The organism is Rhizobium sp. BT-226 (genome assembly GCF_025847085.2).
Classification (GTDB): domain Bacteria; phylum Pseudomonadota; class Alphaproteobacteria; order Rhizobiales; family Rhizobiaceae; genus Rhizobium; species Rhizobium sophorae.
This window is the reverse complement of record NZ_JAOYTI010000006.1, coordinates 1-56,831: the sequence shown is the minus strand read 5'-3', so window position 1 is coordinate 56,831 and position 56,831 is coordinate 1. Positions and strand designations below refer to the sequence as shown.

Annotated in this window: 53 protein-coding genes and 1 pseudogene (1 of these 54 running past the window's edge); 18 read left to right on the top strand and 36 right to left on the bottom strand. The window is 61.5% G+C overall.

The window, feature by feature from the left end; genetic code table 11:
- Together OIU37_RS29530 and OIU37_RS29525 are read left to right on the top strand one after the other, a co-directional pair.
- Positions 1-222, top strand: partial view of a gamma-aminobutyraldehyde dehydrogenase gene (locus OIU37_RS29530; protein ID WP_264259472.1) — the end only. The gene continues 1,206 nt to the left of window position 1, outside the view; 222 of the gene's 1,428 nt are visible here — the last part of the coding sequence; its start codon lies beyond the left edge, outside the window; it ends in the stop codon at positions 220-222.
- 199 nt (positions 223-421) lie between these two features.
- Positions 422-1,528, top strand: coding sequence for a helix-turn-helix transcriptional regulator (locus OIU37_RS29525; protein WP_180696212.1), 1,107 nt, complete (start codon positions 422-424; stop codon positions 1,526-1,528).
- Between the two features lie 76 nt (positions 1,529-1,604).
- On the opposite strand, the gene OIU37_RS29520 is transcribed toward OIU37_RS29525, so the two are convergent.
- On the bottom strand, positions 1,605-1,874 hold the full coding sequence (locus tag OIU37_RS29520) for a hypothetical protein (protein ID WP_264259471.1): 270 nt from the start codon (positions 1,872-1,874) through the stop codon (positions 1,605-1,607).
- 167 nt (positions 1,875-2,041) lie between these two features.
- Here OIU37_RS29520 and OIU37_RS29515 point away from each other — a divergent pair, with 167 nt between their 5' ends.
- Complete coding sequence (locus OIU37_RS29515) at positions 2,042-2,215, top strand: DUF1328 domain-containing protein (protein ID WP_003552965.1); 174 nt, start codon at positions 2,042-2,044, stop codon at positions 2,213-2,215.
- Between the two features lie 175 nt (positions 2,216-2,390).
- Here the strand turns inward: OIU37_RS29515 and OIU37_RS29510 are convergent, their stop codons facing one another.
- The 3 genes from OIU37_RS29510 to tal form a co-directional block, all read right to left on the bottom strand.
- Positions 2,391-2,840: a DoxX family protein gene (locus OIU37_RS29510; RefSeq protein ID WP_171605442.1), complete on the bottom strand. Its 450-nt coding sequence runs from the start codon at positions 2,838-2,840 to the stop codon at positions 2,391-2,393.
- 82 nt (positions 2,841-2,922) lie between these two features.
- Positions 2,923-3,591, bottom strand: coding sequence for a DUF1345 domain-containing protein (locus tag OIU37_RS29505; RefSeq protein ID WP_264259462.1), 669 nt, complete (start codon positions 3,589-3,591; stop codon positions 2,923-2,925).
- Positions 3,592-4,036: 445 nt separating this feature from the next.
- Positions 4,037-5,002: a transaldolase gene (gene tal, locus OIU37_RS29500; RefSeq protein WP_171605703.1), complete on the bottom strand. Its 966-nt coding sequence runs from the start codon at positions 5,000-5,002 to the stop codon at positions 4,037-4,039.
- A gap of 426 nt (positions 5,003-5,428) precedes the next feature.
- On the opposite strand from tal, the gene OIU37_RS29495 reads away from it, so the two are divergent.
- Positions 5,429-6,454: a sugar-binding transcriptional regulator gene (locus tag OIU37_RS29495; protein ID WP_264259460.1), complete on the top strand. Its 1,026-nt coding sequence runs from the start codon at positions 5,429-5,431 to the stop codon at positions 6,452-6,454.
- A 36-nt stretch (positions 6,455-6,490) separates the two neighbouring features.
- Here OIU37_RS29495 and OIU37_RS29490 read toward each other — a convergent pair whose 3' ends face one another.
- The gene (locus OIU37_RS29490; RefSeq protein ID WP_012759061.1) at positions 6,491-7,363 is read right to left on the bottom strand and encodes a methylated-DNA--[protein]-cysteine S-methyltransferase; all 873 of its coding nucleotides are present in this window, start codon (positions 7,361-7,363) and stop codon (positions 6,491-6,493) included.
- 202 nt (positions 7,364-7,565) lie between these two features.
- Entirely contained in the window at positions 7,566-8,063 is a 498-nt protein-coding gene (locus tag OIU37_RS29485) for a DUF2244 domain-containing protein (RefSeq protein WP_182209152.1), read from the bottom strand.
- Here OIU37_RS29485 and nth point away from each other — a divergent pair.
- Entirely contained in the window at positions 8,062-8,868 is an 807-nt protein-coding gene (gene nth, locus OIU37_RS29480) for an endonuclease III (protein ID WP_182209151.1), read from the top strand. The genes OIU37_RS29485 and nth overlap by 2 nt on opposite strands.
- Here nth and OIU37_RS29475 read toward each other — a convergent pair.
- Positions 8,833-9,411, bottom strand: a complete 579-nt coding sequence (locus OIU37_RS29475; protein ID WP_264259458.1) for a TetR/AcrR family transcriptional regulator — start codon at positions 9,409-9,411, stop codon at positions 8,833-8,835. The genes nth and OIU37_RS29475 overlap by 36 nt on opposite strands.
- An 85-nt stretch (positions 9,412-9,496) precedes the next feature.
- Here OIU37_RS29475 and OIU37_RS29470 point away from each other — a divergent pair, with 85 nt between their 5' ends.
- Positions 9,497-9,922, top strand: a complete 426-nt coding sequence (locus tag OIU37_RS29470; RefSeq protein WP_182209149.1) for a VOC family protein — start codon at positions 9,497-9,499, stop codon at positions 9,920-9,922.
- A gap of 8 nt (positions 9,923-9,930) precedes the next feature.
- Here the strand turns inward: OIU37_RS29470 and OIU37_RS29465 are convergent, their stop codons facing one another.
- Complete coding sequence (locus tag OIU37_RS29465; RefSeq protein ID WP_182209148.1) at positions 9,931-10,644, bottom strand: sulfate transporter family protein; 714 nt, start codon at positions 10,642-10,644, stop codon at positions 9,931-9,933.
- A 235-nt stretch (positions 10,645-10,879) separates the two neighbouring features.
- On the opposite strand from OIU37_RS29465, the gene OIU37_RS29460 reads away from it, so the two are divergent.
- The gene (locus OIU37_RS29460; RefSeq protein WP_171605697.1) at positions 10,880-11,734 is read left to right on the top strand and encodes a MurR/RpiR family transcriptional regulator; all 855 of its coding nucleotides are present in this window, start codon (positions 10,880-10,882) and stop codon (positions 11,732-11,734) included.
- A 53-nt stretch (positions 11,735-11,787) separates the two neighbouring features.
- Here OIU37_RS29460 and OIU37_RS29455 read toward each other — a convergent pair whose 3' ends face one another.
- From OIU37_RS29455 to OIU37_RS29415, 9 genes are all read right to left on the bottom strand, one after another.
- Entirely contained in the window at positions 11,788-13,371 is a 1,584-nt protein-coding gene (locus tag OIU37_RS29455) for an FGGY-family carbohydrate kinase (RefSeq protein WP_264259457.1), read from the bottom strand.
- Positions 13,371-14,060 (bottom strand): HAD family phosphatase, encoded by a 690-nt coding sequence (locus tag OIU37_RS29450; protein WP_182209146.1) that lies wholly within the window; start codon positions 14,058-14,060, stop codon positions 13,371-13,373. Before OIU37_RS29450 ends, OIU37_RS29455 begins: the two co-directional genes overlap by 1 nt.
- Before the next feature lie 97 nt (positions 14,061-14,157).
- The gene (locus OIU37_RS29445; RefSeq protein ID WP_264259455.1) at positions 14,158-15,639 is read right to left on the bottom strand and encodes a mannitol dehydrogenase family protein; all 1,482 of its coding nucleotides are present in this window, start codon (positions 15,637-15,639) and stop codon (positions 14,158-14,160) included.
- Between the two features lie 85 nt (positions 15,640-15,724).
- Positions 15,725-16,723 carry an ABC transporter ATP-binding protein gene (locus OIU37_RS29440; RefSeq protein ID WP_180696202.1) on the bottom strand — a complete coding sequence of 333 codons (999 nt, stop codon included), beginning with the start codon at positions 16,721-16,723 and terminating at the stop codon, positions 15,725-15,727.
- 18 nt (positions 16,724-16,741) lie between these two features.
- Positions 16,742-17,572, bottom strand: a complete 831-nt coding sequence (locus OIU37_RS29435; protein ID WP_182209144.1) for a carbohydrate ABC transporter permease — start codon at positions 17,570-17,572, stop codon at positions 16,742-16,744.
- Between the two features lies 1 nt (position 17,573).
- Complete coding sequence (locus tag OIU37_RS29430; protein WP_017989489.1) at positions 17,574-18,446, bottom strand: carbohydrate ABC transporter permease; 873 nt, start codon at positions 18,444-18,446, stop codon at positions 17,574-17,576.
- A gap of 138 nt (positions 18,447-18,584) precedes the next feature.
- Positions 18,585-19,895, bottom strand: coding sequence for a sugar ABC transporter substrate-binding protein (locus OIU37_RS29425; RefSeq protein ID WP_182209143.1), 1,311 nt, complete (start codon positions 19,893-19,895; stop codon positions 18,585-18,587).
- 146 nt (positions 19,896-20,041) lie between these two features.
- A complete protein-coding gene (locus tag OIU37_RS29420; RefSeq protein WP_028742348.1) occupies positions 20,042-20,995 on the bottom strand; it encodes a sugar-binding transcriptional regulator in 954 nt (317 codons plus the stop codon).
- 149 nt (positions 20,996-21,144) lie between these two features.
- Positions 21,145-21,723: an exopolysaccharide biosynthesis protein gene (locus tag OIU37_RS29415; RefSeq protein WP_264259708.1), complete on the bottom strand. Its 579-nt coding sequence runs from the start codon at positions 21,721-21,723 to the stop codon at positions 21,145-21,147.
- 306 nt (positions 21,724-22,029) lie between these two features.
- Here OIU37_RS29415 and OIU37_RS29410 point away from each other — a divergent pair, with 306 nt between their 5' ends.
- Positions 22,030-22,944 carry an ROK family protein gene (locus tag OIU37_RS29410; protein ID WP_264259451.1) on the top strand — a complete coding sequence of 305 codons (915 nt, stop codon included), beginning with the start codon at positions 22,030-22,032 and terminating at the stop codon, positions 22,942-22,944.
- Here OIU37_RS29410 and OIU37_RS29405 read toward each other — a convergent pair.
- From OIU37_RS29405 to OIU37_RS29355, 11 genes are all read right to left on the bottom strand, one after another.
- The gene (locus OIU37_RS29405) at positions 22,941-24,851 is read right to left on the bottom strand and encodes a beta-N-acetylhexosaminidase (RefSeq protein ID WP_264259707.1); all 1,911 of its coding nucleotides are present in this window, start codon (positions 24,849-24,851) and stop codon (positions 22,941-22,943) included. The genes OIU37_RS29410 and OIU37_RS29405 overlap by 4 nt on opposite strands.
- A 214-nt stretch (positions 24,852-25,065) precedes the next feature.
- Positions 25,066-26,130: a TIR domain-containing protein gene (locus OIU37_RS29400; RefSeq protein ID WP_264259450.1), complete on the bottom strand. Its 1,065-nt coding sequence runs from the start codon at positions 26,128-26,130 to the stop codon at positions 25,066-25,068.
- A 636-nt stretch (positions 26,131-26,766) separates the two neighbouring features.
- Positions 26,767-29,910 (bottom strand): efflux RND transporter permease subunit, encoded by a 3,144-nt coding sequence (locus tag OIU37_RS29395; protein ID WP_264259448.1) that lies wholly within the window; start codon positions 29,908-29,910, stop codon positions 26,767-26,769.
- A 27-nt stretch (positions 29,911-29,937) separates the two neighbouring features.
- Positions 29,938-31,077 carry an efflux RND transporter periplasmic adaptor subunit gene (locus OIU37_RS29390; protein WP_264259447.1) on the bottom strand — a complete coding sequence of 380 codons (1,140 nt, stop codon included), beginning with the start codon at positions 31,075-31,077 and terminating at the stop codon, positions 29,938-29,940.
- Positions 31,078-31,125: 48 nt separating this feature from the next.
- Positions 31,126-31,734 (bottom strand): TetR family transcriptional regulator, encoded by a 609-nt coding sequence (locus tag OIU37_RS29385; protein ID WP_168310091.1) that lies wholly within the window; start codon positions 31,732-31,734, stop codon positions 31,126-31,128.
- A 244-nt stretch (positions 31,735-31,978) separates the two neighbouring features.
- Positions 31,979-32,410 carry an OsmC family protein gene (locus OIU37_RS29380; RefSeq protein ID WP_138333178.1) on the bottom strand — a complete coding sequence of 144 codons (432 nt, stop codon included), beginning with the start codon at positions 32,408-32,410 and terminating at the stop codon, positions 31,979-31,981.
- A 207-nt stretch (positions 32,411-32,617) separates the two neighbouring features.
- Entirely contained in the window at positions 32,618-33,397 is a 780-nt protein-coding gene (locus OIU37_RS29375) for an SDR family oxidoreductase (protein WP_171605688.1), read from the bottom strand.
- Between the two features lies 1 nt (position 33,398).
- Positions 33,399-34,289: an aldose 1-epimerase gene (locus tag OIU37_RS29370; RefSeq protein WP_264259446.1), complete on the bottom strand. Its 891-nt coding sequence runs from the start codon at positions 34,287-34,289 to the stop codon at positions 33,399-33,401.
- Positions 34,286-35,236 (bottom strand): L-arabinose ABC transporter permease AraH, encoded by a 951-nt coding sequence (araH, locus tag OIU37_RS29365; protein WP_138390632.1) that lies wholly within the window; start codon positions 35,234-35,236, stop codon positions 34,286-34,288. Before araH ends, OIU37_RS29370 begins: the two co-directional genes overlap by 4 nt.
- A 17-nt stretch (positions 35,237-35,253) precedes the next feature.
- On the bottom strand, positions 35,254-36,759 hold the full coding sequence (gene araG / locus OIU37_RS29360) for an L-arabinose ABC transporter ATP-binding protein AraG (RefSeq protein ID WP_264259444.1): 1,506 nt from the start codon (positions 36,757-36,759) through the stop codon (positions 35,254-35,256).
- A gap of 69 nt (positions 36,760-36,828) precedes the next feature.
- On the bottom strand, positions 36,829-37,812 hold the full coding sequence (locus tag OIU37_RS29355) for an arabinose ABC transporter substrate-binding protein (RefSeq protein WP_168310088.1): 984 nt from the start codon (positions 37,810-37,812) through the stop codon (positions 36,829-36,831).
- Positions 37,813-38,024: 212 nt separating this feature from the next.
- On the opposite strand from OIU37_RS29355, the gene OIU37_RS29350 reads away from it, so the two are divergent.
- The 4 genes from OIU37_RS29350 (at position 38,025) to OIU37_RS29335 (ending at position 41,405) form a co-directional block, all read left to right on the top strand.
- Positions 38,025-38,780 carry a FadR/GntR family transcriptional regulator gene (locus OIU37_RS29350; protein ID WP_264259442.1) on the top strand — a complete coding sequence of 252 codons (756 nt, stop codon included), beginning with the start codon at positions 38,025-38,027 and terminating at the stop codon, positions 38,778-38,780.
- 66 nt (positions 38,781-38,846) lie between these two features.
- Entirely contained in the window at positions 38,847-39,995 is a 1,149-nt protein-coding gene (dgoD, locus tag OIU37_RS29345) for a galactonate dehydratase (protein WP_011653629.1), read from the top strand.
- A gap of 153 nt (positions 39,996-40,148) precedes the next feature.
- The gene (locus tag OIU37_RS29340) at positions 40,149-40,544 is read left to right on the top strand and encodes a DoxX family protein (protein ID WP_168310087.1); all 396 of its coding nucleotides are present in this window, start codon (positions 40,149-40,151) and stop codon (positions 40,542-40,544) included.
- 81 nt (positions 40,545-40,625) lie between these two features.
- On the top strand, positions 40,626-41,405 hold the full coding sequence (locus OIU37_RS29335) for an SDR family NAD(P)-dependent oxidoreductase (protein WP_264259440.1): 780 nt from the start codon (positions 40,626-40,628) through the stop codon (positions 41,403-41,405).
- Positions 41,406-41,421: 16 nt separating this feature from the next.
- On the opposite strand, the gene OIU37_RS29330 is transcribed toward OIU37_RS29335, so the two are convergent.
- Positions 41,422-42,639 (bottom strand): adenylate/guanylate cyclase domain-containing protein, encoded by a 1,218-nt coding sequence (locus OIU37_RS29330; RefSeq protein WP_264259439.1) that lies wholly within the window; start codon positions 42,637-42,639, stop codon positions 41,422-41,424.
- A 66-nt stretch (positions 42,640-42,705) separates the two neighbouring features.
- Entirely contained in the window at positions 42,706-43,731 is a 1,026-nt protein-coding gene (locus tag OIU37_RS29325) for a LacI family DNA-binding transcriptional regulator (RefSeq protein WP_264259437.1), read from the bottom strand.
- Between the two features lie 95 nt (positions 43,732-43,826).
- Between OIU37_RS29325 and OIU37_RS29320 the strand changes: the two genes are divergently transcribed.
- The 3 genes from OIU37_RS29320 to OIU37_RS29310 all read left to right on the top strand — a co-directional run bounded on the left by OIU37_RS29320 (position 43,827) and on the right by OIU37_RS29310 (position 46,933).
- Entirely contained in the window at positions 43,827-45,014 is a 1,188-nt protein-coding gene (locus tag OIU37_RS29320) for a phytanoyl-CoA dioxygenase family protein (protein WP_264259436.1), read from the top strand.
- Between the two features lie 90 nt (positions 45,015-45,104).
- Complete coding sequence (locus OIU37_RS29315; protein ID WP_168310082.1) at positions 45,105-45,926, top strand: SDR family oxidoreductase; 822 nt, start codon at positions 45,105-45,107, stop codon at positions 45,924-45,926.
- Between the two features lie 95 nt (positions 45,927-46,021).
- Positions 46,022-46,933 (top strand): SMP-30/gluconolactonase/LRE family protein, encoded by a 912-nt coding sequence (locus OIU37_RS29310; RefSeq protein WP_264259435.1) that lies wholly within the window; start codon positions 46,022-46,024, stop codon positions 46,931-46,933.
- Position 46,934: 1 nt separating this feature from the next.
- Here OIU37_RS29310 and OIU37_RS29305 read toward each other — a convergent pair whose 3' ends face one another.
- From OIU37_RS29305 to OIU37_RS29285, 5 genes are all read right to left on the bottom strand, one after another.
- Positions 46,935-47,684, bottom strand: a complete 750-nt coding sequence (locus OIU37_RS29305; RefSeq protein ID WP_171605676.1) for a ThuA domain-containing protein — start codon at positions 47,682-47,684, stop codon at positions 46,935-46,937.
- A gap of 46 nt (positions 47,685-47,730) precedes the next feature.
- Positions 47,731-48,813: an ABC transporter ATP-binding protein gene (locus OIU37_RS29300; protein WP_168310080.1), complete on the bottom strand. Its 1,083-nt coding sequence runs from the start codon at positions 48,811-48,813 to the stop codon at positions 47,731-47,733.
- Between the two features lie 19 nt (positions 48,814-48,832).
- On the bottom strand, positions 48,833-49,744 hold the full coding sequence (locus tag OIU37_RS29295) for a carbohydrate ABC transporter permease (protein ID WP_264259434.1): 912 nt from the start codon (positions 49,742-49,744) through the stop codon (positions 48,833-48,835).
- A gap of 1 nt (position 49,745) precedes the next feature.
- Complete coding sequence (locus OIU37_RS29290; protein WP_003543165.1) at positions 49,746-50,633, bottom strand: carbohydrate ABC transporter permease; 888 nt, start codon at positions 50,631-50,633, stop codon at positions 49,746-49,748.
- A gap of 96 nt (positions 50,634-50,729) precedes the next feature.
- Positions 50,730-52,022, bottom strand: a complete 1,293-nt coding sequence (locus OIU37_RS29285; RefSeq protein WP_168310078.1) for an ABC transporter substrate-binding protein — start codon at positions 52,020-52,022, stop codon at positions 50,730-50,732.
- Positions 52,023-52,225: 203 nt separating this feature from the next.
- Between OIU37_RS29285 and OIU37_RS29280 the strand changes: the two genes are divergently transcribed.
- The 3 genes from OIU37_RS29280 (at position 52,226) to OIU37_RS29270 (ending at position 56,587) form a co-directional block, all read left to right on the top strand.
- Complete coding sequence (locus OIU37_RS29280; RefSeq protein WP_264259433.1) at positions 52,226-53,230, top strand: Gfo/Idh/MocA family protein; 1,005 nt, start codon at positions 52,226-52,228, stop codon at positions 53,228-53,230.
- Positions 53,231-53,242: 12 nt separating this feature from the next.
- On the top strand, positions 53,243-54,241 hold the full coding sequence (locus OIU37_RS29275; RefSeq protein ID WP_182209128.1) for a LacI family DNA-binding transcriptional regulator: 999 nt from the start codon (positions 53,243-53,245) through the stop codon (positions 54,239-54,241).
- A gap of 102 nt (positions 54,242-54,343) precedes the next feature.
- Complete coding sequence (locus OIU37_RS29270; protein ID WP_264259432.1) at positions 54,344-56,587, top strand: glycoside hydrolase family 2 protein; 2,244 nt, start codon at positions 54,344-54,346, stop codon at positions 56,585-56,587.
- A gap of 64 nt (positions 56,588-56,651) precedes the next feature.
- Here OIU37_RS29270 and OIU37_RS29265 read toward each other — a convergent pair.
- A pseudogene (locus tag OIU37_RS29265) lies at positions 56,652-56,831 on the bottom strand (sugar ABC transporter ATP-binding protein); the annotation flags it as partial.

The window sequence follows — 56,831 nt, the reverse complement described above, 5'->3', positions numbered from 1 at the left end:
GACTACGGCCTGGCCTCCTCTGTCTGGACCAAAGATATCGGCCGCGGCATGAAGACAGCCGCCCGCCTGCAATATGGCTGCACCTGGATCAACACACATTTCATGCTGGTCAACGAGATGCCGCATGGCGGCCTCAAACAGTCGGGTTACGGCAAGGACATGTCGGTCTACGCGCTGGAGGACTATACCGCCGTACGCCACGTGATGATCAATCACGGCTGATAGACGAAAAGGCAGATATTCCGTGGGTATAAGGCGCGCGGATAGCAACCAGGCGACTGTTGTTGAAACGGAACACTCAGCTGATAAATATCGCCTGCTATTGTCTTATTTTATTGTTGCGGCAATACGGGCACTCCATAGTCGACCTCCGGCTCGAAAGCCGGGTCGGCAGTAGCTTCGGTTAAGGCAGTCTTTGTTCATGGCGACGCGCATCGATATCTCCGAGCTCGAAAAGGCCATGGACGGATTGCTGGAATCCGCCCTCGTCCCGGAAAGATGGGCCGGCACGCTGGAAGCGATCTCTCGGGCGACTGGCTCTGCAGGCGCCCACATCATGCCGGCGGTCGGTAAGTTTTCTCCAGGTTTCCTGACAACACCCAACCTGCTTGAAGCCTTCGACGTCTATTTCGCCGAAGGTTGGCACAAGCGGGATTTCCGCGAGCGCGGGCTTCCGATCGCGCTTGCCAAGGGTGTCATCATCGAGCACGATATCGCCTCGGAAGAAGAGTTCCGGCGCCAGGAATTCTACACCGAATTCCTCGCCCGCTTTGGTCTGCGTTATTCCGCGATGATCGGCTTTACCTCGGGCGATACGCTGCTCAGCCTCAACCTGCAGCGCCGCGTCGACGATCATCCCTTCGACCGGGAGGAGGAGCGGATCCTGCTTGCCATGCGATCGAAACTGACTGCCTCGGCCGAGATCATCCGCTCGCTGCAAACCGCAAAGATCGAAGGCATGAGCGAGGCCTTCGAGCTCAGCGGCACCGCCTCGGTCTTCTTCGACCGCACCGGCCGCGTCAGCCATCTGAACAATCGCGCCGAACGATTGCTCGACGGCGATATCCGCATCGTCGATCGCGAACTCGTTTCCGGCAGCCAGGAGGAGACTGGCTTGCTGCGGCGGCATCTGAAGGCGGTTCTCGGCGGCGACACCTTCCTCAGTCCTGCCGTGTCGACGCCGGTGCTCTTCTCACGCCCCGGCAAGGCACCGCTCGTCATTCGTGCCCAGCTCCTGCGAGGCCTGCCGGCGGATCTCTTCGCCCATTCTCACGCCGTTGCAATCGTTACCGACCTTTCCGAACGCGCAAGAGCGGACGGCGATCTTCTCCGTCGGCTCTTCGCCCTGACGCCGCAGGAGGCGACCGTCGCACGCCTGCTGATGGAAGGCTCCTCCCCTCGCCAGATCGCCGAGATCTGTGGCCTGACCTACGAAACGGCGCGCGGCTACGTCAAGAAAGTGCTCTCCAAGACCGGAACGCAGCGCCAGTCGCAGCTGATCTCGCTTCTCTTCGGCCTGAAGATCTAAAGCATGTCGCGTAAAAGTGCGCAGCGGTTTTGCCTCCGGAATTCCGCAAAAACAGAAAGATAAAGCGAAGCGGACCTCAAGCCGTGTGGCCGTAAAGCGCCAGCAATTGCCCGCCGCCGCTCCAGACCATGTCGAGCGCGACATAGACGATGACCACAAGGCCGATCCAGCCGATCCACCTGAAGCGGTGGAGCAGCTTGGCGACGAAATTCGACGCGACGGCGATCGCCTTGCCGCGCAGCTCGCTGACAAGGCCGGTAGCAGCCATGCCGATGACGATGACATTGTCTCCCGACAGCACTTCGAAATAAGCGGAGATTGTATGCTGGTCCAGAAAAGCTCGCATGATGGCGGAGCTTTCATCGATGGGGCAAATCGATAGTCCCTTGAAACGGATCGTACGGGCTTTGAAATGACCCGCCTTTCTCCAAGAGTACGCCATCCCATCGCAACCGAACTGGAACAATTTCCCGGTTGCCGCGTCTTTCCCAGGCAACCGCAAAGGATGACGTCATGCTGAAATGGGCCCTGATATTTTTCGTAATTTCGATCATCGCCGGCTTCTTCGGTTTCTCGGGCGTCTCCGCCGCCACCGCGACGATCGCCCGCGTTCTCTTCGGCATTGCGCTGGTAATCTTCCTGATCTTCCTCGTCCTCGCACTGATGGCCGGCCAGGCGATCTTGTGAGCGGTTGTTGGGGGGCGCTCAGCAAAGCCGCCGATAACAGACTGTTTGGCGACAATATCGTCGTTGCCGTGGTCGCTCCGCTACCGCAGCGGCATCATTCTAGCTTGAGGTCAGTTCACGCCCCTGGCCGCGCAGGTTGCCTCTTCATCCGAAGACCTTCCGATTTCGGGGGCATTCACGACAATACCGCCCTGAGCCAGGGATGCATTCTGTTTGTTCGCTTTCTCAGCAGCTTGTCGATCGATATCGATCCCGCACCCGAAGCCGCCAGGACGAACATGCCGCCGGCAATCGCCAGGTCCTTCTCGAAATGCAGCAGTTCGTTCTGGCTTGCAAAATTCGTGTGAAAGAGCAAGGCGGTCGCCAGGCAGAAGAGTGCCAGTGCCAATGCGCCAAGCCGGGTGAAGAAACCTGCCGCGACGGAAAGGCCGGCGCCGATCTGTAGGGCGATGGTGGCAAGTGCCATCGGCGCCGACAGCCCCAGTTTTGCGAAAATGTCGATGGTCGCCGGGATATCTACCGCGAGCGTCCAAGCTTCGTGCAGGAAGATCAGCGACAGCAGAAGCCTGCCGAGGAGAAGAACGAGATCGGCCAGTCGGGGCCGGCTAGAGGCGCTTACCATCATACCCTCCGTTTGAAGAGCAGGCGGTTCGGCCCGCTCATGCAATCAGCTCCTCAGATCCTCGCAGCTCCGCGAGCACCGCATATTATAGCAGGCTCGCCCCGACATTGATCGCAAGCGCCAGGATCGTCGTATTGAACAGGAACGACAGCACGGCATGCAACAGCGTCAGCTTGCGCATGCTGGTCGAACTGACCGCGACATCCGCCGTCTGTGCGGCAACACCGATGGTGAAGGAGAAATAGAGGAAATCCCAGTAGCCGGGCTCTTCGATCCCGTCGGGAAACTTCAGCCCGCCCTCCTCGTCCGCCCCGCCATAGAAATAATGGGCATAGTGGATGGTGAAGAGCGTATGCAGGAAGATCCAGGAGATCAGGATCGTCAGAACCGCAACACCTGCCCTCGCCAGCGCGACGTCAGGTGCGGCCTCCTTGATCGAATGAAGCTCGAGGCCGATACCGGCAATGCTGGCAAGTGCGGCACCGATCGACAGAGCCAGCAGGACGGTGTCGGAGAAGTCGAGATCCGCCGAGCGTTTCCGGATGCTTTCAACCGTCGCCCGCAGCATTTTGCGCCAACTGAGCGCGACAAAAACGCCGGCGCTGACATTCCAGCCGAACAAGATATTGCCGGCGCTGACTTCGCGGGAGGTGAGAGCCAAGAAGACTACCAGTCCGGCAACAACGGCGATGATGAAGCTCGCATGCTTGTAGACAAATGCCGCAAGCGAATTTGCCCGTTCCTCACCCGCCATATCGGTCTCCGACAGCATATGCCCTTGATAACAGCATGAAAAAGGCGCGCCTGCCAGCCGGCAGCCGCGCCTTTAGAGCCTTTCCGGGTTAGATTGCAGCATTCTGCCGGAGCAGGTTTTCGTCAGGGCAAAGGCGATTGGCGAAGGGCATCCACAAGGTACGTCCGAGCCGATCGCCTTTGATCCTGGCGGAAAGATGCCCGGCCCACCGGCCGCACCGCTTCGCCATGCGAAGCGACAAGTGCGTCCGGCGATTTTAAGTCTTGCAGATTTGCCAGGCAAATCTGCGGGAGGGTTGGCTGAAACGGGCCGCCTGCTCGACCGGCCGGCTTGGCCGTAGAGCCGGGCTACGACACGCGCCGGCCGGTCGACCATCCGACTCCGTTTGAGCCAACAGAATGCTGCAATCTAACCCGGAAAGTCTCTAATTGTATGCCGCGCCTTATCAGGCGGCGGCGAGCTGCAGTTCCTTCTGCACCATGGTGCGCAACGTTCCGAGATCCTTGGCGAAGGCGCGGATGCCTTCGGCGAGTTTTTCCGTCGCCATCGCGTCTTCGTTCATCATCCAGCGGAAGGTCTTCTCGTCGACGGAGACCTTCGGATCCGGCTTGCGGCTCTCCGGCGAGAGCTTGCGCTCCAGCTTGCCGTCATCCTTGGCGAGTTCGTCGAGCAGGTTCGGGCTGATGGTCAGGCGGTCGCAGCCGGCAAGGGCTTCGATTTCGCCGGCGCTGCGGAAGGAGGCGCCCATGACGATCGTCTTGATGTCGTTCGCCTTGTAGTAGTTGTAGATTTCACGGACGGAGATGACGCCCGGATCTTCCTCGGCAGTGTAGTCCTTGCCCGTCGACTTCTTGTACCAGTCGAGGATGCGGCCGACGAAAGGCGAGATCAGGAACACTTTGGCGTCGGCGCAAGCGATCGCCTGGGCTTTGCTGAAAAGAAGCGTCAGGTTGCAGTCGATGCCTTCCTTCTGCAGCACTTCCGCGGCGCGGATGCCTTCCCAGGTGGAAGCGAGCTTGATGAGGATGCGGTCCTGGTCGATGCCGCGATCCTTGTAAGCGGCGATGATCGCGCGCGCCTTGGCAAGCGAAGCCTCGGTATCGAAGGAAAGATCGGCGTCGACTTCGGTCGAGACGCGGCCCGGGACGAGCTTCACCAGGGCTGCGCCGACGGAAATGGCGAGACGATCGGCGACGGCGGAAGAAACGGCTTCGGGATTGCCGCCCTGCTTCTTACCCCAGGTAACGGCTTCCTTGATGGCGTCGGCGAACATCGGCGTGCCGAGAGCCTTGAGCACGATGCTCGGGTTCGTCGTGCAATCGACCGGCTTCAGGCGGGCGACGGCCTCGATGTCGCCGGTATCGGCGACCACGGTGGTAATCTCGCGGAGTTGGTCAAGCTTGGATGTCATGGTCAATAATCCTTGTTGAACTTGGGCTGCGACCGGCGCGAGTTCCGCCGGGCAAAGGTGATCTACCGACAGGTTGTTTGTATGCTGCAGGCGAAAATGCGCGCATCCGTCACGGATGATTCATAAACGTGAAGGACAGTGGCCGTGTTCCGGCCGCGAACGAACGGCTGTTCGTACGCAAGCGATGCCGCTTGCGGCTGGAAGGCCGGTCGTGACTTTCGGCATGCCCGCACTATGTCCTCCTCGGACGGACAAGAACGACGTGTGTCACCCGGACTATCGCCATTCGCCTTACGAAAAGTCAAGGACATTTGTGCATTTCAATTGACATAAGTGTCACACCCGTCATTATCCCCGGCAACAAAAGCGTCGCTAAGGCCTTTCATCCCACGAGGGATCTAGGGCAGGAAATCGTGCGGAGGAGATGTGGTCAAGCTCAAACGCGGCACGCACACGGCCTATTCGGAGGCATCCTCGCTACGGCTAAGGGCGGCATGGCTCTATTACAACGAGGGCCTGACCCAGAAGGACGTCGCCGAACAGCTCGGCATCAGTCGTACCACGGTGATCCGTCTGCTCGACGAGGCGATGAAGCGCAGCGAAGTCCAGATCTGGATCAACGATTCGATCGGCGACTGCGTTGAACTTTCGGTGAAGCTGGAACGCGCCTACGGCCTCGACGAGGCGATCGTCGTCCCTGCGCCGGTCAATGGCGACGTCAATTCGCTGGCTAAAAATGTCGGCCTGGCGCTTGGCCGGTTCCTCTCCGAAGCCATCCCGGACGACTACACCATCGGCGTCGGCTGGGGCCGCACCATGACCGCCTCGCTGTCGAGCTTCCGGCCGCCGCGGCGCGCCAATTGCAAGGTCGTCTCGCTGCTGGGCGGCATCGTCGCCGTGCATCAGACGAACCCAATCGATTACACATGGCGGCTGGCAAATCAGCTCGGCGCCGAGTGCTACATGTTCCTGGCGCCGCTTCTCGTCGATTCCATCGAGACGAAGCGCAATCTGATCGAGAAGTGCGGGCTGGACACGATCTACCGCCTCGCCGAAAACCTCGATCTGGCGATCGTCAGCTGCGGCGATATCGGCCCGCATTCGACCTCGCTGTCGGAGGGCTGGATCTCGAAGGGAGAGTTGCAGGAGTTGATCGATGCCGGCTGCGTCTGCGACACCATGTTCAACTTTCTCGACAAGGACGGCAATTCGGTCGACCACTCGATCAATCGCCGCGTGATGTCCGTCGATCTCGACACGCTGAAGGAGGCCAAGCACATCGTGCTCTCCTCCGGCGGCGCCCATCGAGCCGTCGCCATTCGCGCGACGATCAAGCGCATCGGCTGCAACACGCTGATCACCGATGAAAGTGCTGCCCGGGCGTTACTGGAACTGGCCGAGACGTCACCGTCTGCCATTTCTCCGCAGCACAGAGAAGTGGCAGAGCGATAAGCGGCGAACGACCCGCCGCTCCGCCCAGGAAACCCCTCAGGCGTGCGCCGATTCCCAGCCGAGCATCGCCCGCTTGCGGGTGAGGCCCCAATGGTAGCCCGTCAGCGCTCCATTCTTGCCGAGCGCCCGATGGCAGGGCACCACGAAGGAGATCGGGTTTGCCCCGACCGCCGCGCCCACGGCGCGCTGCGCCGTCGGGCTGCCGATATCGTTGGCGATATCGGAATAGGTGACGGCCTTGCCGAACGGGATTTTCAGCAGGCTCTGCCAGACGCGCACCTGGAAGTCCGTGCCGATCAGCACGACGCGCAGCGGCTGATCGGAGGACCATTTGCCGGGTTCGAAGATGCGGGCGGCGTAGGGAACCGTCGCCTGCAGGTCTTCGACATATTCGGCGTTCGGCCAGCGGCAGGTCATATCCTCGAGGCAGGCCCTCTCGTCGCCGGAATCGCTGAAGGCAAGGCCGGCAAGGCCGCGGTCCGTCACCATGATCAGCGCCACGCCGAAGGGGCAGATGTGGAAGCCGTAGCGGATGATGAGACCACCGCCCTTGGCCTTCCATTCGCCGGGCGACATAGCCTCATGGGTGACGAAAAGGTCATGCAGGCGGCTCGGCCCGGAAAGGCCGACCTCGATCGAGGTCTCGAGCAGCGGCATGTCTTCCTTGCGCAGCAGCCGCTTGGCGTGGTCGAGCGTCACCGCTTGCAGGAAGCCTTTGGGCGACAGCCCGGCCCAGCGGGTGAAGGTCTTCTGCAGCTGCGTTGGCGACTGGTTGAGCCGCGCCGCGATCGCCTCCAGCGACGGCTGGTCGCGGTAATCCTCGGTGATGAGTTCGATCACCCGACGGACAATGTCATAATCAGGGCCGTCAGGCGTGATGTCTGTCTGCAGGTTGGCGATCATATTCATCGTCTTTCTCCTTGTAACCAGGAGATAGTCAATAGGCGGTGAGCAAACCACCCGATTCTTGCGTAGCCGCCGGATGGAGCAATGCCAGGACAAGTGCGAAGCGGTTTTCCCAGGCAAAGTGCGAAGCGCTTTTGCCGGGAATTGCGTAAAAACAAAAGCTGGAGCGGTTCTGCGCCTCCGTGAAAAGCTGAACCGCTCTAGCTCAGATCCGCTGCTTGACCGTCGCCAGCGCTCCCTTGAAGGCCTTGGCGAAGCTTTCGCGATCTTCGGGATTGAGGAAGGAGCCGATATCCGTGCGCCGGCCTTCGCCGAAGATATGCATGGAAAGGATGCCGATCTCCTGGTGCCGGCGAACGAGGAAGCGCGTCCAGAACGGATTGAAATGATGTTCCACCATCCGTCCCGAGGGCGCAAACTTGCGCACCGACACGTCCGTGCGCGATACCGTCACCTGTTCGCGCGCTTTCCCGGAGCGGTAATTCAGCCAGAAGGCGCCATAGAGAAGCACGAAATCCAGTCCGAAGAACAAGCCGATCGGCCAGGCCCCCGTCGCGATGAAGAACGTGCCGTAAAACAAGCAGACGGCACCGGATAGGGCAAGCAGCACCTTGAAGCCCCGGCGGCCGAGCGACCGGTGGGGAAAGAGCTCGGCAGCGAAAACAGGCTGCTCATTGAAGCTGTCGGCGTTGCTTTCCATCATGGCTGCCGATTATAGAGTTTCCATGGCGAATCCGAAACTCAAATCCGTTACCAAGACGCCGCAGGACGAGAATGTGATCGCCCGCCGCAAACCGTCGGCAGCGGTGCGCACGGCCTATTCGCTGGCCGAGCGTGAGGAGATCTTCCGCCGCTTCTCGGTGCAGCGGCCGGAACCGAGAGGCGAACTCGAGCACACCAACCCCTTCACGCTTGTCGTCGCCGTGGCACTTTCGGCGCAAGCGACCGATGTTGGCGTCAACAAGGCGACGCGCGCGCTCTTCAAGGTTGCCGATACGCCGGAAAAGATGCTCGATCTCGGCGAAGAGCGGCTGCGCGACTATATCAGGACGATCGGCCTCTACCGCAACAAGGCGAAAAACGTCATCGCGCTCTCGCAGATGCTGGTCGACCAATTCGGCGGCAAGGTGCCGGAAACGCGCGACGAACTGGTGAAATTGCCGGGCGTCGGCCGCAAGACCGCCAATGTCGTGCTTTCCATGGCCTTCAGCCAGGCGACGATGGCCGTCGACACGCACATTTTCCGCATCGCCAATCGCATCAGGCTTGCCCCCGGCAAGACGCCAGACGAGGTCGAGGCGCGGTTGATGAAGGTGATCCCGAACCACTACCTCTATCACGCCCATCACTGGCTGATCCTGCACGGTCGCTACACCTGCAAGGCGCGCCGGCCCGAATGCGAGCGCTGTATCATCGCCGATCTCTGCAAATCGCCGGAGAAGAGTTGGGATGTGCCGGCGCCGCTGGTCGAGCTACCGCCGCAAGTGATCGGCGAGGCCGTCGAGTAGGACAGCGATCGCCTGCTCGTAATGCCGCCTTTTAGCGCCTGTCTCGATCGCGATCGCCGCGCGATCGAAGGCCGCCGATAGCAGCGACGACAGCGGTTCGAGCATAGCGCCGGCCTCCGGAAGCATCGCTGCCAGCCCTGCCCGCAGCGTCGCTTCCGCATTCTCTGCATCGATCGCCGCACTCGCCAGCGGACCGAGAACCGCAGGTGCCTCGATCAGCAGCAGCCGCGTGCGCCCTGGCGCCATCATCGCATCGAAATAGGCCGAGGCACCGGCAATCAGCATGGCACGCGGCGCGTCGCAGGACGCCGAGCGCGCCTCGATCGCCGCGGCCACCGCGCGCGCCTCGCATTCGATAACCGCCCGAAAAAGCGCCTTCTTGTCTTCAAAATGATGGTAGAGCGCGCCACGCGTCACTCCCGCCGCCGCGACGATCTCCGGCGTCGCGGTTTCGGCATAACCTTTCTCGACGAAGAGACGCCGACCGGCATCGATCAGTGCCTGTCTCGTCTGCTCCGTTCTCTCGCGATTGCTGCGGCTCATGCATATCTCTTTACATACAAACAGAATGTATGTTAATAGACAAAAACATACAGATTGTATGTAAACAAAAAAGGAGGAAAAAGAGATGAAATCGACGAGCTATTATCCCGTCATCATGACCGACGACGTTGCCGGCACCGCCAGCTTCTATTGCACGCATTTCGGCTTCAAAGCTCTGTTCGAAAGCGACTGGTATGTTCACCTGCAATCGGCAGAGGAGGAGCATATCGCGCTTGCCATCCTTGACGGCAGCCACGAGACCATCCCGGCCATAGCCCGCGGCAGGGTGTCCGGCCTGCTCCTCAATTTCGAGGTCGCCGATGTCGATGCGATCTATGCCGCCTGCAGGAACGCCGGCCTGCCAATTCTGAGAGAAATCCGCGACGAGGATTTCGGCCAGCGGCATTTCATCACTGCCGATCCGAACGGCGTACTGATCGACATCATCAAGCCGATCCCGCCGAGCGCCGAATTTGCGGCGATGTACGACGCCTCCGCCCTGCCCGGCTGAGCTTTAGTCTAGGCGCGCAAACCGGGATCCTTAGCGGAAATCAGCTTGTGCAGATGCACCATCATGCCGGCGGCAAAAAGCGGCGTCAGAAGATTGACGATCGGGATCGCCAGAAAAAGGGCGATCATCAGCCCGCCGAGAAAGACGGTGGAGGCATGCTTGGCGCGAAAGAGCCGCGCCTCATCCGGCGAACGGAAGCGCATGGCGGCGAATTCGAAGAATTCCCGTCCGAGCAGATAGCCGTTCACCAGAAAGAACGCCACCAGATTGACGCCGGGGATGAACAGCAGCAGCAATGCCACGATATTGCCGAGGATCACCACACCGAGGAACTTGATCGAGCTTGCCATCGCCGGACCGAGCGGCATGGCGGTGCCCGGCGCGTCCTTGGGATAGTCGCGCTTTTCGATGACATCGGCGACGTCGTCGAGAAACAGGCCGGCGATCAGCGCTGTGACCGGCGACAGCAGTAAGGCCAGCATGAGGGCAAGGCCGATACCGGCAAGGATCGCGAAGATGAGAGCGAACCACCCCGCCCAATCCGGCATATCGGGAAAGAAGCTTGTGAGCCAGGGAAAGAGAAAGGCCATGAAGGCCCCGCGCAGCGCGAACCAGAGGCCGACGAGCACGAGGATCGTCAGACCCAGCACCTTCCAGAAGACAGAACGTGTTTCCGATGCGAACAGATTGGCGAGCGAAAGTCGAGCGGCGTCAAGAATCATGTCTCAGGCGTCTCCGGTTGCGCCGAAGATGTAGGAAAGATGCAGGCCACCGACAAGAGAGAATAAAAATTGCATTCAGTAATAGAAAACTTGTCGAAAACTAAATACTAATATAATATTGTGGCATATATGAAATACGCACGGGCCTGAGAAGCAGCTTCCGAAATAGTTGCAAAGACAAGGGGTCGCAACAGCGCATCCACGGAACGCCTCTGAGGAAGACGGGGAGGCTAACGTGGAAGACTTTGTGCAAAAACTCAGGCAATACGCAAAAACCGGCACACCGGCCGAGCGCCGTATCGCGAAATATTTCACCGAACATCTGAACGACCTGCCGTTCGAGACGGCTGCGTCCGTTGCCGACAGGCTGGATCTCTCGCCGATGACCGTCGGGCGCTTCCTGCGCGCGCTCGGTTATCAGGGATTGGACAGCGTCAAGGTGGAGATTCGCGAGACCGTCACGACATCGCCGGCGCAGTTGCAGAGCGCCATGAGCGAGCTGCATGCCGACGCCGCGGAGGGCAAACCGCTCGCCGTGCTGGTTGCCGAACAGATCCAGGCCCTCCATCATATCTATCATCTGACGGCGCAGCCGAACTGGTCGGAAGCCGTCGGCTTGATCAGCACGGCCCGCGAAGTGTCGATCGCCACGCATGCGCGGCTCGCAAGCCTGGCCAATCACTTCTGCCAGCGGCTGACGCAAGCCCGCGACGGCGTGCGCACACTCGACGCCGCCGACAACCGTTTTGCGGAACTCTTCGCCCGGCTGGCGGTCGACGACGCGCTGCTTGTCATCATTGACTGTCGTCGCTTCGCCAAGGCGCGGCTGCTTGCTCGGACGGCGCGGCGCTACGGCTATAAGGTCGTGCTCATTTCACCGCAGCAAGCGGACTGGATGGCGGACCAGTCGAACGTCATGCTGCCTCTGCCGCCCGCTCGCGCCCCCGATCTCGACAATCTTCCGCCGCTGATCGCACTGCTCGATTGCCTGTCGGAATCCGTCATCCTCCAAGTCGGAGAAGAGGCGGCCCTTCGCCGCCGCCGCATGATGGAATTCGCAACCGTCCTCGGCGAGACGGCGAATCACTAATTTAAAAGGTTATGCGCAGATTCAAAGTGATGGAGCGTCCTTAGAGCGGCGCTCTATTGCATCGTTTCCAATTCGGCGCGGTGCCGGTGCATGGCGAGAAGTCGGCGGTAGTCGCGGTCGTAGAGCGCCTGCTTCGCCTGGTCGGGAAGCCGTTCGTCGGCGCCCGGATACATCGCCGCGCCGGCCGCCGCCAGATCCTTGTACAAGCCGCAGGCGACGGAGGCTGCGATCGCCGTGCCGAGCAGCACTGCCTCGTTCATCTTCGGCACCACGACCTTGCAGCCGGTCGCATCGCTATAAAGCTCCATCAGCACCGGGTTTTTCACATGCCCGCCAGCGATATGCAGCGTATTGGGCATGTAGCCGTATTCCTTCATCATTTCCAGGATATGGCGGATGCCGAGCGCAATCCCCACCGCAGAGCGCCAATAGAGCGCGCAGAGCCCATCGAAGGACGTATCGAGCGTCAGCCCGCTGACGACGCCGACCGCATGCGGATCGGCGAGCGGCGAGCGGTTGCCATGGAAATCCGGCAGCACGAAGATCCGCGCACCGAAGGCATCCCCCTCCTCGGCCCGCAATTCGGCGATGCGCGCGACGATCCTCTGATGCAGCGCCGCCGTCGGCTCACCGCCGGCCGCATGCATGCGCACGATATGGTCGAGCAGCGCGCCGGTCGCCGATTGCCCGGCCTCCACCAGCCAGGATTGCGGGAAGACAGCCTCGTAATAGGGACCCCACATGCCATGGCTCGGCTTGCGCTCCCGCGAGAAGGTAACGATGCAGCTCGACGTGCCGGCAATCAGCGCCAGTTGGTGCTCGCGTTTGACAGGATCTGCGGCATAGCCGCCGAGCGCGCCGAGTGCGCCGGCATAGGCGTCGATCATCCCGGCAGCGACACAGCAGTCCACAGTCAGCCCCAGCGCTTCCGCCGCTTGCTCGGTCAGCCGGCCGACGCTGTCTCCGACAGGCGTGGTCTCATCCGGCAGGTGGCCGCGCGCCTGAAGGTCCTCGAGGCCGATCTGCTCCAGGAAGTCCTGCTGCCAGCCCTTTTCAAGATGGGCGAGATAGTTCCATTTCGCCGTCAGGGTGCAGCGCGAACGGGCGGGCGATCCGGTCGATTTCCACGTCAAAAAATCGGCGAGATCGAAGAAGTAGCCGGCCTTTTCCCATGTGGCGGGCAGCTTTTTCTTCAGCCACATCAGCTTCGGCATTTCCATTTCCGGCGACATCACGTGGCCGGAATGTTCGAGCACCCTGTGCCCCGTCGCCGTGCAGAAATCGGCTTCCTTCAGCGCCCGGTGATCGAGCCAGACGATCGTGTCGAAACGCCTCTCGCCGCCTGTGGAAACGCTGAGCTGCCGGCCCTCGAGGTCCCGGACGACGAGCGAACAGGTGGCGTCGAAGCCGATCGCTCCGACCGAGGCGGCGGCGATGCCGGATTGCTCCATCGCCCTGCGCACTGCCGTGCAGGCGGCCGACCAGATGTCTTCGGAATCGTGCTCGGCATGGTTTTCGCGCGGCCGGTTCATCACGATCGGATGCTCGGCCTTGGCGAGCAGACGGCCGCGTGCATCGAAGACGCCGGCGCGCGCGCTGCCCGTGCCGATATCCACCGCAACCACATGATCACGCATCAAGTCTTGGTCCCGTCCAGCTTATGGTTGCGGACAAGGTGTATCAAATCCGGCATGGCGTCAAACACCACTTCCGGCGAGAGGCGGTCGAGTTCGGCACGGTATCCGGCGAAATTGGCGTGTGATCCGCCGGTGAAGGCAAAGACCGTCATGCCTGCCGCCTTGGCGGCGGCAATGCCGGCCGGGCTGTCTTCGACGACAAGGCAATGAGCCGGCTCGACCTGCATTTCACGCGCCGCATGCAGGAACAGATCGGGCGCCGGTTTGCCGCGCTTGACCATCGTTGCGCTGAAGATGTCGGGCAGCTTGTCGAGAAGCCCGGTCACCGACAGTGACAACCGGATTCGTTCCATCTGGCTGGAGGAGGCAACGCAGCAGCGAATGCCAAGCCCATCGATCGCCGCGGCGATACCGTCGATCGGCTTCAGTTCCGTGCGAAAACGGGCGTAGAGTTCGATGCGGATACGCTCGAGGAATTCCTCGTCGGCATGGACGTTGAATTCGGTTTCCAGCGTATCGATGAGGGTCGACAGGCTGCGGCCGAGAAAACGCTCATAAGCCTGGTCCTCGGTGATCGAGACGCCGAGATCGTTCATCGCCCCGACGAGCACGCTGATCGAGATCGGCTCGCTGTCGACGAGTACCCCATCGCAATCGAAGATGACCAGCCGTGTTTCAGCATCAGCCATGGAAGACCCAACCTGAGTTCAATTCGGACGCGTTACCGTCCCGCTTCACTCGCAAGGCCGGATGAATGGCAGCAATAGATACCGCCATCCGGATTCCTTACACTGCGAGCTTGCCGTCGAGATAGAGCTGTAGCGTCTCCCGTGTGCCCTTTTCCCACAGGGTTTTGAGAGCATGGGCGAAACGCTTGCGGAAAAGTTCGGACTTCGCCACTTCGCCGAAAATATCGTCGAAGACGAGGAAGGCCGAAGGATCGTCCTTGGCTTTCAGCGCTGCGGCATGCAGGCGCTCTGCGCTCGCATCGTTGAAGACGATATCCTTGCCGCTGTCGGTCTTGCCGGCGAAATAACGGCACCAGAGTGCTGAAACCAGCGCCAGGCCGACAACGTCCCGGCCCTGGCGAAGATTGTCGAGCGTCGACGGCAGGATGAATTTCGGTTGGCGGTTCGAGCCGTCCTGCGCCAGCCGCGGAATGGTGTCGGCAATCTTCGGATTGAGCAGGCGATGTTCGATCAGCGCAAAATAATCCGTCAGCGACGTGTTCGGCACCGGCGGTACGATCGGAATGATTTCGTCTTTCTCGAGTTTGGCGAGGAAGGCGCGAATCAACGGGTCTTCCATGGAATCATGCACGAAATGAATGTCCATCAGCGCCGCCGGATAGGCGATCGCGGCATGCCCGCCGTTGAGGATGCGGATCTTCATATGCTCGTAAGGCGTGACATCGGCAACGAAGGTGACGCCGACCTTTTCCAGCGCCGGCCGGCCGGCGGTGAACTTATCCTCGAGCACCCATTGCTTGAATTCCTCGCAATAGACCGGCCAACTGTCCTCGATCTCGAAATTGTCCCTGAGGAAATCGATCTCGCGCTGGCTGGTCGCCGGCGTGATTCGGTCGACCATGGCGTTCGGGAAGGCGACATTCGCCCGGATCCAGTCGGCAAAGGCGGGGTCCGAAAGTGCCGCCGTACCGACCACGGCATTGGCGGTGACGATTCCATTATGGGGAATGTTGTCGCAGGACATGACGGTGAAGGGCTTAATGCCCTTGTCCTTGCGCGCCTTCAGGCCGGCGACGATCAGGCCGAACACCGTCTTCGGCGCGTTGGGGTTCTCTCCGTCTGCAGCGATCGCCGGATGGGCTGGATTGAACGTGCCTGATGCATCGATGAAGTAACCGCCCTCGGTGATCGTCATCGAAACGATGCGGATTTCGGGGTCGGCAAGCCTGCCGATGATCGCAGCGGCATCGCCGACCGGCAGGATGTCGATCATCGGCGCGGTGACGCGCGCCGCGGTCTTATTATTGTCCTGTTCGACGACTGTCGTCAGGAAATCCTGCGCCGCAAGCTTTTCGCGCATTGCGGCATCCGACGGCAGCACGCCGGCGCCGACGATCGCCCAGTCGTGATCCGTGCCCGCGTTGAAGAGATCGTCGAGATAGATCGCCTGATGGGCACGGTGGAAGTTGCCGACGCCGAAGTGCACGATGCCGGCTTTCAGCGACGCCCTGTCATATCCAGGGATGGCGGCAGTGCGCGCCACATCCGAAAGCGTTGCCAGCGATAGTTTGCACGTCATATTTCAGTCCTCTTGAAGGTCTTGCCGAGACGGCCGGGGCGCCATCGCCCGGCTCGCATGCCTGCCCCCAGCCCGGCCGCCTGCCTCAGATGGCAAGGCCGCCCTCGTTGAATTTATGAATACGCGAACGGTCCGGCGTCAGGAAGACGGTATCGCCCGCTTTGGCGGCGAAGTCGCCGCTGCCGCGCGCCGTCAGCATGCCGATCCCCTCGGCATCGATATGCAGGAAGGTGTCGGAACCGAGATGTTCGGCGACCACGACCCTGCCCTTCCAGTCGCCGCTTTCCATCGACAGCAGCACATGCTCGGGCCGGACGCCGATGGTATGGGCGTTGAGCGCGGCGGCGTTTTGGCCGGTGATGAAGTTCATCTTCGGCGATCCGATGAAGCCGGCGACGAAGAGGTTGCGCGGGCGGCCGTAGAGTTCGAGCGGCGAGCCGACCTGCTCGATATTGCCCCTGTTCAGGACGACGATCTTGTCGGCCATGGTCATGGCTTCCACCTGGTCGTGGGTGACGTAGACCATCGTCGTCTTCAACTGCTGGTGCAACTCGCTGATTTCGAGGCGCATGTTGACGCGCAGCGCGGCATCGAGGTTCGACAGCGGTTCGTCGAACAGGAAGGCCGAAGGCTGGCGCACGATGGCGCGGCCGATCGCCACACGCTGGCGCTGGCCGCCCGACAGCTGGCGTGGCTTGCGCTCAAGATAGTCGGTGAGGTTGAGCACCCGGGCGGCATCGCTCACCTTGCGATCGATCTCCGCCTTGTCGATGCCGGCCATCTTCAGCGGGAAGGCGATGTTGTTGCGCACGCTCATATGCGGATAAAGCGCATAGGACTGGAACACCATGGCAAGGCCGCGCTCAGACGGCGCCTTTTCGGTGGCGTCCCTGCCGTCGATGACGATCTTGCCGCCGGAGACGTCCTCAAGCCCGGCGATCAGCCGGAGCAGCGTGGATTTGCCGCAACCCGACGGGCCGACGAAGACGACGAACTCGCCGTCCTTGATGTCGAGATCGATCGAAGGGATGACCTTGGCTTCGCCGAAGACCTTGGAAACCTTCTGAAGGGTAATGCTGCCCATGTTTCTCTCCCTTTTATGTTATTTCACGGCGCCGAAGGTCAGGCCGCGGACGAGTTGTTTCTGGCTGAACCAGCCAAGGATCAGGATCGGCGCGATCGCCATCGTCGATGCCGCCGAGAGCTTGGCGTAAAACAGGCCCTCGGGGCTGGAATAGGAGGCGATGAAGGCCGTCAGCGGTGCTGCCTTCGAGGCGGTGAGGTTGAGCGTCCAGAACGCCTCGTTCCAGGCAAGGATAATGTTCAAGAGCAGTGTCGAGGCTATGCCCGGCACCGCCATCGGCGTCAGCACGTAAACGATCTCCTTCATCAGCGACGCCCCATCCATGCGCGCCGCCTCGAGGATCTCGCCGGGGATTTCCTTGAAGTAGGTGTAGAGCATCCAGACGATGATCGGCAGGTTGATCAGCGTCAGCACGATCACCAGGCCGGTACGCGTGTCGAGCAGGCCAAAATTCCGGAACATCAGGTAGATCGGGATCAGCGCCCCGACCGGCGGCATCATCTTGGTCGACAGCATCCACATCAGCACGTCCTTGGTCCGCTTGGTCGGCGAAAACGCCATCGCCCAGGCGGCAGGAATGGCAATGATCAGGCCGATCAGCGTCGAGCCGAAGGAGATGATCACCGAGTTCATGAAGTGGCCGAGATAGTTCGACCGGCTCTGCACCTCCGCGTAGTTCTCCATCGTCCAGTGGAAGAACAGGAACTGCGGCGGCGAGGCGATGGCGTCGGCTTCCGACTTGAAGCTGGTGAGAAACGTCCAGAGAATCGGGAAGAAGATCAGGATGCCGAGCGTCCAGGCGATCGCGGTGACGATGAGCTTGCGCTTGGTTGTGACTTTTCTGGCCATCTCAAGCCTCCAGATTCTTGCCGACGAGGCGCACGAGGAAGATCGCGACGATATTGGCGAGGATAACCGCGACGATCCCGCCGGCCGATGCGCCGCCGATATCGAACTGCAGCAGCGCCTGGGCATAGACGAGATAGGTGAGGTTGGTGCTGTCGGTGCCCGGCCCGCCATTGGTGGTGACGAGGATTTCGGCGAAGACCGAAAGCAGGAAGATCGTCTGGATCAGGATCACCACGGTGATGGCGCGGGCCATGTGCGGCAGGATGATGTAGATGAATTTCGAGATCGGCCCGGCGCCGTCCATCTCGGAGGCTTCCTTCTGCTCCTCGTCGAGCGACTGCAGCGCCGTCAGCATGATGAGGGTGGCAAACGGCAGCCATTGCCAGGCGACGATCAGAATGACGGAAAACAGCGGCGCATTCGCCAGCCAGTCGATCGGCTGCAGGCCGAGCGCCTTGGCAAGATGAGCAAACAACCCGTTGACCGGGTTCATGAACATGTTCTTCCAGACCAGCGCCGCCACCGTCGGCATGACGAAGAACGGCGCAATCACCAGGATGCGCACGATGCCTTGGCCATACATCGGCTGGTCGAGCAGCAGCGCAAAGGCGATGCCGCCGATGACGGTGATCAACAACACGCCGGCAACAAGCAGCAGCGTGTTGATCAGCGCGGCGAAGAAAGCCGGATCCGTCAGGAAGTACTGATAGTTCAGAAAACCGACGAAGCTTTCCATGCCGGGGCTGAGCAGATTGTAGTTCAGCAGCGAGAAATAGATCGTCATCGCCAGCGGGACGATCATCCATGCAAAGAGGAGCAGCACGGAGGGCGCAATCATCAGGCGCGCGGAGGAGCGGGTATGTAACGTTGCCATGGCAATCACCGATCTGGACTGAAGCGGGGAGCGGCCGCAAGGCAGCTTGTCTGGAAAAAAGCGGCCGCCGATGCAGTTCGGGCAATCGGCGGCCCAGAGAGGCGGATTGTCAAGGATCCGCCTCTTGCTCGGGAGGTTTTATTTAATGTAGCCGGCCTTGGTCATTTCGCGGGTGGCCAGCTGCTGTGCGCTCTGCAACGCCTGGTCGACCGAAAGCTGGCCGGCAAGGGCTGCCGAGAACTGCTGGCCGATCGCCGTGCCGATGCCCTGGAATTCCGGGATCGCCACGAACTGGACGCCGACATAGGGGACCGGCTTGACGGTCGGCTTGCTCGGATCGGCCGCGTTGATCGAGTCGATTGTCGTCTTGGCGAAGGGAGCCGCCTTCTGGTACTCGGCATTCGCATAGAGCGAGCTGCGGGTGCCCGGAGGTGCGTTCAGCCAGCCTTCCTTCTCGGCAACGAGGTTGGTGTAATCCTTGCTCGTGGCCCAGGCGACGAACTTCTCGGCGGCTTCAGCCTTTTGCGAACCTGCCGGGATGGCAAGGCTCCAGGCCCACAGCCAGTTGCCGCGCTTGCCGAGACCCTTGTCGGGAGCCAGCGCAAAGCCGACCTTGTCGGCGACGGTCGATTCCTTCGGGTTGCTGACGAAGGATGCGGCAACGGTGGCATCGATCCACATGCCGCACTTGCCGGTCTGGAAGAGCGCCAGGTTCTCGTTAAAGCCGTTGGAGGAAGCGCCCGGAGGGCCGGCATCCTTCATCAGCTTGACGTAGAAGTCGAGCGTGTCCTTCCACTCCGGTTGATCGAACTGCGGCTTCCAGTTTTCATCGAACCAGCGGGCGCCGAAGGAGTTGGACATGGCCGTCAGGAAGGCCATGTTCTCGCCCCAGCCGGCCTTGCCGCGCAGGCAGATGCCGTAGACTTCCTTGTCCTTGTCGGTGATCTTGCGGGCAGCGTCGGCAATGAAGTCCCAGGTCGGGGCGTCCGGCATCTTCAGGCCGGCAGCATCGAACAGGTCCTTGCGGTACATGACCATCGAGCTTTCGCCGTAAAACGGCGCCGCATAGAGCTTGCCGTCCATGGTCAGACCGCTGCGGATCGCCGGCAGCAGGTCGTCGACGTCGTAATTGGCGCCGAGATTGTCGAGCGGTACCAGCCAGCCCTGCTTTGCCCAGATCGGAACTTCATAGGTGCCGATCGTCAAGACGTCGTACTGGCCGCCCTTGGTCGCGATGTCGGTCGTGACCTTCTGGCGCAGCACGTTCTCTTCGAGGGTGACCCACTCAAGGTCGATGCCGGGATTCTTCGCCTTGAAATCATCCGTCAGCTTCTGCATCCGGATCATGTCGCCGTTGTTCACGGTTGCGATTGTCAGCGTCTCGGCCGAAGCCATGCCGGCAAACGCCAGTGCTGAGCAGGCGCCCAGCAGAAAAGTTTTCAATGTCATAATCTTCCTCCCAGAAGATGGGGTGTGAGCATTCGCTTCGCTCATGGGCAATTACTCAACAAACGATAAAGAATGTCAATCGGCAATCGTTGCTGCGATGCCGAAGAGAATACTCATCCAATTGATTTAACTATGATATTTTTTGCTCAATTCCTGAGCAAAAACTCAGCAGTCTCTTCATCGGTGATCAAAGCATTGATTTGATGGCCGACAACGGCAGCCCTGATCGCCTTGAATTTACGCTTGCCCTTGGCCAGCCCAATGACCATCGACGCGTCGCGGGACGGGATCGGCGCCGACGCGACGCGCTCGTTGATCGGGTTGTCGATCAACCTGCCGTCGACATCGAAGATCCAGCCGCAGATTTCGCCGACGGCACCCCCACGCATCAGCTCCATCATCTCGTCCTTCTCCAGAAAACCGTCGACGCAGAGCGGCCCATCGATGCCGAGCTCGCCGATACCGACGAAGGTGACATCGGCTTGCGCGCTCATGTTAAGCGTTGAGCGCACCAGCTGTTGGCCATGCAGCAGCTCGCGCTCCTCCGCCGAGGTGACGAGCACCGGCAGCGGCATCGGATAGTGTCGCGCCTTCACGGCATCGGCCATGCTGAAGATGACGTTGTAATAGGCCGCCGATCCGTCCGGGGCGATATTGCCGGTCAGCGAAACGATACGGTGATTGGGACATTCGATCGCCGGAAGCTGGTCGACGGCCGCCTTCAGCGTGCGGCCGGTCCCGATGGCAAGCACGATCGGCTCGGCCCGTTTCAGCCACCGCTCGATCTCGGCAGCGGCCGCCTCGGCGATACCGACCGTCGTCGACGACGACGCGGGATCGCTCGGCACCACCTCCACATGTTTCAGCCCGAATTTCCGCCGCAGCTGACTGCCGAGCTCCAGGCAGGCGGCGATCGGATGATCGAGCCGCACCTTGATCAGGCGCTCGGCGACCGCCAGCGACACCAGCCGCTGCGCCGATTGCCGTGAGATGCCCATAGCAGCGGCGATTTCATCCTGCGTACGCCCGGCGACATAATAGAGCCAGCCGGCACGCGCTGCGTCATCGAGCCGTGCAGGGGTCTCGGATCTTTTTACCATCAATGCCTACCGCGCAAAGTGAGCCGGCGTGCCGCCGCCGAACATGATTTCGAGTCTCTATCGCGCCAGATCAAAACAAAATTCCGGCAAATGTCGAGCCTGTTGCAAAGAGCCTCGCCAAATAACCGTCATCATTGGGGCAAACCCGCTCAGGCAAACCATTGCACGACGATATAGATCGCTGCCTTCACGAGACCGTAAATCACCCCGCCGGCGATGACCAGCGACACGGCCGTCATCACGAAGCCGATGAGCGCGAAGAGCCCGTCACGGCCCAAGATGCCGAACGCGAAGACCGAGATCGTGACCGCCGGCAGGATGTTGCCGAGCGGGACCGGCAGCAGCAGCACGATCGACAGCAGCAGGCATGCCGCCCCGGCGAGATACTCCGCCGGCGGTTCGGCGAAGATCGCAAGCCGCGGCTTCAGCATGCGCTCGGCCCAGGCGAGCCAGCGGTGGATGCGGCCGACGATGGTCTCGAAATCCTCCCGGAGCATCGAACGGTTGGCAATCACCTTCGGAAGCCAGGGTTTCAGCCCGAAGGTCAGCTGCGCCGCCAGGAAGACCAAGGGCGCGCCGAGCACGGCCGAGGTGCCCGGCGGAGTGGGAAAGGCGTTCGGCAGCGCGAAGATCAGCATCAGCGCGCTGATCGCCCTGTCGCCCATCGTGTCGAACAGATCGCCGATCGAGATCCGCTCGCGGCTCTGGTCGGCGGCCATCTGCCGCAAAATGGATGAGAGGCGACGGCCTTTGGGACGTGGTCTTCGGCTTCTGCGTCTGTCGGTGTCGGCGTTTTCGATCGTCATGATACCAGTGGATGATGGAATTGCAGGCTCGGATTTTGGCCGTGCAATATGCCAATTGAATGACTTGCGGAACAGAAAATCGGACGGAAGGCCTGTCAGTGGCGATTTGCGCTTGATCATCCTCCGTTTGCGCCGCAGACGCAGACGGCGGCGGCCGAATGAAGGCTTGTAATTCCCCGCCAACAGTGCGAGCAGACGCTCGGAGACCAGAAAAACGGCAGAGTGGCAATGATCATTTCATTCGACATCGGCGGCTCCGCCATCAAGGGCGGCATCGCCCGCTCCGAGACAAACATCCTTCCCCTCGGCCGCCGCCCGACGCCCAGGGATGATTTCGCCGCTTTCGTCGAGACCCTGCGCGGCATCATCGCCGAAACCGGCGAACAGCCGAGCCGTATCGCCCTCTCCATCGCCGGCGTTGTCGATCCCGATACGCAGCGCCTGATCTGCGCCAACATTCCCTGCATCCACGACCGCACGCTCGCGGCCGATCTCGAAGCCGAACTCGGCTTGGCCGTACTGATCGCGAACGATGCCGACTGTTTCGCCATGGCCGAAGCTGGTCTCGGCGCCGGTCGCGGCCACCGCATCGTCTTCGGCGCCATCCTCGGCACCGGCGTCGGCGGCGGCTTGGTTGCCGACGGACGCCTCGTCAACGACGCCGGCGGCTTTGCCGGCGAATGGGGTCACGGGCCGATCATCGCATCGGCGGCCGGCAATCCGCCCGTCGCCATTCCTGCCTATGCCTGCGGCTGCGGCCAGAGGGGCTGCGTCGACACCGTCGGCGGCGCTCGCGGCCTGGAGCGCCTGCACAAGACGCTGCACGATCTCGACCTTGCCAGCGAGGAGATCATCGCTCAGTGGCGCCACGGAGAGGAGAAGGCGATACGGACGATCGACGTCTATGTCGATCTCGTCGCCTCGCCCTTGGCGCTAACGATCAACATCACCGGCGCGACCATCGTGCCGGTCGGCGGCGGGCTTTCCAATGTCGAGCCGCTGCTTGCCGAGCTCGACCACGCCGTGCGCGCCCGCATCCTGCGCAAGTTCGATCGCCCGCTGGTGGTATCAAGCGAATGCCGCATCGAACCCGGCCTGATCGGCGCGGCATTGCTGGGGCTGAAGGCCGAAACAGCAGCTTAAAGCACCGGCCACATCCGCACGATCGCTGCGAAGCGATCCCAGTCCTTGCGCGCCGAAGGTGTCCAGGCAGCCTCGGCAACGGCCGGAAGGCGCGGAAAAACCAGCCGGTTGAAATAGGCGCGGGACAGGAAGTTCTCGGTCCAGATGCAGGCCTGGATGCCGCGCATCTTCTCCTGCAGCGCCTCCGGCAACTCACCCTCAGCCTCGTAAGCATAGGTGTGTTCCGGCGGGCTGAACCCCGCCCAGGCCGCGCCGGGCTCGGCCCAGGCTTCAGCCTGCGCCATGTCGAGATAATAGGCTTGCCCCGGCGTCATCACCACGTCGTAGCCTTCCTGTGCCAGCTCGATGCCGACGGCGGGCTTTTCCCAGGCCATCAGTAGCGTGCCGTCGCGATCGACCCCGCCACCATGCGAGACCTCGTTCCAGCCGGCAAGTTTCCTGCCGCGCTCCGACAGCATGGCTTTGACGCGTTTCAGGAAATAGGATTGCAGCTCGGCAGTGCCGGCAAGTTTCTCCCGCTCCATCAGTGCCTTGCAGAGCGGCGAGGAGAGCCAGGAGCCACGCGCCACTTCGTCGCCGCCGATATGAAGGTACTCGCCGGGAAACAGCGTCACCATCTCGTCGAACACCTTGCCGAGAAACTCATAGGTGAATTCGACCGCCGGATTGAGGGCGTTGTTCGGATAACCCTGCACCGAGCGATAACTGTCCGGCGCCTCCTGCCCGTCGACAAGCTCGGGCAGGGAGAACAGCGTCGCCATGCTGTGGCCTGGAATGTCGATTTCCGGCACCACTTCGATATGCAGCGAGGCGGCATGCGCAACGATCCGCCTGGCATCCTCCTGGGTGTAATGGCCGGAGCGCGGTTCCGCCCCGTCGCCAAGCTGCGGCACGAGGACTTCGTCCGGCCCGCGCCGGGCGCCGATCTCCGTCAGCGCGGGATAGGCTTTGATTTCCAGCCGCCACGCTTCGTCATCCGTCAGATGCCAGTGGAAGATGTTGAGCTTGTTCCAGGCGAGAATATCGATCAGCCGCGCGACGTCCGCCACCGAATAGAATTGCCTGGACACATCGAGATGGCAGCCGCGCCAGTCATAACGCGGCTGGTCGGCGATCGTGCCGAAATTGGGGAATTTGAAGCGCTCACGATCGGCGCGGGCACCGTGCAGCAATTGCGCCAGGCTGATCAGCCCGTATTGCCGTCCGGCGGCATCCGCACTCGAAAGCACGATCTCATGCGCGGTAAAACGCAATTCATAGGCAAAGGCGGCGATCGACGATTCGGTGACGAAACGAATGGCCCGCCCGGCTTCGACGGACCTGAGGGAAAACGGCACGTTGTCGGCCGGATAGAGCCGCTGGTAGAGCGCGAGAACCAGCGAGAGCGCCTTAATCGCATCGGGCCGCGTCCGCGCGGCCGGATAAAGGACGACCGGCAGCTCTCCCGCCTTCAGCCCGAGCGCCAGCGGCCAGGGCAGCAGCGAAAAAGGTTCCTCGGTCCGGCCCGGCGGCAGAAGCGGCGGTGCCATGCCGCCATCCCGGCCTTCGAGCATGAGATCGCCGAAACCAACCGGAACGTGGCGCCCGTCGCCAAGTGTCAGATAGGCCGATTTGACGCCTGATGTCATATGTTTCGGCGCCCTGGTCAGCCCCTCAACCGTGAACCGCCAGCGCCCGCCGGGCGGCACGCTCAGCCCCTCGGGCGGCAGGAATTCATGGAAATGCGCGACCCGCCGCTTGAGGCTGCCGCCGTCGCAGGCATGTTTGTCGGCAACCCGCGTCTCTGACGTATAGACGAGCGAGAAGCCGGATAGCGGCTCGGTCGAAAGATTGAAAAGCGTGAAAGTGAGGCGCCCGAAACTGCCCTCGACCGGGCTCCAACTTGCTTCCAGATGGTAATCGGCCATGGTCATGCCCTGCCTCGTCGCTGAGTGGCCGGGATCGCGGTTGGTCTCCCGGCATGCTTTCGCAGCTTAGCTTTTTCGAAGTGGCACTGGAATCGCCGCTAGTCAAGCGGGGGCGGCCTGCGCGGTTTTGCAGGAATTGCGGCTGAACAAAGAGCTGGGGCGGTTTCATGATCGAGATTTAAGGATCCCGCAAATCGTTTCGAGTCATTGGCAGCTACTTGGCCGCCCGCTCCATTGCTGTCCGTGTTTGGGTCAGCGCTCGCCTTTCCAGAAGATGCGTCCGGGCATTCCCGACTACTTGGATGATCAGGTCGGGCGTGAACGGCTTCGTCACCAGGAAGACGGGTTCCGGTCGGGTCCCCGACAAGAGCCTTTCTGGATACGCCGTCACGAAAATGCCAACGCAGTCCAGCAGTGAGTAAAGGTGGTTTACCAACTCGATTCCGGAGGAGCCGTCCGCAAGGGCCGTCTCGGTGAGGATGATCTCCGCCCTATGTTCAAGTGCAGCGACAATCGCCTCTTCCTTCGTTCTCGCGATTCCGACGACATCGTATCGGTTCCTGAGCAGATTGAGCTGCAAATCTTCGGCTATCCGCGGCTCGCCCTCGGCAATAAGGATTCGAGGTAGTCGAGCTTCCTTGTCTGCCAGCCTTTTTCGGAGCGTAATGTTCTCTTCCTCTAGCTCGCGGCTTCGGCCAACTGCCCGTTCAACCTCCTCAGCCGTGGTGCGCTTTAAGCTAGTGATCTCAGAGAGCACGGCGTCGTGGCTTTCCTTTGAATCGGACTTAGAGGAAGGAAGCGCCCTTAGGACAGCCGGAAGCTTTTTTCGCCATTCAGCCATCTTTCCTTCCCAGGTCGCGGGGCTACGGGTTTCAAGCTCCAACTCGCTGAACAGGGCCCTAAATTCAGAGAGTCTCGTATAGTCGTTAATGCGCCAAGCTTGTTTCAGGCCAAGCGTCTTCGTCACGATGTCAAACGAAACATCTGGCACGACTACCGCGAGGGTTTTCAGCGACTTTGACCATGCTGCACCAAGTTCCATCAGGCAGAAATCACTGTCGAAGTAAGCGGGTGTCAGGAGAGCAAGGACGATATAGGGCTGCTCGATCTGGTCGCGGATATACCCGTTGAAATCAGCCATCAGAGGAACGCCATGACCTGTTATACTGCTGCAGAAGACGTCGCTATCCTTGACGCCAACGGCCTCCTTGAGAAAATTGACCATCAGCTTTGCAAGCCGGGCGTCTGCGGTAGCATGGCTAATAAATACTTTGCTCATGTCGGCTGAAAGCTCGGGTTTGCATCATTGATTCCGTGCCTAGCATTAAGACATCCTGTTGCCTTCGCAAGCTTTTGTCGCCTGCGGCCGATGCATCAACTCTGGGCGTCCTGCAGGAGGAAGCCCATAACGTCGGACAAAAAAGACATCCTCCACTCGGTCGTTCTTCATGCATGAATGGAACTGGCCCTGTCAGCATCTGAAGACGGCACCCGCGAGCAGATCCAAGGCACGTCGTCCGAGCTGCGCTCGCAGGCTATGGTCTAGCGCGGGTAGGACGGTAATCCTTTCGCCGCTGAAAGGCTCGAATGGGCGGCGAAGGTCCTGAACTTGGCCGGACAATCCGGTTTCCCGCAAAAGATCGGCCAGATGCAACTGGGTATCGGGGTCATCCAGCAACTAACTTAAGAAAACGGATAGGCGCTCCGAGCTGAAATTGCGGGGCAAGGCTGGGCATGGTGCCGCCCCAGTCTTTCCGCATGTTTCCACAGCTTAGCTCTTTCAGGGCGACAATGGAATTGGCGCGCACCCTCGAGGTGGAGGCAGGCTGCGACAAACGGTCGTTTTACGGACTGCTTGCCGAGCGAAGGAAGGTAACCTGCAAGGAAAAACGGCGCGGCTTTCGCCGCGCCGTCCTCACTCTGCTGCCAACGCCGGCGGATGTCTGTCATCAGCCTCTTCCTGGATGGCGTCGGCATCCCTGCCTGGCTCGTCCTTCGCCTTCGGCTCCCGGCCGAAGAAAAGGGCGTAACCGGCGGGCAGAACCAGAATGGTCAGCACGGTCGCGACCAGGATGCCGCCCATCATCGCGTAGGCGAGCGGACCCCAGAAGACACCGCGGGAAATCGGGATCAGCGCCAGCACGGCGGTCAGCGCCGTCAGCATGATCGGCCGGAAACGCCGCACGGCCGCGCCGACGATCGCCTCCTGCCGGTGCATGCCGGCCTTGATATCCTGGTCGATCTGATCGACCAGGATGATCGAGTTGCGCATGATGATACCGAGCAGCGCAATGACGCCGAGGATCGCCACGAAGCCGAAGGGGGCGCCGCTGATCAGCAATGCGGCGGCCGCACCGATGATCCCGAGCGGTCCGGTGGCGAGCACCAGCATCGCCTTGCCGAAATGCTGCAGCTGCACCATCAGCAGCACGATGATGACGGCGAGCATGATCGGCGCCTTGGCGGCGATCGACATCTGGCTTTCCGCCGCATCCTCGGCGCCGCCCTGGATCTCGACATTGTAGCCGGCAGGCAGGCTGTCGCGCAGGTCCTTCATGTCGGCATACATCTTCATGGCAACGTCGTTCGGCTGCACGCCGTCAGGCAGCGTCGCACGCACGGTGATCGTCGGCAGGCGGTTGCGCCGCCATTCGATGCCCTGCTCCATGACGGGCACGACCTTGGCCACCTGCGAGACCGGCACGAAGCCGCCGAAATCTGTCGGGACATAGACGGAATTGACCGCCGACAGCAGCGAGCGGCTGGCATCCGGCTCGCGGGCGACGATCGAGACCGTCTCCTCGCCGTCGCGGAAATCGTCGAGCGCAGCCCCCGACATGGCGGTCTGCAGCATCTGGCGCACGCGCTGCGAGGTGACGCCGAGTGCCCGGGCGCGGTCCTGGTCGATCACCAGCTTCATTCCCGGCACCTCTTCCAGCCAATCGTCATGGATGGCGCCGAGCATCGGATTGGCCTGGAAGCGCGCCTTTACCTGATCGGCGATCTGCCTAACTTCCTGGCGGTCAGGCCCCATGACCCGCATCTGCACCGGCCAGCCGGTAGGCGGACCGAGGAAGAGGCGGTCGACCTTGCCGCGAATGTCGGGGAAGTCTTCCGCAAGGATCGTCCGCAGCTTGACGATCAGCCGCTCGCGTGCCGGTTCGTCATTGGCCATGACGAGCAGCTGGGCGAAGTTCGGATTACGCAGCTGCTGGTCGAGCGGCAGGAAGAAGCGTGGCGCGCCTTCGCCGATATAGGTGGCGATGAACCGCTTGTCGGGATCATCCATCATCTTGGCTTCGAGCGCCTTTGCCTGCACTTCGACTTCCTTGATGCTGGTGCCCTCGGGCAGCCAGAGATCGACGAGAATTTCCGGCCGCGAGGATTGCGGGAAGAAATTCTGCGGAATAAACTGGAAGGCCCAGAGGCTGGTGACGAAGGTGCCGAGTGTCAGCAGCAGCACGATGACGCGGTGGCGCACCGCCCAGCCGACTGTGCCGCGCAGCCGACGGTAGAAGCCGGTGTCGAAGGCGTCGTGATGCTCGCCGGCGTGATGGCGCTGCTTGAGAATCATATAGCCGAGCCACGGCGTGAAGTAGACCGCGACGAACCACGAGGTGACAAGCGCGATGCCGACAACGTAGAACAGCGACCGCACATATTCGCCGGCCGTCGAGGCGGCGAAGCCGACGGGAATGAAGCCGGCCGTGGTGATCAGCGTCCCCGTCAGCATCGGGAAGGCGGTCGAGGAATAGGCAAAGCTTGCCGCCTCGATCTTGACGAGCCCTTCCTCCAGCTTTCGCTCCATCATCTCGACGACGATCATCGCATCGTCGACGAGCAGGCCGAGCGCAATGATCAGCGCGCCGAGCGAGATGCGCTGCAGGTCGATGCCGAGTTCGTACATCAGCGCAAAGGTGGCGGCCAGCACCAGCGGAATGGCGATGGCGATAACGAGGCCCGATCGCCAGCCGATCGACACGAACGAGACGACCAGCACGATGATCAGAGCTTCGCCGAGCGCATGCATGAATTCGCTGACCGCATCCGTCACCACGTCGGGCTGGTTGGCGATCTGATCGACGGCGACGCCGTAAGGCAGCGCCTCCTCGAAGCGCTGATAGGTCGCCTCCACGCCCTTGCCGACATCGGCGACGTTGAAGCCTTTGGCCATGACGACGCCGACCTGAACGCTGTCGTGACCGTTGAAGCGGTACTTGCGTTGATAGGGGTCTTCGAGCCCGGAACTGACGGTGGCGATATCGCCGAGCCGCGTCACCTGGCCGCCGGCGCGCAGGCGCAGTTCGCGGATATCGGCGGCCTTCTTTACGTCGCCTTCGACGGAGATGCGCACCGAGCGCAGGCCGGTATCGACCGAGCCCGCCGGATCGACATTGTTCTGGCCCTTGATGGCGTTCTGCAGATCGAGGATCGTCAGGCCGCGCTCGGCGAGCGCCTTGGACGAGACGTCGACATAGATCTTCTCAGGCTGGTCGCCGATGATGACGGCCTTCTCGACGCCCGGCGTCGTCAGCAGCATGTCGCGCGCCTGGATCGCGAATTTCTTCAGCTCCGGATAGGAATAGCCGTCGCCGCTGATCGAATGCAGCGTGATGAACGTGTCGCCGAACTCGTCGTTGAAATAGGGGCCGAGCAGGCCCTGCGGCAGCTCGCTGGAGATGTCGCCGACTTTCTTGCGCACCTGGTAGAAGGCGTCCGCCACATCCTTCGAATTCGTGTCGCCCTTGACCTGCAGGGTGATGATCGCGCTGCCCGCCCGCGTATAGGACTTGACCCAGTCGATATGCGGGGTTTCCTGCAGCTTGCGCTCGATCTTGTTGACGACCTGATCTTCCATCTCCTGGATGGAAGCGCCCGGCCAGATCGCCTGCACGACCATGACGCGGAAGGTGAATTCGGGGTCCTCGCGCTGACCCATGCGCATCAGGCCGAGCACGCCGGTGATGATGATCAGCCCGAAGAGGAAGCGGGCGATGCTTGGATGTCCGATCGCCCAGCGCGACAGATTGAAGGGCCGCTTTTCGGTGGTGGCGTCCATGGTCTTGTTCCCTATCCTATGGCGCGATCAGCGGACCGTTTGGTCCGTGGCGGCCAGGGCCGACTGCTGGTCCGGCACCTTCACCTTGAGATTTTCGCTCATGAACTGCGTGCCGGCGGAAACGACGAGATCGCCGGTATCGAGACCCTCGGTCACATGCACGCCGTCGCCGGTGAAATCGGCAACCTTGATGTCGCGGCCATGCACGGTCGCCGTGTCGCGGTCGACGGTCCAGACCATCTGCTTCCCGTCCTTTTCAGCCAGGGCGCTGAGCGGGATCGAGACATAGCTGTTGCCGTTGCTGACGTCGGCCTCGATCGTCGCCGTCATGCCGAGCAGGACGCGCGGATCGTTCGGCAGGCTCACCCGAACCGCAAAGGTGCGCGACTGCTGGTCGGCGCTGCCGGAAACCTCGCGCACTTTGCCGTTGAGCACCAGCCTGTCGTCGGCCCAGAAGCTGGCCTTGACTGTCTTGCCCGGCTTGAATTCGGCAATGTCGTTTTCCGGAACCGCTATCTGCACTTCCTTTTCGCCGTCGACGGCAACGGCAACGACGGGAGTGCCAGACGCAACGACCTGGCCGACATCGGCATTGATCGTCGTGACAATCCCGTTGTGGTCGGCCTTCAGCTCCGCATAACTCACCTGGTTCTTCGCCTGATCGAGCGCCGAAGCGGCGGCATCGCGGCTTGAAACGGCCTGATCGTAGCTGAGCGACGCCTGCTCGAGCTGGGATTTCGGCGAAACATTCTTGTCGAAGAGCTGCTGATTGCGCTTGTTGACGAGATCGGCGGTTTCGACGCCTTTTTCAGCGGCTGCGAGATTGGCTTCCGCCGTCTTGACCGCCAGCTGGTAATCCGTGGAGTCCATCCGAGCGAGCACGTCGCCCGGCTTCACCTTGTCGCCGATATCGACGAGGCGCTCGGTGATCTTGCCGGCGACGCGAAAGCCGAGGTTCATCTCCGTGCGTGCCTTGACCGAGCCTGAATAGTCGAGCTTGCGGGTGTCGCCGGCCTTGGCGATCTCGACGACCTTCACCGGCCGGATGACTTGCTTGACCTCAGCCTTCTCTTCCGAGCAGGCGGAAACGCCGATGCCGATGGCGCCGACGAGTATGAGACTGGCGACGGACGGCATGCGATGGCTGAGGGTGTTGAGCGAAAACATCTTCCGCACTCCTGGATTGTTTCGGGATTCGACGGCGGCTGCCGCCCATTATTTCTTCAGCGCCCTGATCACGTAATTGATCAGCTCGTCGACGCTTGCGCGGTTTGTTTTGGCAAGACATTGCGCCACCATCTGCGGATGGCAGAGTGTGTTCGTCGCAGCACCAAAGCAGCGTGAGGCAACGACCGGGTCCTGCTCGGCAAATTCCCCGGCTGCAATGCCTTCGGCGATGATTTCGGCGATCAGATCATGAACACGATCGATGTGTTTTTCGATGACATGCCAGTCGCGCTCGATGGCGACCACGATCATCTCGTGCACCTTCATCTCGTCGAGCATCAGATCGAGCGTCAATTGATGCTGGGTCTCGACATAGCGGCGCAGCCGCTCGCTGGCGCTGATCGGTTGATGGCGGATGTCGTAGGCGATTTGATAAGCGGTGGCGAGCATGCGCCCGCAGAGCGCCTGGTGAATTTCGACCTTGGAGGCGAAGAAACGATAAATATTGGCGGGCGACATGCCGAGATCGCGGGCAATGTCGGCCACCGTCGTCTTGCTGTAGCCATAGTGACGGAACAGCCGCTCGGCCGCGTCGAGAATCCGGGTGACATTCTCCTGCCGGGTGACGTCGAGTGTGTTTTCCGCGATCTCGTCCATGACTTTCGATGCCTCGAATTACGACTGACGAATTTTGAATTTCGTCAGTCGTAAAATATCAGGCGTCACTTGTCAACATCCCGGAGCGCAATACAGCTTCGGGTCGGCTCTGCTCGTGCTCGTCGGCGCACCACGCATGCATTGGATGTGGGGATTTGGAGCGGCTGAACGATGGACATCGAACGCAATTGAAAGTGCCGCGACGCGAAAGCGAGCGCGGCACCTCATCGCCGGCGGCCGGAAATCAGACGACCTTGACGTCGAGTGTGATCGGAACGGAGGCAAGCGCCTTCGAAACCGGGCAGCCCGCCTTTGCCTTGTTGGCGAGTTCGGTGAAGGTCGCCTCATCGGCACCGGGAATACGGCCGGAGAGCGAGAGATGAATGGCGGTTATGGCAAAACCGCCCTCGACGCTTTCGAGCGTCACCTTGGCGGAGGTTTCCATATGCTCGGCGGTAAAGCCGGCTTCGCCGAGGATCAACGACAGCGCCATGGTGAAGCAGCCGGCATGGGCGGCACCGATCAGTTCTTCCGGGTTGGTGCCGGCAATGCCTTCGAAGCGGCTCGCAAAGCCGTAGGGATAATCCTTCAGGGCGCCGCTCTGCGTCGAGATCAGGCCTTTTCCGTCCTTGAGGCCACCGGTCCAATGAGCCGAAGCCGTGCGATTGATCTGCATGCCGTCCTCCTGTTTTCGATTGTGCTTTCAGAGCATGATGCCGAAAAGTGTGCGCGGTTTTCGGACAACATCATGCTCCAACTGTTTCCAGAAAGCGGCAGGGGCCGCTCCATGCCTGCGGGAGATCAGATAGCCTTCCCGATTGGCAATATAATGCTCTATCCCGAGAAGACGACAGGCTTGTAAAAATAGCGGGATCGAAGCCCTTCAGGCGGGATGCTGCAGCACGCTGAGGCCGCCGTCGATCGTCAGGCAGGTGGCATTGATGAACGGGCACTCGTCGGAAATCATGAATACGGCCGCCATGGCAATCTCTTCCGGCGTCGCGATGCGCCCGCCGGGATGCAGTTTCATCGTTTCGGCCTTTGCCGCCTCCGGATCAGGGAAGCCGTTCCAGTAATCGATCACCTTCTGCGTCGAGACATAGCCCGGCGCCAGCGCGTTCACGCGGACATTGCGGGCGGCATATTCCAGCCCTAAGGATTTCGTCATTCCGAGCAGGGCGTGTTTTGCCAGCGGATAGGGAAATGTATGCGGGATGATGGTAAAAGCGTGCGTCGAGGCGATGTTGAGGATGACGCCGCCGCCCTGTTCGATCAGGCCCGGCAGCACCGCCTTGCAGCAGTTCCATGCGCCCTTGAGATTGATGTCGAAGCAGCGGTTCCATTCCTCGTCCGTCGTCTGGAGCGGTTCGGCGAAGACATTCACCCCGGCATTGTTGACGAGCGCGTTCAGCTGTCCGATCTCTTCATTCGCCTGAGCGACCAATGTCGTGATCGTGCCGGCATCGGTAATATCGGCCGGCAGATACCCAATCTGGCCGCCGCTGCGCTGGAGCTCTTTCACCGCCTGCGCCAGCAGCGCCGCATCGCGATCGACGAGGAAGACGGCGGCATCCTCCCGCATGAAAGCCTTCGCGATTGCAAGGCCGATACCCTGCGCAGCACCGGTGATCAGGATGTTCTTGCCCTGCAGACGGCTGCCCATCTTATGACCCCTTCGGTTGAACCGGCAGCGCCGACATCAGGATCGTCACCGTGCCGGCAAGCGCCTCACCCGGCGCAAGCGGCGTAAGCCCACCGAAATCAGGAAGGTGGTGGCCGTTCGGCAGATGGCTCATCGGCTCGAGGCAGAAGAAATCGCTCCCGTTGACCGGCATATACAGCATGAAGCGATCGAGCGCACCGTCGGCTTCCAGCGCCGCCTGGATTCCAAGTTCCGGCCAGGCGATTGCCGCCCGCCCATTCCAACCCTCGAAGGCATTGTTCATCCATTTCTGCGGCAACAGCTTGCCGGACCTGAAATCGAAATCATCGGGCACAGGGCCGGGCACATCGGGAAGATGGTCGGGCCGCTCGTTCCAATAGCGATCGGCCGCAATCGTCAGCCTCGTCTTTGGCGTGCGCGCGAAGAAGGGATGTTGACCGAGCCCGAAGGGAAGAGCCGCTTCGCCGCTGTTTTCCACGGAAAGCGTCAGCATCAAGGCATCGCCGGCAAGACGGATCTCCTGCCGGGTCAGATAGGCATAAGGTGAAACCCCGTCGGCGCTTCGGGAAAAGGAGAATAGCGCATGCTCTGGGCTGGAGTCTTCAAGCTGCCAGAGACTGAGCCAGCCGTCGCCGTGCCGATAGAGCGGATCGGAAGTATTCGGCTGGAAGCCATACTCACGTCCGGCAAAGGACATGGTGTTGCCTTCCACGCGATTGCCGAACGGCACCATCGCGAAATTCGCCATCGCTCCATCCGGCCCGCCGGCCGCCACGAGAAAGGGGATGCCTCGATAGGTCGCGGCGGTGACGGCGGCACCCCGACGGCTGACCCGGACGGCGAGATCGCCGTGCCTCAGTTCGATGTCATCGCCGGCTTGTCCTTGGTTCATCCGCGCCGTCCCGCAGCCGAAGACCTCAAATTGTCGAGTAACACTGCGATCAGCAGGATCAGCCCGCGTACCACATACTGATAGAACGCCTGGATATTCAAGAGGTTCATGACGTTTTCGGCAATGCCCATGATCAGCACGCCGACGATGACGCCGCTCATCGCCGCCCGGCCGCCGGCCAGCGAAACGCCACCGAGAACGCAGGCCGAAATGACCGAAAGCTCAAGCCCTGTCGCTGCATTCGGCTGGCCGGAGGTGATGCGCGAGGCAAGCAGGATGCCGGCAATGCCGCAGACGAGACCCTGCAGCGCAAAGATCCAGATCCGCATATTGACGACGTTGACGCCCGCAAGCCGCGATGCCTCGGGATTGCCGCCGATCGCCAGGGTGTTCTTGCCGAAGACGGTGCGGTTGAGCACGAAACCGAAGAGGATGAAAAGGATCAGCATAATCCAGATCGGCGTCGGCACGGTCAGAAATCGCGACAGGGCAAGCTGGTAGAAATCGGGATCATTGATGCCGACAGCGCGGCCATCGGAGGCGATTAGCGCCAGCCCGCGCACGATCTGCATGGTCGCAAGCGTGGTGATCAGCGCATTGATGCGAAAGCGCGCAATGACGATACCATTGACGAAACCAACGACGGCGCCGCAAAGCAGGGCGGCGACCAGCCCGACGGGAATGGAGCCCGTCGCATTCGAGACCATCACCGCGATCATGCCGGAGAAAGCGACAATCGATCCGACCGAAAGGTCGAAATCGCGAGATGCCAGGCAGAACATCATCGTGCAGGCCACGATGCCGATCGTGACGACCGACTGCAGCAGCCCCAGCATGTTTCGTTCGGTGAGGAAGTTCGGAACGAAGAGCGAAACGATCACGAAGGCGGCAGCGAAGATCACCACCAGCCCCTGCTCGCCAAGAAGAATTTTTTTCAACGAATTCATCGTCCCTATTCCTGGTCCTAAATAGTGCCTGCGGCGTTCTTGTCGGGAAGTGCTGCCGTCAGGATGTTGCGCTCGTCGAAATCCTGGCGAGCGACGTTGGCCGCCACCCTGCCCTGACACATCACCATGATGCGATCGGAAATGCCCATGACTTCGGGCAACTCGCTGGATATGACCACGATCGCCATGCCGCCGGCCGCAAGCTCGTAGAGAATTTCGTAGATTTCCGATTTCGCCCCGACATCGATGCCGCGCGTCGGCTCGTCGATGACCAGCACCTTGATCCCCTGCTCGGACAACCAGCGGCCGAGAATGACCTTCTGCTGGTTACCGCCCGAGAGATTGATGATGTCCTGCTTGCGCGACGGCGTTCGCACCCGAAGCTTGGCGATGAACCGATCTGCCAGTGCCGCCTCTTGTCTCGGGCTCAAAATGCCGAAAGGCGAAAAATGCCGGCGCGACGAGATCGCGATATTCTCCTCGATTGATCGCCCTTGGATGATGCCGTCGAACTTGCGATCCTCGGGGCAGAGCACCATGCCGGCATTGATCGCCGCTTTCGGATTGTTCGGCGAAACGGCAACGCCGTCGATCGTCACCTGCCCTTGATGCCTGGTGTCGGCGCCGTAAAGCAGCCGCGCCATCTCGCTGCGGCCGGCGCCGATCAGGCCGAAGAAACCGAGAATCTCGCCCTGGCGGACGGAAAAGCTGATCGGATGGCGCAGCTTTGGTCCCGAGAGGCCCTTGACCTCCAGCCGGACGCCTCCGAGCGGACGTTCGCGCCAGCCCCAGACATTACTGATCTCGCGTCCGACCATTTCCGAGATGATCTGCTCTCGCGTGGTTTCGGCGATCCGAGGATGATGGGCGGCAAGTTTGCCGTCGCGCAGCACCGTCAGACTGTCGCAAAGACGGAAGATCTCGTCGAGACGATGCGAGACGTAGAGGATGACCGTTCCCTTCGCCTTCAAGCTGTCGATGAGTGAAAACAGGATTTCGCTTTCACGCGACGAAAGCGAGGAGGTCGGCTCGTCGAGCGCAACCACCCGCGCATCGAGCATGACGGCCTTGGCGATCTCGACCATCTGCCGTGCACCGATCGAAAGCGAGGCGACCTTGGCCGACGGATCGACGTCGATGCCGATCTCCTGGAGCTTCGACCGCACCGTCTCGATCAGCATCTTCAAATGGATGACGCCGCCCTTGGCCGGAAAGCGTCCGAGCCAGAGATTTTCGGCGACGGTCAACTCCGGAACGAGCTGCAGTTCCTGATGGATGACGATGACGCCGGCATGGAAGGCGTCGCGGACGGACCCGTATCTCTGCACCTCGCCGTCGATGAGGATGTTGCCGCCATCGGCGGCCTGATCGCCTGACAGTACCCGGATCAACGTCGATTTACCGGCACCGTTCTCGCCCATCAGGCCGTGGACGGCGCCCTTCTCGACAGTGAAGGAAACATTCGCCAGCGCCTGCACGCCGGGATAACCCTTGGAGATATTGTTGAATTCGAGGAAAGCCATCATCGCTCCGCCGAGAAGGACCCGGCGGCACGCTGGCGGCCGCCGGACGATATCATCTTGGAAGGACGATCACTCGATGCCAAGATCCTTGCGGACCTTTTCATAATCGTCGCGCAGTGCCAGCGAACCGGAAGTCAGCGTCAGTTTTTCCGGCTCCTTGTCGTTGGCGATCCAGTCATACATGTTGAGCGCCGTCTCGTAGCCGTGACGCTTCGGCGAGATGATAACGGTGCCGAAGAAGCCAGTCGCCGCCGGCTTCTTGAACTCGTTGATCGCCGATTCCGCACCGCCGATGCCGACACCGATGACGTTGGCCGCCGGAATGCCGACCGATTCGGAAGCACGGACGGCGCCGAGGACGGCTTCGTCGTTGAGGCCGAAGGCGACCCAGTATTTCACGTCGGCATGCTTGTTGAGAACGGTGGTTGCCGCGTTGAGCGCCGCTTCCGTATCCGTCTTCGCCTGTGGCGCATCATAGATGTTTTCGGCCGGGAAGCCGGCGGACTTCAGCACCGACATCGCGCCTTCGACGCGGTCGACGGCCGTCGGCAGCTGGTCATAGGAGACCCGCACGGCGCCGACATTCTTCATGTCCCAACCGCGCTTTTTGATTTCGTCGACGATCGCCTGGCCGACGGTCTCGCCGATCTTGGTGGCCGAAATGCCCATATGCGGCACGTTTTCCAACGGCTTGCCGTCGGCGCTGACGAGGCGGTCGTCGACTGTCATCAGCTTCAGCTGGTTGGCTTCGGCCTTGGCAACGATGCCCGGGCCGAGCTTGACGTCCGGCGTGCAGATGATGAAGCCCTGCGCACCCTGGGCGCCGAGATTGTCGATCGCCGACTGGACCTTTTCGCCGTCTTCGGCGCCGATTTTGACGACGGTGAAGCCTTTTTCCTTGGCGGCCTGGTCGGCGAACTTCCATTCGTCCTGGAACCACGGTTCCTCAGGCTGCTTGACGATGAACCCTATCTTGACGTCCGCGGAAAATGCCGAGCCGGCTGCCAGAATGGCGAAAGTGCCAGCCAGAATGGCTGCTTTGAACAAGCGCATGTCTCTCTCCCTAAACTCTCAAAAACCGAGCAGCTGCCTCCCAGGCAACGTCCAATGAATTATGATAAATCATCATACCAGTCAATTGCCAATGTATGATGATTGGAATAATAGATTATTGACGAGATGCCGGGAGGAAGCGTCGCAAAGCGGATCGAATTCGGATAATCAGGTTCGATTGCTTCGCACGCGAGACAGAGCGGAGAGGTGAGTTGGAAACAATCGAGCGACAGAGCGGGGCCGAAAGCCGCCGCATCGAGCGCCGCCCGCGCGTACGCCGCAACGTTACGGCGGCGATCGCTCAGGATATCTGCGCGGACCGCTATCCCGCGGGCTCACCGCTGCCCCGCGAAAACGATCTCTGCGAGCTCTACGGCGTCAGCCGCACCGTCATTCGCGAATCGCTGAAAGTGCTGGAATCCAAGCGTCTCGTCCGCGGTAAGCCACGCATCGGAACCACCGTTTGCGACAAGGACGACTGGAATATCCTGGACGCCGACGTGCTTGAATGGATGGGTCCCTATATCAAGGATTTCGACCTGCTCGGCTGCATTCTCGAGGCCCGCCGCACCATCGAGCCGGCAGCCGCCGAATATGCCGCCGAGCGCGCCAGCGCTCAGGAGATCGCCGATCTCGACAATGCCTGGCGGCAGATGCGCGACAGCGCCCGCGACCCGGAAAGCTTCACCGATGCCGACGTCATGTTCCACACGGTGCTGCTCACCGCCAGCCACAATCAGGTCTTCCGCCGCCTGTCGAGCGCCATTCACGCGGCGCTGAAATATGCGCTGCATGCCTCCAATATCGGTGTCGAGAATCGCGAGGATGCGGTGCTCGTTCACGGCCAGCTGGTCGAGGCGCTGCGCATGCGCGACAAAACAGGCGCCCGCGAATGCGCCAACCGCATGCTCGATCTAGCGGTGCGCGATCTTGCCGCCGCCGAAAAAGCGATCGGCAGAACGAAATGACGGATCACGACAAATCTGCGGACGCGCCGCCGATCGCAAACCCGGGAAGAGACTGAAAGAACAGCGATGAAAATCACCAAACTCACCACCTATATCGTTCCCCCGCGCTGGCTGTTTTTGAAGGTCGAGACCGATGAAGGCATCGTCGGCTGGGGCGAACCGGTCGTCGAAGGCCGTGCGCTCACCGTTCAGGCCGCCGTCCATGAACTGGAAGACTATCTGATCGGCAAGGATCCTTTCCTGATCGAGGACCACTGGACCGTGATGTATCGCGGCGGCTTCTATCGCGGCGGCGCCGTCCACATGAGCGCGATCTCGGGCATCGACCAGGCGCTGTGGGACATCAAGGGCAAAGCGCTCGGCCAGCCGATCCATTCCCTGCTCGGCGGCCAGCTCCGTGATCGCATCAAGGTCTATTCCTGGATCGGCGGCGATCGTCCCTCGGATGTCGCCAACAATGCCAAGGAAGTGGTTGCCCGCGGCTTCAAGGCGATCAAGCTCAATGGCTGCGAGGAAATGCAGATCGTTGATACCAACGAAAAGGTGGAAAAGGCGGTCGAGACCATCGCCGCCATCCGCGAGGCGATCGGCCCACATATCGGCATCGGCGTCGATTTCCACGGCCGTGTCCACAAGCCGATGGCGAAGGTTCTCGCCAAGGAGCTCGATCCCTACAAGCTGATGTTCATCGAAGAGCCGGTGCTTTCCGAAAACAAGGAAGCCCTGCGCGATATCGTCAACCACACCTCGACGCCGATTGCGCTGGGCGAACGGCTCTTTTCGCGCTGGGATTTCAAGCAGGTTCTGTCTGACGGCTACGTCGACATCATCCAGCCGGATCTCTCCCATGCCGGCGGCATCACCGAATGCCGCAAGATCGCGGCGATGGCCGAAGCCTACGACGTGGCGCTGGCGCCGCATTGCCCGCTGGGTCCGATCGCGCTCGCCGCCTGCCTGCAGGTCGATGCCGTCAGCTACAATGCCTTCATCCAGGAACAGAGCCTCGGCATCCACTACAACAAGGGCAACGACATCCTCGACTACATCTCCAACAAGGAGGTGTTCCAGTATGCCGATGGTTTCGTCTCGATCCCGCAGGGTCCAGGGCTCGGCATCGAGGTCGACGAGGCCTATGTCATCGAACGCGCCAAGGAGGGCCACCGCTGGCGCAACCCGATCTGGCGGCATGCCGACGGCAGCTTCGCCGAGTGGTGAGAGCGCATAACCCCGAAAGTCGGAACCGATTTTCGGAAAGGATTGTGCGCAATTCAAAGTGATAGGGTCGCGCAAGCGGCCCTTTTTCATTCACCGTGTCGGATGTCGGGGGTCTCGTCCGTCATAGTGGAAGCTCAAAGAGGAGATTTCAGAATGCCCAGAGCAATCGCAATCATCGTCGCCCGTATCATCTTCAGCTTCGTCTTCTTCATGGCCGCCGGCTTCAAGTTCGCCGATATCGGCGCGACGGCGGGCTATATCACCGCCGCCGGCTTTCCGATGGCGACATTCCTTACCTGGATCGCCGCCTTCTTCGAGATCGCGCTGGCGCTCGCTTTCATATCAGGAGCCTTCTTCACCGAAGCCAGCCTGCTCGCAGCCATCTATGTGATCTTCCTCGCTTTCGCCTTCCACGGTCCGTCCCATTGGCAACAGAACCAGGCCGAATTCGGCTTCTTCATCGATCACTTTACCTTCCTCGCCGGTCTGCTCTTTGCCGCCGTCCACGGGCCGGAGAGATGGGCGTTGAAGCAAACGCTTCTAAGATAACCGCGACGACCCGCCTCTTCCGGAACCAACTGCCGCGCCGAACAGTTGGCATGTCGGCAAAACGGCAAGGAGGGCCCGCCCATGGAGCTGAAGGGAAAGATCGCGTTGGTAACAGGCGCCGGTTCCGGCATCGGCAAAGCGGCCGCGCTGCGGCTCGCTGCCGAGGGTGCAAGGGTCGCAGCATTGAGCCGCACCGCCGACGAGGTCGAAAAGACCTGCGCCGAGATCAAGGCCGCCGGCGGCCAGTCGATCGCGTTGACGGCAGATACCAGCGACGAAGCTCAAATGCGGGGCGCCGTCGCGCAACTGATCGACACCTTCGGCGGCCTCGACATCGTTGTCGCCAATGCTGGGATCAACGGTGTCTGGGCGCCGATCGACGATCTGAAGCCGGATGAATGGGACAAGACCATCGCCGTCAATCTGCGCGGCACCTATCTGACCCTGCATCTGACGGTTCCGCATCTGAAGCGCCATGGCGGTTCGATCATCGTCGTCTCTTCGATCAATGGCACCCGTACCTTCACCACACCGGGCGCCACCGCCTACACCGCAACCAAGGCGGGCCAGGTCGCCATGGTCCAGCAACTCGCCCTCGAGCTCGGCCGACACGGCATCCGCGTCAATGCCGTCTGCCCCGGCGAGATCGAGACCAATATCGGCGCCAATACCGACAGCCGCCATCGCGAGAAGACGGAGGTTCCCGTCATCTGGCCGCAGGGCGATATCCCGATTGCCGGCGGCAAGGCAGGCAAGAGCGAGGATGTCGCCGAAACCATCCTCTTTCTCGCATCCGAGCGCGCCCGACATATCACTGGTACGCCGATCTGGATCGACGGCGGCCAGGGTCTGCTGCGATAGCCTTGCAGTCAGGAACTTAGCCGTTCAGCCGGGCGCTTTCGAGCGTATAAAGCTGCTGGGCGCGCTGCACGCCGCGCAGTGCGTAACGCCCGATGCAGGCAAGTGCTGCGCGCTCCTCCTCCGGTATCGCCGAGACGAAATCGGAGGACATCAAGACGTTGAGATCGACCGAGCGACACATCGAGGCGATCCGGCTGACCTCGTTGACGGCAGGTCCGATGACGGTGAAGTCCAACCGGTCCTGGCTCCCGATATTGCCGTAGAAGACATCGCCGATATGCAGGCCGATATAGACGTCGGTCGTCGCCCGGCCGTCAGCCGCACGCGCGGCATTCAGCGTAGTGAGCTTTTCCCGCAGCAGCGATTCGGCGCTCAGCGCCGCGCGACACGTCTCCGCCGGTACCTCGCCCTTAAAGATGGCGAGTACACCGTCGCCGATCAGCTTCAGCACGTTGCCGCCGGACTCGTGGATCGCCGTGATAACCGCCTCGCTATAGTCGTTGAGCAGCGGGATGATCTCCTCCGGCGGCACGCTGTCGGAGATCTTGGTGTAGTTCAGCAGGTCGGAAAACCAGAGTGCCGCGGAAATCCGTTCCGATTTACCGCGGCTGATCTTGCCTTCCATCACCTGGCGCGCGGCGTCCTCGCCGAGGTAGACCTCGGCGATGGTGCGGGCGATACGCCCGAGCGCGATGCATTTGATCGCCAGCCCCAAAACCGGCACCAGCTTGCGCAGGATGGCGAGGTCGTGATCGGAAAAGCCCCCAGGATGTTTCGTCGCGAAATGCGAGAAGAAGCAATCCATCTCGCCGATCGTGCCGGCCTCGCTGAAACGATGCATCATCGCCACGAAATCCGTGTGACCGGCTTCAGCGATCGTATCGAGCATGCTGAAATCGATCGGATCGCCGAAGCCGAGACGCCGGCGTATCTCCCGCTCGTTGCGAGACCAAAGATGAAAGAAGGCCGAACGCTGCCAGTTCGACGCCGCCTCCCCCGAGATCGTCGGACCATATTCGAATTCGGTCTGGATTTCCTCGACGCTGTCCCAGCGGAAGGCGCGGCCCTCATGCACCGGATGCAGCGTATCCATCAGCGCCAGACCGCGGTCGAGCGGAAGGCCGGCATCCCGGCAAGCCGAGCAGAAACCGGTCATCAGTTCGGCTTCCGAAGCGCCCTTCAGTCCCTGCTCCGTGATCCAGGCTGCAATCGTGCTGACGTCGCTGTAATCCATGCCCACTCACCTTCACTCGTGTCAAAGCTGTAGCCCGAATTCGGCATGGAAGGAAAGCCAATTGGCTCAATCGGCCGCGGGCATATTGTAGGGCGTGACGATTTCGACTGATGAAAGCGAGGGCGTAACCGCGCGCGGCAAGGCAGTCGCCCGGCTCATGATCGCCCGGAAGGCCGAACGCGCATCGGTTCTGAGATCATGATGCAGCACGAAGCCGATCCGACGCGCCGCAAGCAGGGCGCGATTATCCGCGTCGAGATCATGGGCGACGAAAACGCGGACGGGGCGCTTGGCCGCGTCGAAGGCTGCAAGCACCGCCCGGTTGCCGCCGCCGATCGAATAGACGGCGTTGATGGCGGGATCGGCCGCAAGCGCTGCCGCGGCAAGCGTTCCCGTCGCAGCATCGGTGCCGTGCCCCTCGCTGATTTCGGTAATGCCGATATCGGGATAACGGGCGCGGATGACGCGGCGAAAGCCGATTTCGCGCTCCTCCTCGCCGCGGAACCGTCCGCTCGACAGCGTTACCAGCACCTTGCCGCCGCCAGCCCCCAGGAATTCGCCGATCAGATAGGCGGCGGTCTCTCCCGCTGCCCGGTTGTCGGCGCCGGCATAGGCGATGCGTGCCGAATTCGGCAGGTCGGTCACCAGCGTCACGACGGGAATACCGGCGGCATCCGCCCGCGCGACGGCGGCGGCCACCTCGGCGACGTCAGGCGCCTTGAGCACGATGCCGTGCGTACCACGCAGCCGAATGCGATCGAGAAGCTGCACCAGCTCGGCCGGCTTCATCACCTCGGCAAAATGGAACCGGCAGCGGAAGATGCCCGGCAGGAAGGTCGCCATCTCCGCCTCGAAGGCGGCCCGCACCGCATCGCTGAAACGCTGCGGCGTCTCCATGACGATATCGATCGCCAGCATGCGGCCGCTGCCCATCGCGCCGGCCTGCTGCTTCTCCAGTTCCGCGATCGCCGCCTTCACCCGCATCTCGGTCTGCCGGCGCACACCCGGTCTGCCGTTCAGCACCCGGTCGACGGTCGCGGTGCTGAGCCCTGCCTGGAAGGCAATATCCTTGACGAGAAAGAGGTGTGCCATGCGACCGGCCTGATGGTTTTTTGATGGATTTCTGATCTATATCACCTGGCATCGCGGCGTATAGTGCCTCCATTGGAAAGAGGGAGGAGCCCGCCATGAAAACCGACAACCAGCAGAAACTGCGCGCCGACCGCGTCTGGCTGAGCGAAGACGCCTGCGATCTCGATGAGTTTCGCGCCCTTGCGGAAAAGACGACGGCACTTGCCGATTACCCCTCGGCGTCTGCGGTCGAAAAAAACGTCCTGATCTATGACAGCCGCAAGGTGATGACTGCGGCCGCAACGCCAGAAGGCCGACGCGCCGTGTTGGCGGAAATCTGCGAGGCCTTCGGCGAGGGTCCTGGTGTCGTCGTGTTCAAGCGCGCTTACGAAGACACCGGCATCGTCGACCGCGCCAGCACGATCTTCGATGCGATCATCGAGGAACAGCACCGCACCTCGACCGGCGGTGGCGACCACTTCGCCAAGCCTGGCGCCAACGACCGTATCTGGAACTCGCTGGAAAAACATTGTCTCGCCGATCCGGCAAATTTCGCCGAATATTACGGCAACGCCATCATCGCGCTGGCAAGCGAAGCCTGGCTCGGCCCGAGCTACCAGATGACGGCGCAGGTCAATCGCGTCAATCCGGGTGGTTCGGCGCAGTCGGCGCATCGCGACTACCATCTCGGCTTTCAGTCCTCAAAGGTGATCGAGCAGTTCCCGGCACATGTGCATCGGCTCTCGCCGGTGCTGACATTGCAGGGTGCAGTCGCCCATTGCGATATGCCGCTCGAAAGCGGCCCGACGCTCTTCCTGCCGTACAGCCAGACCTATGTGCCGGGCTATCTCGCGCTGAAGCGGCAGGAGTTCCGGGATTATTTCGAGACCAACCATGTCCAGCTGCCACTCGAAAAGGGTGACGTCGTCTTCTTCAATCCCGCCCTCTTCCATGCCGCCGGCACCAACCGCTCGGCAGACATCAAACGTGTCGCCAACCTCCTGCAGGTCTCTTCCGCCTTCGGCCGGGCAATGGAAACCGTCAACCGCGAGAGGATGAGCGCCAGGCTGTTTCCCGCCTTGAAGGCCTTGCAGGGCAGGCTCTCGCCTGACGAAGTCGCCAACGCCGTCGCCGCCTGCGCCGAGGGGTACTCCTTCCCGACCAACCTCGACCGCGACCCGCCGCTCGGCGGACTGGCGCCGAAGACACAGGCGCAGCTGATGCATGAGGCACTGAAGGAAGGCTGGAGCGATGAAGCCTTTACGGCAGCACTTGCAGAGCAGGCGGGCAAGAAGTTGAGCTGACGGGCCACGGGAGCAAGCTGCCGATCCACACCGACAGGCCTTCCGCATCGGCGGGAGGCCGTTCGTACGTCATCACCAAGGAGGAACCACATGAGCACAGACCACAGCCGCCTCGAAGGCAAGATCGCCATCGTCACCGGCGGCACGCAAGGATTGGGCGCGACCATCGCCCGCCTCTTCGCCGAACGCGGCGCGGAAGGCATCGTCATCTGCGGCCGCAACGAAGCCAAGGGTAAGGCAAAGGCGGCGGAGATATCGGCCGCGACCGGCGCCCAGATCGTCTACGTCAAAGCCGACTTCGGCAAGGTCGAGGATGCACAGGGTGTCGTGCGCGCCTGTGACGAGACCTTCGGCCGCGTCGACGCGCTGGTCAATGCCGCCGCCATCACCGATCGCGGCACCATCCTCGATACCAGCCCGGAGCTCTTCGACTCCATGTTCGCCGTCAATGTTCGCGCGCCGTTTTTCCTGATGCAGGAGGCGGTGAAGGTCATGCGCCGCGAAAACATCGAGGGTACGGTCGTCAATATCGGCTCGATGTCGGCCAAAGCCGGCCAGCCCTTCATCGCCGCCTATTGTGCCTCCAAGGGCGCGCTGGAAACGCTGACGAAGAACACCGCCTACGCGCTCCTGCGCAACCGCATCCGCGTCAACGGTCTGAACATCGGTTGGATGGCCTCCGAAGGCGAGGACCGCATTCAGCGCGAATATCACGGCGCAGCGGCAGACTGGCTGGAGAAGGCGGCGGCAAGCCAGCCCTTCGGCCGCCTCGTCGATCCGCACGAGGTGGCGCGCGCCTGCGCTTACCTGTCGTCTTCCGAATCCGGCCTGATGACCGGCTCGGTCATCTGCTTCGACCAATCGATCTGGGGTGCTTATGACGGCTCGCCGCATCCAGTCGCGGCCCTCTGAAGAAACCGGAGTCCGGCATTTCCATCGCCGGGCTCTGGCACCTCCAGCTTTTTGCCGCTAGGAAAAGAACGGCAGCATTCAGGGAGGAAACTGGCATGGGCGACAATCCGATTTATGAGATCCGCGACGAACGCTTCGGTGCAATGGTCATCGGAAGCGCCGGCCTCGAGGAGCTTTATTCCGCCTGCCGCTGGACGGAAGGTCCGGTCTGGTTTTCCGACCTGAACTGCCTTCTCTGGAGCGATATCCCGAATGAACGCATGATGCGCTGGACACCGGATGGTACGGTCTCCGTCTTCCGCTCGCCCTCCAACTACGTCAACGGCAACACCCGCGATCGGCAGGGCCGGCTGGTCTCCTGCGAACATGGCGGCCGCCGTGTCACCCGCACCGAGACGGACGGCACCATCACCGTTCTCGCCGACAGCTACCAGGGCAAGCGGCTGAACTCGCCGAACGACGTCGTCGTGCACTCCGACGGCGGGGTCTGGTTCACCGACCCGACCTACGGCATCCTGTCGGATTACGAGGGCCACAAGGCCGAGCCCGAGCAGCCGACGCGCAACGTCTACCGGATCGATCCGGCAAGCGGAGCGATCGATGCCGTCGTCGAGGATTTCATCCAGCCGAACGGCCTTGCCTTCTCGCCCGATGAGACGAAGCTTTATATTGCCGATTCCGGCTCCGCAAAACATGAAGTGCCGCGCCATATCCGCGTTTTCGACGTCATCGACGGCAGGGCGCTTGCCAACAGCCGCTATTTCTGCAGCCTCGATGTCGGCCATCCCGACGGTTTCCGTTTCGATGTCGCCGGCAATCTCTGGACGAGTGCCTCCGACGGCGTGCACTGCTTTTCGCCCGAAGGAACGCTGCTCGGCAAGATCAGGGTGCCGCAGACGGTGTCCAACCTCACCTTCGGCGGCCCCAAGAAAAACCGGCTCTTCATCACCGCGACGCGTTCGGTCTATTCGATCTATATCAAGACGACCGGCGCACAATATCCATAGATCAGGCCTTCGCCTTGTCGGGGCGGCCGTGCAGCGGCTCGGCCCGATGCCAGTTTTCCAGGATGCGGCCATCGGTGTGTTTCTGCCGCGCCCAGCGGATGCCGTTCGAGATCACCTTATGCACGGTCTTGTCGTGATAGATCGGGTAGGTCTCGTGGCCGGGGCTGAAGAAGAAGATGCGGCCGCGCCCGCGCTGGAAGGTGCAGCCGCTGCGGAACACCTCGCCGCCGGAATACCAGGAGATGAAGACAAGCTCGTCCGGCTGCGGAATGTCGAAGGGCTCGCCGTACATTTCCGAGGCATTGACCTCGAAATAGGGCGGCAGTCCCTCGGCGATCGGATGCGAGGGATTGACCACCCAGACGCGCTCCAGGTCGCCTTCCGGCGTCTCCCGCCAGGAAAGGTTGGCATTGGTGCCCATCAGCCGGCGGAAAAGCTTGGAATGATGGCCGGAATGCAGAACCAGCAGGCCCATGCCCTTAAGCACGCGTTGCTGCACGCGGTCGATCAGTCCGTCGCTGACCTCCTCATGCGCCATATGCCCCCACCAGAGCAGCACGTCGGTATCATCGAGCACGCTGTCCGGCAGGCCTTCATCAGGATCGTCAAGCGTGCCGCGGCGAATTTCGAAATCGGGATGGGCGATGCCTGACGCGATCGCCCCGTCGATGCGATCGGGATAGATCTCCTGGACCTCCCTGTGGAGTTGCTCGTGGCGTCCCTCGTTCCAGATGGTGACCTTAATTGTCATGGCATTCCTCGATGTTTCTCAGGCCTCGATGTTTCAGGCGCGATTGTCAGGCAGTTGCCGGACGGACCACCCGGCCGGCGGAATCAAACAGATGGCAGGCGGCGGGATCGGCCGTCAGCGATACGCGGTCGCCCGGCCGCACCGCGATATCGCCCTCGGCGCGCACGACGATCGGCTCCTGCTGCGAGCCGACGGTCATGTAGGTTTCGACGCCGAGGCGCTCGACGATGACGACTTCGGCAGTGAAATGGCCCTGGCCTTCGGCTGCGATCTTCAGATGTTCCGGTCGGATGCCGAGCTTGGCTTCGCCCTGTGGCACCGCGCCGTTGCCATCGGCAAGATCGAGCGAAAGCCCGATCGGGCTGTCGAGATGCACCTTCCCGGCCGCAGGCCGTGTCGCGGTGACGGGAATGATGTTCATCTTCGGCGAACCGATGAAGGTCGCGACGAATTCATTGTCCGGCTGATGGTAGAGCGACATCGGCGCGCCCTCCTGTGCCACGAGGCCCTTGTTCAGCACGACGATGCGATCGGCCATCGTCATCGCCTCCACCTGGTCGTGGGTGACGTAGACGACAGTCGCTTTCAGCTCGCGGTGCAGGCGCTGCAGCTCGGCGCGCATCTGCACGCGCAGCGCCGAATCGAGGTTCGACAACGGCTCGTCGAACAGGATCAGCGCCGGCTTCTTGATGATGGCGCGGCCGATCGCGACGCGCTGGCGCTGGCCGCCGGAAAGAGCCGCCGGGCGGCGGTCGAGATAGTCGGTGAGCTGCAGGATCTCGGCAACACCCTCCACTTGCCGGCGGATCTCAGCCTCCGGCACCTTCTTCAGGCTGAGCGAGAAGCCAATATTTTCAGCAACGCTCATATGCGGATAAAGCGCATAGGACTGGAACACCATGGCGATGCCGCGCTTGTCGGGCGGCACGTCGTTGATGCGCTTGCCGTTAAGGATGAGGTCGCCGTCGTCGATGCCTTCGAGGCCGGCGATCATGCGCAGCAGCGTGGACTTGCCGCAGCCGGACGGACCGACGAAAACCGCGAATTCGCCGTCTTCCACGGTGATGTCGACGCCTTTGATGACCTCGAGCGCGCCGTAGAATTTGCGAACGTTTCTGAGATTGATCATCTGTTTCTCTTTCTTGATCTCAGCCCTTCACGCCGCCCGAAAATGTCTGGACGAGGAAGCGCCGCGCAAAACCGAAGGCGACGACGGCGGGCAGCAGATAGATGAATGCCAGCGCGGTCAGCAGGCCGTAATCGATCTCGTTGATGCGCAGGAAGGCGCGGAAGAGACCGAGCGGCAGCGTCTGCAGCTCCGGCGACGACAGGAGGATCAGCGGCAGCAGGAAATCGCCCCAGGCCGACATGAAGGCGAACAGCCCGGCCGCAGCCAGCCCCGGCAGCGCCAGCGGGATCAACACCCGGCGGATGCGCTGTATTAGTGTTGCCCCATCCATCAGCGCTGCCTCCTCGTAGTCCCGCGGCAGCCCGTCGAAGAAGGTCTTCATGATCCAGAGCGCCAGCGGCAATTGCATCGTCGCAAGCACCAGGATCAGCCCGAGATAACCGTCGATGAAGCCGGTCCAGCGCATGATGTCACGCGTATAGCTGCCGAAGATCGGCCTGAGCACCGCCGCTTCCGCGTTGTTCAACGTCAGCAGGAATTTATAGAGCGGCACGACGAGCGCCGTCGGCGGCAGCACCCGGATGAGCAGGATCGCGTAGAGGAAGGGCAGCTTCCACCAGGCCCGGGTGCGCGACAGCGCATAACCGCCGAGCCCGGAAAGCACCATGACGAGCAGCGTCGCGCTAGCGACCACGAAGAGCGAGTTGAACAGCCACTTCGCCCCGTCCTCCTTAGTGAAGACCCTGATATAGTTGGCGAAGGTCCACTGCTCCGGCCAATGCAGGAAGAGCTGGGCATTACCATCGAGAGATGCGAGCAGCACCCAGAAGAAGGGCACTGCGCAGAAGATCGAGATCAGCGACAACGTCGCATAGGCGATGAGGTCGGAGCGACCCTTGTTTGCAGTTTCACTTGGGGAAACGACGGCCATGTCAGACCTCCACCTTCATGGCCCGGACATAGGCGATGCCTAATATCAGCGAGATGACGAGTGCGACGACGGCGACCGCGGCGCCATAGCCCAGCTGGAACGACGTAAAGGACTGGTTGTAGATATAGATGCTGACGACCTCGGTCGCCCCGCCCGGTCCGCCGCGCGTCAGCGCATAGACGAGGCCGAAGACGGCAATGGTGGAGACGGCCGAGATCAGCATATAGAGCAGGATCGTCGGCATCATCAGCGGCAGGGTGATGCGGCGGAACATCTGCGACGGGGTGGCGCCGTCCATGCGCGCCGCCTCATAGATCTCCGCCGGAATGGTGCTGAGGCCGGCCGTCAACAGGATCATCGCCGTGGCGATGCCGCGCCAGGTGTTGACGACAATGATCATCGACAGCGGGAAGACCTGCAGCCAGTCCGCCGGCGTGATGCCGAAGAAGCTGACGATGCGGCTGAGTGTGGCATTGTCGCCGCCCGCCAGCATCGAGATCCACATGAAACCGGCGACGACTTCAGGGGCCGCGTTCGGCAACAGGATGATCGACGAGAACACCCGCCGAAAGCGGATCGGGCGGCGCAGCGCAATTGCCGAGATCAGGCCGAGCACGAACTGGCCGATCACCGCCGAACCGATGACGAAGACGAAGGTGACGAACAGCGAATTCCAGAACTTCGCGTCGTTGAAGAGCCGCGTATAGTTCCTGAAGCCAACGAAGCGGGGCCGAAGGGCCGCCGCCCCGGTCAGCGCCTCATTGGTGAAGCTCAGATAGATGGAATAGAGGGCCGGATAGATGACGAAGGCCAGAAGCAGCACCAGCGAGGGCAGCAGGATCAGCAGCCATTGCCGCTCGGCGCGCTTTTCATGAGAGTTTCGGGCCATGGAAGCTCACAACCTTATCGGCTTATCGAATGAAAGCGGGAAGACGCGGGCGATGGTGCCGCGTCCCCGTCTTGGCGAAAGAGAGGGTGCCGGAGCTTATTTGACCATGTCGTCGCCGAGCGTTTCCTTGACGTAGTCGACAAGGATCTTCTGGGCGCCGGCGGCATCGGTTTCCTTGCGGAGCAGCGCTTCGGTGGCCCGCGCGACACCTTCCGAGACCGTACCGAAACCGGAGGCCTGCTTCAGGAACACGCCGTTCCCGGCCGCCGCATGGATCGGAACCAGTTCCGTCAGCTTCTGGAACTCGGCATTGTCAGCCGCACCCTTGCTGGCAGGGATATTGCCGATACGGGCGGCGTAGGAAACCTGCGTCTCGATCGAGCCGATCTCCATCAGCGCCTTGATCGCCAGTTCCGTATTGGCCGACTTGGAATTGACGGCCCACGGCGCAGCGAGATTGGCAAGCACATACTGACCGCTGCTCTGGCCGGGAACAGTCCAGGTGCCGACCACCTTCGTCACGTCAGGGATCGGGTTCTTGCTTTCGCGACCCCAGTCGAAAATATAGCACCAGGAGCCGCAGGTGGTCGCGGCGAGCTTGCCTTCCGGGAACATCTGGTACTTCGGCACGACCCAGGGCTCGGGTCCGAGCAGCGGCTGCGTCGGCATCAGATCCTTGTCGATCAGTTCCTTGTAGACGTTGAAGACATCCTTGATACCTTCGCCATTCAGATCGAGCTTGCCGTCGGCATCGACCAGCTGCGGCGTCTTGGAACCGACGAGCAGATGCTGGAAGCCTTCGTCGAAGGCACCGCTTCCCCAGGAGACGCCGGCCGGGAAGAGCAGGCCGTAGGCGCCAGTCTTCTGCTTGATCTCGGCCGCGCGGTCGAGAAGCTCCTGCCAGGTCTTCGGCTGTTCGGTCGAGATGCCGGCCTTTTCGAGAACGTCCTTGCGGTAATAGATTTCCTGGATGCCGAGCATGAACGGCATCACATAGGTTTCGCCATCCGGGCTGACGGCAAGCTGCTTGGCGACGTCATAGAGGTTGGCGTAGCCGTCCCAGGCCTTGAACTCCTTGGTAACAGGCGCGAGGTAGCCGGCTTCCACCATGTCGGCGACGGCAGCCGTGGTCGGGATGGAGAACAGGTCGGGCGCGTTGCCGGCGCCAAGCTCCGTCAGGAGTTTGGTCAGGTAATCCTTGTCGGGTGCCGGATATTCGATGACCTCGACGGTGACGCCATATTTCTTTTCGATCCGCTCGACCGTCGACTTCATCGCGTCGATGCCGGCCTGACCGTGATTTGCAATGCGGATTGTTTCAGCCTGCGCCAGCGTCGAAACCGCGCTCAGCAGAACGGCGCACAGGCCGCCAAGAACCATCTTCTTCAACGGAAGTCCTCCCTTTTTTAGAGACACGGCACCCTCCAGCACCGGTTGCGAAAATGTACACGCATTCCGAACACTGACAAGATGGTTTTTGAAAAGATTCGAATACGAGTTTTAATATATTGATATTACTAATCTATTTAGATATTGCCATCACTATACCGTTTGTGTAATCGTGTGCACAATGTATTCAGGGAGGAATTTTCATGACTAGGAAATTACGCCTCGGCGTCATTGGCGCCGGCTTGAAGGCGGCGGAATATGCCGAGAGCTGGGTCAAGATGCCGGAGATCGAATTTGCTGCACTCGCCGACACCACGGCGGCTTCGCGCCAGCGCCTGATCGACGTCTGCCTCGCCGCCGGCGCACCCGAACCGAAGAGCTTTGAGGATTATCGCCAGATGCTCGCGGAATGCCGGGGCGAACTCGACATCGTCTACGTCTCCACCCCGCATGCCTTCCATGCCGAGCAGGCAACCGCCGTGGCCGAGGCCGGCCTCGATCTCTTCCTGGAAAAGCCGATGGTGACGACGGTCACTGAAGCCGAGACGCTGATCGCCGCACAGAAAAAGAGTGGCGTCACCATCGTCACCGCCTTCCAGGGCGGCCTGTCGCCGCTAGTGCTGGACACGCGCCGGCGGGCTCTCGCCGGCGAATTCGGCGAGCTGATCGCCATATCGGGCATGATCTGGGAAAGCTGGTCGTCCAACTACGACGGCCACTGGAAGCAGCAGCCTGACATCTCCGGCGGCGGCTTCATGTTCGATACCGGCGCCCACATGATGAACACCGTCTGCCTGCTCGCCAATTCGGAGTTCGACAGCGTGTCGGCCTACATGAACAACCATGGCAGACGGGTCGATATCGCCACCGCCGTCTCCGCCCGGCTGAAAAACGGCGCGCTGGCGACGTTGACGGCCGCCGGCGAAGGCCCTCCGGGCTGCGCCTCCTACATCGCCTTCTTCTATTCGAAGGCGATCGTGCGCATCGACGCCTGGGGCGGCTGGCGCGAGATCAGTATCGGGCGCACCGCCGAGCCGCGCGAGGAAGCCGAAATTCTTGGCAACCCGATGAAGAATTTCCTCGCCATTCGCGAGGGAAAGATGGAAAACTCCGGCTCCGTTGAAATGGGCCTCAGATTCGCTAGGCTATGGGATGCAATCAAGGAATCGGCAGCGGCCGACGGCGCTTCCGTCAGGATCGTCGCCTGATAGGCGCTGAAGATGAGCGGTATGAGTAGACGGCGGATCACCTCGAAGGAACTGGCGAAACTCGCCGGCGTCTCCTCCGCCACCATTTCCCGCGCCTTCTCGCCGGATTCACGCATCGGCAGCGCGACGCGCGACCGCATCCTCGCCGTCGCCCGTGAACATGGCTACCAGCCGAACGCGATCGCCCGCTCGCTGAACAACCAGCGCTCGCGCCTCGTTGCCCTGGTCGTCAATGCGATCGGCAACCCTTGCGAGGCTGAGGAACAACAGCTTCTCGTCCACCGCCTGCAGGCAAGACAATTGCTGCCGATCATCCTCTGCTGCGCCGATCATTCCGACCGGCTGCAACTGATGCGCCTTGCCTCCACCTATCAGGTCGATCACGTCGTCGTCTTCTCCGACATGGTGTCGATGCAAGATGCCGTCGACATCTTCCACACGACGAAGCCGATCATCGTCTCCTTCGAGCCGCTCGACAACGAAAACGTCTCCAGCATCCGCATCGACGGCTCTGAGGCCGCCGACGAGATCATCGACAAGATCGTTCGCGACGGCAAAAAGCGTTTCGCCTATCTCTCCGGCACCAATTCCAGCTGGATCGACAAGCTCAGGCGCAAATGGTTCGCCGATGCGCTGGCCAAGCGCGGCCTCTCTTTCGAGGCACAGGCCTTCGGTGACTACTCCTATGATTCCGGCTTCAAGGAAGCCGTGCTCCTGCTGCACCGGGATAAGGTCGACGCCATCATCTGCGGCAACGACGTCATGGCGATCGGCGCACGCGATGCAGCCCGCCGGGTGATTGGCAAGAACACGCCTGATGATATCGCCATCGTCGGCCAGGACGGCATCGCCATGGCCGCCTGGGATTGCAACGACCTCACCACGCTGAGCCTCGACCACGTCGCCTTCATCGATGCCGTCGTCGAATTGATCGAACGCCATGACGCCGAGATCGAAGGCCCGCACAGCATCACGCTCACCTGTACCGCCCGCTGGGGCTCGACCGCCTGACAGCTTGCATACCCATTGCATCAAGGAGGAATAGTATGACTCAATTTTCACGCGCCGAAAGGCGCCGCACCGTCCCTGATGCCGTAACCGGGAGAGCCTGAAATGCGTTCCGTCGTTTCCTTCAACGAAGGCTGGAGTTTCCATGAGGGCTTCGGCCAGCGTTTGCTCGAAGCTTTCGATGCGGCCAAGTCGGTCAGCCTGCCGCATACCGCCGTCGAACTGCCCTTCAGCTATTTCGACGAGACCAGCTATCAGCGCGCCTTCACCTATCAGAAGGTGCTGCGCTGGCTGCCGGAATTCGAGGGCCGCGAGGTCTCGCTCGTCTTCGACGCCGCCATGGCCGACAGCGTCGTCTATCTGAACGGCGAAGAGATCATTGCCCATAAGGACGGCTACACCCCTTTCGAGGCCCGCCTCACCGGCAAGCTCGTCAAGGGCGAGAACCTCGTCACCGTCAAGATCGACGGCAGCGAGAACCCCGACATTCCACCTTTCGGCGGCCGTATCGATTATCTGACCTATGCCGGCATCTACCGCGACGTCTGGCTGAAGGTCACCGACCCGGTCTCCATCCGCAATCTCAAGATCGAAACCACTGACGTTCTTCGCCCGGAGAAATCGGCGACCATACGCGTCGACATCGCCAACCCCGAGGGTCGCAGCTTTTCGGCGACCGTCACCGCCACGCTGAAACAGGCCGACGGCACGGTGGTCGCCACTGCCGCGACCGAAACGATCGGCAGCCGCACCACGCTCTCCTTTGGCGGCCTCACCGGCATCGCCCTCTGGGACATCACCGATCCCACGCTCTATGACGTCACCGTCGAGCTCCGGACCGAACACGGCTCCGACCGTGTCTCGACAAGGTTCGGCTTCCGCACCGCCGAATTCACGCCGGAAGGTTTCCTCCTCAACGGCAAGCCGCTGAAGCTGCGCGGCCTCAACCGGCACCAGGCCTTCCCCTATGTCGGTTATGCCGCCGGCCGCTCCGCCCAGGAGCGCGACGCCGACATCATGAAGACGGTGCTGAAGTGCAATATCGTCCGCACCTCGCATTATCCGCAGTCGAAATGGTTCCTCGACCGATGCGACACGATCGGCCTGCTGGTCTTCGAAGAGATCCCCGGCTGGCAGCATATCGGCGATGCCGACTGGCAGCAGGAATCGATCGAAAACGTCCGCCGCATGATCGAGCGCGACTGGAACCACCCCTCGATCATCATCTGGGGCGTGCGCATCAACGAATCGCACGATAATCACGATTTCTACGCCGAGACCAATCGGTTGGCCCGCGAACTCGACAGCACCCGCCAAACCGGCGGCGTGCGTTATCTCACGGAGAGCGAGCTGCTCGAAGACGTCTACACGATGAACGACTTCATCCTCGGCAATGAAGAGCTGCCCGGCGCCAACCGCCCGCGCACCGCGCTGCGCGCCCAGCAGGAAAATACCGGACTGTCCCACAAGGTGCCGTACCTCATCACCGAGTTCAACGGCCACATGCACCCGACGAAGATTTATGACCAGGAGCAGCGTCAGGCCGAGCATGTGCGCCGTCACCTGGAAGTGCTGAATGCCGCCTATGGCGATCCTGATATCTCCGGCGCCATCGGCTGGTGCATGTTCGATTACAACACCCACAAGGATTTCGGCTCCGGCGACCGCATCTGTTATCACGGCGTCATGGACATGTTTCGCGAGCCGAAATTCGCAGCTTATGCCTATATCAGCCAGTGCGACCCTTCCGAGGAGATCGTCATGAAGCCGGCAACCTTCTGGGCGCGCGGCGAACGCAATATCGGCGGCGTGCTGCCGCTGATCATCCTGACCAACTGCGACGAGGTGGAGCTGCAATACGGCTCGCTTTCCAAGCGTATCGGTCCGGACCGCGAGAACTACCCGCATCTGCCGCATCCGCCCGTCGTGCTCGACCATCGACACTTTACCGCCGATGAGCTTGGCACCTGGGGTCTCGAATGGATCGACGGCACCTTCACCGGTTATCTCGGCGGCGAGCCGGTGGCCAGCCTGACGCTGGCGGCCGATCCATTGCCGACGACCCTGGAAGTGGTTGCCGACAGCTCGACGCTGAAAGCCCGTGAACGCGACAGCACACGCGTCATCATCCGTGCCCTCGACCAGCGCGGCCAGCGCCTGCCCTTCATGAACGACAGCGTTTCGCTGAAGGTTCACGGCCCGGCAAGGATCGTCGGCCCGAGCAACGTGCCACTGCAGGGCGGAACTGCCGGCTTCTGGCTGGAGGCGACAGGGTTCACTGGCGAAATCACCGTCGAAGCGGTTTCCACGCGTTTCGCGCCAGTGACGCTCGGCGTGACGGCCGCCTAGCGAAAACTCAAAGTGTTAGAGCGTCCTTAGCGCGTCTTATGGACGCGCGGCGCTCTAACGACCCTCACCCGATCCGGGCCTGGCTTTCCGGATCGAAGAACACGGCCTTGTCGAGATTGAAGGCAAGGCGGGTGTTTTGTCCTGGAGCGATACCGGTATCGGCGCGCAGGCGGGCGACGACGGATTTGCCGCCGAGCTTGGTGACGGCGAAGGTGTCGGAGCCGGCCGGTTCCACCACCTCGAT

Excerpts from the sequence above, each read along its gene's own strand:
- OIU37_RS29520 (WP_264259471.1), bottom strand. The coding sequence starts at position 1,874 with ATGCGAGCTTTTCTGGACCAGCATACAATCTCCGCTTATTTCGAAGTG.
- OIU37_RS29375 (WP_171605688.1), bottom strand. The coding sequence starts at position 33,397 with ATGGGCAGCCGTCTGCAGGGCAAGAACATCCTGATCACCGGTGCTGCG.
- OIU37_RS29270 (WP_264259432.1), top strand. The coding sequence starts at position 54,344 with ATGCGTTCCGTCGTTTCCTTCAACGAAGGCTGGAGTTTCCATGAGGGC.
- OIU37_RS29420 (WP_028742348.1), bottom strand. The coding sequence starts at position 20,995 with ATGGTAAAAAGATCCGAGACCCCTGCACGGCTCGATGACGCAGCGCGT.
- OIU37_RS29435 (WP_182209144.1), bottom strand. The coding sequence starts at position 17,572 with ATGGCCAGAAAAGTCACAACCAAGCGCAAGCTCATCGTCACCGCGATC.
- OIU37_RS29475 (WP_264259458.1), bottom strand. The coding sequence starts at position 9,411 with ATGAGCCGCAGCAATCGCGAGAGAACGGAGCAGACGAGACAGGCACTG.
- nth (WP_182209151.1), top strand. The coding sequence starts at position 8,062 with ATGGCTGCCGATTATAGAGTTTCCATGGCGAATCCGAAACTCAAATCC.
- OIU37_RS29470 (WP_182209149.1), top strand. The coding sequence starts at position 9,497 with ATGAAATCGACGAGCTATTATCCCGTCATCATGACCGACGACGTTGCC.
- OIU37_RS29450 (WP_182209146.1), bottom strand. The coding sequence starts at position 14,060 with ATGGCTGATGCTGAAACACGGCTGGTCATCTTCGATTGCGATGGGGTA.
- OIU37_RS29425 (WP_182209143.1), bottom strand. The coding sequence starts at position 19,895 with ATGACATTGAAAACTTTTCTGCTGGGCGCCTGCTCAGCACTGGCGTTT.
- OIU37_RS29335 (WP_264259440.1), top strand. The coding sequence starts at position 40,626 with ATGGAGCTGAAGGGAAAGATCGCGTTGGTAACAGGCGCCGGTTCCGGC.
- OIU37_RS29355 (WP_168310088.1), bottom strand. The coding sequence starts at position 37,812 with ATGCGCTTGTTCAAAGCAGCCATTCTGGCTGGCACTTTCGCCATTCTG.
- OIU37_RS29430 (WP_017989489.1), bottom strand. The coding sequence starts at position 18,446 with ATGGCAACGTTACATACCCGCTCCTCCGCGCGCCTGATGATTGCGCCC.
- OIU37_RS29445 (WP_264259455.1), bottom strand. The coding sequence starts at position 15,639 with ATGACGTGCAAACTATCGCTGGCAACGCTTTCGGATGTGGCGCGCACT.
- dgoD (WP_011653629.1), top strand. The coding sequence starts at position 38,847 with ATGAAAATCACCAAACTCACCACCTATATCGTTCCCCCGCGCTGGCTG.
- OIU37_RS29390 (WP_264259447.1), bottom strand. The coding sequence starts at position 31,077 with ATGTTTTCGCTCAACACCCTCAGCCATCGCATGCCGTCCGTCGCCAGT.
- OIU37_RS29290 (WP_003543165.1), bottom strand. The coding sequence starts at position 50,633 with ATGGCCCGAAACTCTCATGAAAAGCGCGCCGAGCGGCAATGGCTGCTG.
- OIU37_RS29490 (WP_012759061.1), bottom strand. The coding sequence starts at position 7,363 with ATGAATATGATCGCCAACCTGCAGACAGACATCACGCCTGACGGCCCT.
- OIU37_RS29405 (WP_264259707.1), bottom strand. The coding sequence starts at position 24,851 with ATGGCCGATTACCATCTGGAAGCAAGTTGGAGCCCGGTCGAGGGCAGT.
- OIU37_RS29440 (WP_180696202.1), bottom strand. The coding sequence starts at position 16,723 with ATGGGCAGCATTACCCTTCAGAAGGTTTCCAAGGTCTTCGGCGAAGCC.
- OIU37_RS29525 (WP_180696212.1), top strand. The coding sequence starts at position 422 with ATGGCGACGCGCATCGATATCTCCGAGCTCGAAAAGGCCATGGACGGA.
- OIU37_RS29315 (WP_168310082.1), top strand. The coding sequence starts at position 45,105 with ATGAGCACAGACCACAGCCGCCTCGAAGGCAAGATCGCCATCGTCACC.
- OIU37_RS29400 (WP_264259450.1), bottom strand. The coding sequence starts at position 26,130 with ATGAGCAAAGTATTTATTAGCCATGCTACCGCAGACGCCCGGCTTGCA.
- OIU37_RS29505 (WP_264259462.1), bottom strand. The coding sequence starts at position 3,591 with ATGGCGGGTGAGGAACGGGCAAATTCGCTTGCGGCATTTGTCTACAAG.
- OIU37_RS29340 (WP_168310087.1), top strand. The coding sequence starts at position 40,149 with ATGCCCAGAGCAATCGCAATCATCGTCGCCCGTATCATCTTCAGCTTC.
- OIU37_RS29310 (WP_264259435.1), top strand. The coding sequence starts at position 46,022 with ATGGGCGACAATCCGATTTATGAGATCCGCGACGAACGCTTCGGTGCA.
- OIU37_RS29410 (WP_264259451.1), top strand. The coding sequence starts at position 22,030 with ATGATCATTTCATTCGACATCGGCGGCTCCGCCATCAAGGGCGGCATC.
- OIU37_RS29510 (WP_171605442.1), bottom strand. The coding sequence starts at position 2,840 with ATGATGGTAAGCGCCTCTAGCCGGCCCCGACTGGCCGATCTCGTTCTT.
- OIU37_RS29305 (WP_171605676.1), bottom strand. The coding sequence starts at position 47,684 with ATGACAATTAAGGTCACCATCTGGAACGAGGGACGCCACGAGCAACTC.
- OIU37_RS29370 (WP_264259446.1), bottom strand. The coding sequence starts at position 34,289 with ATGAACCAAGGACAAGCCGGCGATGACATCGAACTGAGGCACGGCGAT.
- OIU37_RS29515 (WP_003552965.1), top strand. The coding sequence starts at position 2,042 with ATGCTGAAATGGGCCCTGATATTTTTCGTAATTTCGATCATCGCCGGC.
- OIU37_RS29330 (WP_264259439.1), bottom strand. The coding sequence starts at position 42,639 with ATGGATTACAGCGACGTCAGCACGATTGCAGCCTGGATCACGGAGCAG.
- OIU37_RS29325 (WP_264259437.1), bottom strand. The coding sequence starts at position 43,731 with ATGGCACACCTCTTTCTCGTCAAGGATATTGCCTTCCAGGCAGGGCTC.
- OIU37_RS29395 (WP_264259448.1), bottom strand. The coding sequence starts at position 29,910 with ATGGACGCCACCACCGAAAAGCGGCCCTTCAATCTGTCGCGCTGGGCG.
- araH (WP_138390632.1), bottom strand. The coding sequence starts at position 35,236 with ATGAATTCGTTGAAAAAAATTCTTCTTGGCGAGCAGGGGCTGGTGGTG.
- OIU37_RS29275 (WP_182209128.1), top strand. The coding sequence starts at position 53,243 with ATGAGCGGTATGAGTAGACGGCGGATCACCTCGAAGGAACTGGCGAAA.
- tal (WP_171605703.1), bottom strand. The coding sequence starts at position 5,002 with ATGACATCCAAGCTTGACCAACTCCGCGAGATTACCACCGTGGTCGCC.
- OIU37_RS29455 (WP_264259457.1), bottom strand. The coding sequence starts at position 13,371 with ATGCGTGATCATGTGGTTGCGGTGGATATCGGCACGGGCAGCGCGCGC.
- OIU37_RS29485 (WP_182209152.1), bottom strand. The coding sequence starts at position 8,063 with ATGATGGAAAGCAACGCCGACAGCTTCAATGAGCAGCCTGTTTTCGCT.
- araG (WP_264259444.1), bottom strand. The coding sequence starts at position 36,759 with ATGGCTTTCCTCGAATTCAACAATATCTCCAAGGGTTATCCCGGCGTG.
- OIU37_RS29465 (WP_182209148.1), bottom strand. The coding sequence starts at position 10,644 with ATGATTCTTGACGCCGCTCGACTTTCGCTCGCCAATCTGTTCGCATCG.
- OIU37_RS29280 (WP_264259433.1), top strand. The coding sequence starts at position 52,226 with ATGACTAGGAAATTACGCCTCGGCGTCATTGGCGCCGGCTTGAAGGCG.
- OIU37_RS29385 (WP_168310091.1), bottom strand. The coding sequence starts at position 31,734 with ATGGACGAGATCGCGGAAAACACACTCGACGTCACCCGGCAGGAGAAT.
- OIU37_RS29320 (WP_264259436.1), top strand. The coding sequence starts at position 43,827 with ATGAAAACCGACAACCAGCAGAAACTGCGCGCCGACCGCGTCTGGCTG.
- OIU37_RS29295 (WP_264259434.1), bottom strand. The coding sequence starts at position 49,744 with ATGGCCGTCGTTTCCCCAAGTGAAACTGCAAACAAGGGTCGCTCCGAC.
- OIU37_RS29380 (WP_138333178.1), bottom strand. The coding sequence starts at position 32,410 with ATGCAGATCAATCGCACGGCTTCGGCTCATTGGACCGGTGGCCTCAAG.
- OIU37_RS29300 (WP_168310080.1), bottom strand. The coding sequence starts at position 48,813 with ATGATCAATCTCAGAAACGTTCGCAAATTCTACGGCGCGCTCGAGGTC.